This window comes from Pectobacterium sp. S5 (genome assembly GCF_051707265.1).
Taxonomy (GTDB): domain Bacteria; phylum Pseudomonadota; class Gammaproteobacteria; order Enterobacterales; family Enterobacteriaceae; genus Pectobacterium; species Pectobacterium polare.
The window spans coordinates 1-57671 of record NZ_JAULSZ010000001.1; the positions used below are offsets into that span (position 1 = coordinate 1).

A 57671-nucleotide genomic window follows, 5' to 3' on the forward strand; every position below is an offset into this window, starting at 1 on the left:
CCGCGAAGCGGTTCGGGGTTCAGTGACACCCGAACTTTAGTGCGGTTTCCCGCACTTTTCGTCTGTCAACTTGTTTACGGTTATTTTAAGTACAGATTTCCATCTTCATCTATATCAATGTTTTTTATCGCATTTTCAATCATGTAGTGAACTAGATCTGACTCGGAATAAATCTTCTGCTTTCCCTTCATGATCGCCTTCTTAGTCAGAGAAAAGGCGAGTTCTCTCAGCTCGACGGCTTCTTGCTTTTTTAACCGGACTGTCGTTTTTAGCGCTTCGCTCATATGCCCTGACCCAAAAATTAGATGACATCTCAATTCTATGTGTTTATGCACATGCTGTCTGTTATATGTTGACATGTTACATGATACTAGTTTACGCTCGCCATCATTGTTATTAGTTACATGTATACATATGTACGTGTTATCGAACAACATTACATACAAATGTACGTGCTATTGAGCGGAATTCGCTTATGTTTTTTGACTGGCTGTCTATCGAACAGGATTTTGGTTATCAGTTGCCGATTCTTTCTGATGTTGCTTATCAGAGAATCCACCTTGATAGCGGTGAGGCCAGCGCCTTATCACAGCCTACTTTTCAACATCGTGGTTCCTTTTGCGATGTCGTATCAATATCTATTCGTGGGTCCGTATTAAAAATGACTGGAAACCCATCAAGATGGGGACGATTAGATAATTTATTTGGGTTACCCACGATCGATGCATGTGTTTTTGTTTATAACAACATATTGATCGACTTAGGTTTGCCGACATTTACAAAATGCACGAAGACCATGTTTACTCAAACGAAAGAAAGTCAAAAAACTCACACTGTTTCCGATGGTGCTATTATTCGTGAAATTCATATAACGTCGAATAGAGCCGTGGGGAAGGGAAATGAAGATGACTACATATCGGGTTTGTCTACACAGCCATATCGTAATAGCGTACCAAGATTACACTCTAATGGAAAATCCGTTGACTGGTTATCTAAAAAAGGAAATATAAATCTAATTTACCCTACGGTTTATAACAAGGCTCATGAAATTGAAATACATAATCTTATAAAAATAAAAAATAAATTCTCAAATTCATCATTAGAATATAAATATATATTGGATGTTATTGAATACTGTAAGCTTAGTGGAATTGTAAGGTTTGAACAAAAATTAAAGTCTAGATTTTTACAAAAAAAATCACTCACATATTGGGGGCTATCTGATTATTCATTACTTGCGAAGCTACATGATGATTTTCTTAATCTAGATAAAAAACTCTCGGTGAATGCTATGGATTTTGAAACTATTAGTGAGCAGTTGCTTAATCAAGGGGTAGTGGATACCACGCGAGCAGCCAATACTACAGCAATGTATGCAATCCAATGGTTTCAAGGTCATTCATTTGATTTTAATAAAAGACAAGTAAAAAGTCATCGAGCACGGCTTAGAAAAATAGGTATTGATATTGCTCAAAAATGCAATATTTCAAAATTTAGTCCTGTCATCGTGAAAAATGTAAGAGAAATTGTTGTCAGTGAATGTTTAATCCCTGATTGGTATAAAAAACTAGTTTATTTAAAAGCAGTCTAGTGAGTGACTTATGGCTAATTATGGGTTGTTTGTGAATGGAAAAATGCTGGGGACAAGGCAACAGCAAAAACGAGGAGGGCAGGGATATCATAATGAAATAGGCATAGGTCTTGAACTACCAGACGGATTCGGTGGGATTAAGCAGGATTTAATCATCATCCGCGTGTCTCAATCCCTGGTTAACTCTGGTGTATTAAATCAGGCGAATAATCTTGTCGGGAAAATGGTTCAAGTCCCTATTTATGTCCGTCCTTGGTCAATGGAGGGAAGGGAAGGTGTCACTTACAACCTGTCTGGGGAGACGGGTATTAAAGAGATAAAGTAGCCAATCATGAACCAGACATCATCTATTACAATGCTTCAACTAAAATGCTTCATAAATCTATATGAATTAAGACGTTACGATGTTGCGGCGTCTCGTGTGTTTATTACAAACTCAACGTTTTCAAAACATATCTCAAACCTTGAGGGATTACTTGGTACTCAATTATTTCAGCCCCTCAGTGGGAGAACGCCAGGCTCAGTAACTGTTGTTAACTTGCCTTCTTCTGATGAGTTATATCAGGTAGCAAAAGAAATGGTGTTTATTTCGTCCACGGTAAAACTGGATAGATTAAAAATAGATTCATTTTATTTTATTATTTATCTTTCATACTTAAAAAATATGAGATTACTTTCTAGGGAATTAAATAAAAACATATCCTATGTAATGGGGCATGTCAATCACATTGAAAAAAACGCACAAACAACACTCTTCAAAAGATATGTAGGGAGAAATAAAAGCATGATTTTAAAGATAGAGGCTTACTATCATATTAAATGTGCATTGAAGATTATTAAGTTATTTGAATCATCATCGTTGATGTATAAAAACAAAGGTGAGTTATTATGATTAATTACATCAATCAATCTGTGAGTGATTTCATTGAATGGTCATGGTTGCATAACATCCCATGGTATGTATTAACTGTAGGCATTTTATTCGGTGTTGCTGGATTAATTCTCGAAAGAAGAAACAAAAAACCGAAAAAGGACAAGTGAATGGATGTTCAAGTTGTTCAACCTATTTTTGAGGCCATAGATAATGGTTTGAATGGAACATTGGCAACTGGAACATCAAAAATGATGGCGGTTGTTAGCATCATCATTGGCGGGTTCTGGGGGGTGTATATTGGGTTACGATCGCTGAGTTGGTACATTAGCGGGTTGACCTCTGCCATAGAGGATATTTTCTGGCAGGTATTTAAATGTATGTTCATTACATTTTTTGCATTCGGTATTCAGCCGTATGTATCAATTGTTGTTCCATTTGTGAGCAGCGCACCATCTGAACTAACAGCATTGCTCACGGGTGATCAATCTGGTTCAAATAACCAAATTGATGTATTAGTAAATTCTTTTATTAATACGGTAATACAAGTATTCAAAGCAGTCGATTGGGGAATATGGGGCGATGAAATAAAAGCGTCGATTGCAGGCGGCATCTGTCTGATTGTCTTAATCCTTTCAGGAATTGCCTTCCTTGGTGTTTGTATATCAACACTTATTGTATTGAAAGTATCAACCACATTATTCCTTGCGATTGGTCCATTATTTATCGCACTTGCATTATTTGAGCAGACTCGCCAATATTTTTATGGCTGGATAAGTGTGGTCGGCGGATTCATGTTAGCCAATTTAATGTTTGGCATGGTTATATCAATAGAAATTAATTACATAACAAAAAATATTATTGGTGATGATGGTTTTTTTAAAATTCAATGGATGAGCATATTGTCTATCCCTCTGATATTTGGTGCATTTACCGCTATAGCTCAGGCGCTCCCTGATTATGCTGCACAAGTAATGGGAGGCGGCTCGGTTGGTAATAGTGGCGGTATGCGTGGGATTATGGGGGTTAGAGCCGGAATTAATGCAGGGAAGGGGATTTGGAAAGGAATTGGACTTGTCCGTAACTTAAGAAAAAACCGAATAAAATAGTGACGCGCTAAACAGCGATTTAAGCGGCTGATGGTCGAAGACAAGAGAACGTATCAGCGATAACGGATAAACCCAATCACGCTGGCGAGAACGCCAGATTCAGCCTCCTTGCCCATTGGTTCGTATAATGTNAAAAACCGAATAAAATAGTGACGCGCTAAACAGCGATTTAAGCGGCTGATGGTCGAAGACAAGAGAACGTATCAGCGATAACGGATAAACCCAATCACGCTGGCGAGAACGCCAGATTCAGCCTCCTTGCCCATTGGTTCGTATAATGTATATTATGTTAAATCACCTGTGGTGGTTAATAAGTTCACAAGTCACATCCACGTTACGATAAATCAATACGTTAGTAATTTCTGACTTCCCTCTCGTTTCTTGCGTTAGGTTCAGAGTACATTTTCTTCATAGCCACAATCATTATGAGGTTAAGTCGTGTACTCACTCAATCAGTTGGTTATCTCCGACTGTAAACGGCAATGGATCCTGATGGACATGGCAACCTGTTTGCCATTGTTGTATCCACTCAGGTATCACATTGATCATCTTGCTCATCGTTCATTGTCCACACAGAATGCTTCGCTACAGGCTGTGAAATTCTTCTACGAATTCTGGCAGCAAAAGCATCGCGTCACGTTTTGCTACAGCTTCTATTCATCTGGCCATAATCCGGACATTGCTATCGGGGAAATGCCCGATTTTTTACTGTATCTTGAAAATGGTCGCATCATCCAGTCAAAGCGACTGCCATTTACGACGGTCTCTGAGCCCCACGGTTCTACTAACGCAGCCCGATTTAGGGCGGTGGTTCACTTTATTTCTTTTTTAATTAACACTTATATATCACCAACATTTTGTGATGATTCTCCCAAAGCATTATCACTTGTGGCTTCACGTTTACATACCCGTTTGCATCTTTGCCGGGACAACTATCGAACACTGACGGCTCGGTGTTAATCCTGTCTGGCAAAATATGGTTGCCATGATGCTGACAGGAAAACTGACATCCGCTCAAGATTGGCAAGGTTACCGAGTGACAGGAGTGGTTGGCGATCAATTGCATTATGATATAGGTGGCTGTTCCAGAACTGATGGTAAGTGTCCTTTCTGTGAAGTGCGATGCTGTTACGGCTGCTTGTATTACCGCCCTTTCACTGACGGCGATCATCAGGCAGTTTTGGATAGTGTAATCAAAGAAGCTGATGAGTTAATAATCATTTCAGATAGTGTTGGTAACGCGCGTAATCCTCTCATTTCCATTCATGAAACCACGCAATTTGAAATCCAGTCTGTTATTGCTCGTTGCCGTTTTCATCTGAAAAAAGAGGTACATGATGAAAAAAAACTTTGAGCAATTTCAAATGTTCATTACCGAACAACAAACCTGGTTTGAACAACATCTTGCAACTGACTTCGCCCACTCATGGGATGACTCTGCCTGGGCATGTGGTACCAAAGGCAGCGGTTGGTTGAGAGGAAATGGTAAAAATTCGTTGCGATTTGATGAAATCAGTCGTTTCAAAGGCATTGAAGGTTTCCATACAATTGACAATGCTTATATCAAATTCATGAAGTCCATGCTGGTACTTGTATACCAAAGGAGAAATCAAAACATCTCCCCCGCTGTGGCTATAGCAACCTTGATGATTTTAAAACGCTGGTACCACGCATTAGTGGAAACTACCGGACAAACTCACCCAGTTTATTTGACCACAGGCGTTATTCGCCGCGCAATGGATGTCCTCAGTGCTGCATCAACACCTGGAGACCCTAATACGGCTAATTACAAAGGTCGCTGTGTCAGTCTTCAAAAGCTTATAAATCATCAGGCATTTACCCTCGTCACTTTACAATATGTTTCTGATAATCAATATACCAACCAAACGAATTTGACCCGTAAAGCTCAGGAAACCATTGCGCTAAAACGCCAAGATAAGCTGGCTGATATGGCTACCGAGGGTGAGGATTCATTGATTACTATTCGTGGTTTCTTGAACATTGTTGCTTTAATCCATCGAGTAGAAAGTGATGCCGAGAAAATAGCTCTGAATTGCTTGTTATTACTCATTATTACTGGTTTTCGTTCTGTTGAAGCATTCAACCTCAGACAGGATGCTCTGGTCAAACGTCATATTGATGACTCAGCAGCACGTAAGCGGCTTAAGGATAAGGGACTTCCAGATTATTTCCTTGGCATACGCTATGTTGGTGTTAAAGGTGCGGGAGAACGCACACACTGGGTAGAACCATTAGCTGTACCACTGGTTGAGAACATATTCAAAGTGGTCAAAAAATTGACTGATCCGATGCGTCGCCGCCTGATCTATTTGCGGGAAAAAGAATTTAGCGATTATCTACCGATAGGCATTAACGCCCTGTCCGATGAATTAATCGAGTTGGATAATGTGGTTGAGCATGTGGTTGAGTCGTGCTGAAGCACAACGGTTAGTCTCAACAGAGAATGTGCTATCAGGAGAGATAAAAGTTGAAGGAGAAATCAAGACATTGGCACAGCTTTTTGCTTTAGAGCACAAAAAACTGACTAGGGGGAACCTCTGATGCGCGGAAAGGAACTGGACACACTGATTGAACATGAACTACAACTGATGATGATTGAAGGCTTTGATAAGTCGCCTATTTCTGCCAAAGCTTTGCATACCCGCCTTAAGGAAAAGGGTATTCTCAACGGAGGTTTAAGCACACTGAGCAGCTTGGAGAGAAAACGGCTGATCGCAGCCTATGTTGATCAGCAACTCAATCCACTGAACTTACGCCCTAAAGAAAAACAACAATATGTCAACCGCAAAACTCGGCAGGCACTGTTGGCTAGAAATCAGCAGTTGCAGACGGAAATCAGCGAGCTACGCGATCAACTGACACAAAATACAGTTGCCTTAATTGCAATTGTTAAAGCGGTAAAAATTAATACGGCAATTCCTGTAGAAAGTTTGCTTGCACCTCATGTGATCAGAGAGCTACATAAGTCGTAACGAAGCCCCTGTCGATGGCCATTTTCTACATCTGTGTCAATCGGATAGATTCTTACTAGGTGATTTTTATGTGGGATATTTTTCTTAAAGTGTTGCAGCTGTTGCCAGTTCCCCTAGTCACGCTGATTGTTGCCAATATTATTCCTTATCTGTCTTACAGGCAGAATGCCGATAAAAATAAAGTAGCGCTGATGGATACAGTGGCCCGAGAGCTGGACAGAGAGCAGCCTTGTGCCTACCTAGTTGAGTCCTGCGTGGCTCGCCTGCACAACATCCGTCCCCTTTCCTGGGCATTTCTACGGGTGGTGCTGCCGTGCAACCATTCGCTGGAAATCATTCGATTGGTTTCATCCGGGCGGCGAGTCCTTGATTTGTTTGAGGTGTCGGTGGCCAGTGGCCGTCCGGTGGTGCAGTACGCAGCTGCATTAAGCGACTCGTCACGACGTAGGAATACGATGTTTGCATGCTTTTTGTTAAGTGTGTGTTTTCTCGCCCTCCTGACGTATACCGAATGGCAACTGCTGAACCTGTTGTTTGAAAGCAGTTTGCGGGATAACGTCAGTGCCGCAGTGTATGGAGAGGTAATGTATAAACTGCTGCAGATGCTGTTGTGGGCCGCGGCCGTCTTCGTATTTACCTTTCAGGGGGTGCTCCTCAAACGCGCTGATAAACGGCTGTCACAGGTCAGGATACTAATTGCCTCCAATTTTCCTGCACCTACCCTAGACAATGAGCAGGAGTCGGAAAATACAGGAGCTACTGGCTTATAAGCCAATTACAGCCGCCGCCATTAAGCATGAGCTCTGGCAGTATGTGTGGCATGATAAAACTTCAGCTCAAGTCTGAGCTGGGCAGCAAACCCACTCTTCATTATGCTGCGTCTTGTGTTCCGTAGATACGGGCTAATCGATGGATCTCTGCCCATAGTTCCTTGCCCGTGTTATGCCTAAGGATCTCCGCGACAGTGAAAGTACGTCCAGGGGGGGAAATGCCATTGAGTACGTTATTCCGTTCTTCCATGAAGAATGAATACTGCATTCTGTCACTGAAGTTCTTCAATAGAGGTAATATTTCAGAGACGCCACGGAGCACGCCTTTTTCCGATATTCGTTCGTCATCAGTGAACTGGAACGCTGGATAATAAAATTCACCGTCAATCTCAAGAGCCAGCAACTGGTGAGAATTTTTCCAGTTTTTGACTGTGGTTTTAGTTCGACCCAGAATCTCGGCCGCTTCAGCAAAGTTATACACGCCACCATCTTTTTTCAGCGTTTCAAGAAAAAGCGCTTTGCTGTACAACCGACGCTGCTGCTGTCGTTTTTCTTTTGTCATACTGCTTATGGTGCGGTTTTTCATATACTGTAAAATGACATCAAGGGCAAAAACCGCATCCGTCTCGGCCATGCTTGCTGCGTCCACCTGTGTGTTACCCGTCCGAATATCTTCAGCCACTTCCTTGATAAATTTTTGCAGACGTTCAGCTGGTATCCCTCTATCTGGGTAACAGTTACAAGCACTAGCCTTTTGTTTACTCGCCGCTGCCATCGTCGCCCCTTCTTTTCGATTTTACTGACTCACGAATACGACAAATCGAAAACATATGCAACTTTTACTCAGAACTTACCCTCATGAGCGTTATGACATTTTGCCAATAGAGACTATTGCTGCGATGTTAATATTCAAAGCTAACAATGTATTATACCCAAAAGGTCTCAAAGTGAGTTGTCGACGAACAGCCCTCGAATTGTTCGTCAAGATTTTGCACATGAGCAAAGTTAATCTGACCCAATTCTATGTTAGGCTTTTATTCGACGAGTGATAATTTGGGAGAAATGATATGAAGTGCCCTAGTTGTGGCGGTGCCGAGCTGGTATCTATGGTTAAAGGTGTGCCTTACACTTTTCGGGAACATACTGTCGAAATAGAGATTCAAGGCGATCACTGCCCTGAGTGTGGAGAAGCTGTACTCAACAAAGAAGAATCAGAGGAGTTGCGAGCCAAAATAAGAAAAGCTCGTGATGAGATAATATTGAAGCACACCACATAACTGAATAGCACAGACGTGTTTTGCTTGTCTAACCACCTTCGCAAACAAACAACTAGGAGATGACTTCAAAAATACAGAGATTACTAACTCAGAGCTTGAACCGCCGCAGTTGGGCTTCAGGGACAAAATAAATATTGCCACGTGCCCGCGAGCACGCAACATAAAGCTTATTGCGGGATGACGGTGGCAGTGCCTGTAACCCCTGCTTATTCAAGAGTCGCCAGTGCTCTGTACCCATCACGATGCAGACGTCATTGAAATGGTCTAGGCCCTTACTAGCCCCCCAATTCATTGAGTAGCAACCATAACGGTAATGCTCACGGTAGAATAGCTTAATAACAGAGTCATCTGTGTGCAGAACTGAGACGCGCTCCGCATCGTTCACCATTTCAATCTTGGTGTCATATGCTCTGTGTGGTTCGATATGGATGTTCAGTTGGTCGGTAATGAAGCGACATACCGTAGTGGAGCAGCGCCATGTTCGGCTTAGTGTCTCACGATCAACTGTTACACCGGAGTACTAAAACGAGCCTCATATCCGGTAATGTCCTCGTGCAGTGTAGCATTGACGTTGCCATCCCGGCTCGTATCGAATGTATGTTGATAAAAATCCCCAGCAAACAATATCGACACGTCTGCACGGCAGAGAGCCAGCAAAAAGTTAAAATCATTTCCGGCAAAATCCTGCACTTCGTCGACAAGTAACTCCTCATAGTAGCGTACCAACCGATCGCAAATAGATGGCAACATACCCCGTGCAATCAGGAGTTGCGTAAGTCGCCGATGGTACAATCGGCCACTGCGGTCCTGATAATGCAGCGGATTTGTGCGCGGGAGTTTTAACGGTGGCTGAGCGAAACTAAGGCCGCGCGAGGCAAATCGCTCCTGCAAAAAGGGACGAAAACAGAAACAGTACAGAAACTCAAACCATGTCATCACTCGGATCCCTTCGGGCATAAAGCCAAACTGTTTTATGATCCTAGCTCGCAGATGCGCTTCGTTATTAACAGTGTGTGTCAGGATCAGGCTTCGACTATCTTCTCTCAGTCTCTGTGTCAGCAGAGTAGTTTTACCTGATCCTGCAACGGCAAAAATCACGCTCTTATCCATGCCAGCGCCTCCCTGATATAAATAGGTACTATTAGTTTGGTGTTGTCCTGCTGCAGAAGCTTGAATGCCGCTTCTGCCTTGTTAGCCAGCATGTAGGCCTGCACAGTCAGCGTCCGGCGATCCCTACCCAGTAGTTCCTCGCAAAATACGGTGTTGTCTTGGTATAGACTGATTTCGAATGTTGAACGGTTGTTGTCGCTATCAGCAAAAATACGGGTAGCATCACTGAGTACATCAGCGTAACGCTCAACGCAGTTCTGCTGATAGTCGCCGTCGTTGTCACGCATTGCAGCAACACGGTTACCCAGCAAATGGGCTAGCTCAAGATAGCGGCGAAAACTTGTTCCGCCGATGGCGATGACATGTATACCATCATCCTCCGGAGCCTTGCTGTACAAGCGTCGATAAAAGTCCTCAATCAAGATAAATTCGGCATCCCCCTCAACGAGGAGCACACGTCGTGACAGTGCAAACTCAAGAACGTTATTATCCGGTGCTTTAATAAAGAAGGAGGCAGTCTCCTCTGATAATTCATTAAGCCGCACTGGATGAGACTCTCCAAGGAGGATCGCTTTACGCAGATCGAGGCGTGACGAGATATGGCTACTGTGTGTGGCGATAAACAGTTGTGTCTGCCGCTCAGCAGCAAGCTGGTTGACCAGCCTCTTCATACTGACGTGACTCAGGTGATTCTCCGGCTCTTCTAGCAATAGAATATGCAACTCTCCCTGCTGTTGCTGACGTTGCAGAGCAAATTCTGTCTTGATGAAACACTGCCGTCCCTTACCGCGGTTGCGGATAGAAATGCCTTCCTCAGTAATGTCTAGATTAGCTTCAAGGCTGGCACGGGTACCTGAGCGGACGCTGAACTGATAATTCTCCAGTGCGTCGTTGACCACAGATAAATGTTGCTCACAGAAGTCGTTTTTCTGCTGACGATAGCTGTTTTCCAGCCGGTACCGCTCAGCTACTGGCACATTTACACTGTATACCGTGCGTGTATATTCCTGCGCAGCGTGATCGCTATCTATACGTGCGCTGTCAAGCATCAAATGGCGCAGGTAGCGTCTGAAGCCAGCAAAATGACTTCCAGAGAAGGTGGTAAACTTGACTGAATAATACTCAAAGGGAAAATTATCCCGATGTTGTTGCAGCAAAATCTGGATGTCCTGTCCATACTCATCAATCATAGGGGCGATACGCATCCTGAGGCCGTCGGCGTCAACACCAGCTAGATTCTGACGGCCGTTCAGATCAGGGTTTGTCCCTTCACTGAGGAATACGTCTGCGATCAGTTCGGGGAGTTGATCGATGCGGCGTTCACTTGCCTGAAAGTTCTCCACAGCCGACTGTGACAGTAATGATTCCACGCCCAACGTTTCAACCCGATGCCGACTGTCACTCAGCACTAGATCCATCGCCAGTAGTATGCTGCTCTTGCCGGACTCATTGTCGCCAATAAGAATATTACGGTCAGCGTTGAATTCCAGATTCAGTGCAGGAAATTTTTTAAAATTTTGCAGCATCAATCGAGTGATTACGGGCATCGTTTTATCCTTATTGTCGTTCGGCCTATATGCATTTTTTATGGTAGGTCTAGCTACGACAGAATTCAGTACGGTGGTTGTCTGGTTTTGCGCATCGTGCTCTCCTCAAAGGAACATAATCAGTATGTCGGAATGAATGGTTCAGTTTGATACTTACAATGCCATCTCGAAAACACCTTGAGTGTGGATGGCTTCATCTTCAAAAAGATCAAGCTGTCGTATATGAGCAACTGCCTGTTCAGGATCGGTGGTAAAAAGAACAACCGCTAGGTCTTTTAACGCCCTTGTGCAGCTCACATAGAAAAGCCGACGCGTTCGATCCATAGTTGTTTCTTCGCCGGCATCCATATGTTTCTGGTCGTTATCTGAGGGCTCTTCAAGACCGAGATATCTTTCGTAGGAGAATTGGGAGTGGTTACTTTCGGCGTCATCCAGAACGACAAGAACCCTATCGAACTCAGTACCTTTTATGCCTTGCTGAGTCCAAAAGGGAGAACGTTCCGAAATGTAGGTATGGTATGGCAAAAGCTGATTTGCGGGGCATGCCAGAAAAGCATCCATTGAGGGCATTTCCTTATCAATATCAACGTCTTCTTGAATATCATCGTCATCATTGTTTTCGCCTAATTCGGACCCAGGCTGAACAGGAAGAACTGCATTTGGATCCAGATACGATACCAATCTAGGGTCAAGGACTAGTAAATCGGAGGAATTTACTTGTTTTAGAAGATCGCCTATTGTTGCTCCGGAATCTCCCACTATGCCTGCTGTTATCGAAGCAACAAGTTCACCGAGTACTTTAAGGCGCTCCGCCACGCTCGCCCCAACAAGAGACTCTTTGTCAAGAAGATGTGAATACTCTCGGATCAATCGCATCACTTCAAGTTGTTGGCCATTCGTATGAGCGATAGCGATCGGGATCAAAAACTTTACACACGATGAAATAGGCCATGCAGACCCGTCTAAAAAACCATCTTTAAACGCTGACGGAGCTCTGGAGTTGAGTGCAGAATAGAGATTTCCAAACCCTAAGCGCCTTGCGGCCATCTGGTGAACAATGACGAGAAGCTTCACTCGCTCTTGGTCATCATCACCTGGTCGCCAAAAATCGTCACCGGTTCTTGCCGCCATCCATTCACGTACATGAACCAGATTGGCGTCCCGTGTTTCGTCCGCAGGCAAAATAAAAAGATGTGCAGATCCTTCAGGGGTAGGAACTAATCCTTCAGGGCCTAAACGTTGGCCAGGGGTTTGAACGAGGTCATCGCCATCACGGCGAATAGCATTCGCGAGGTTTAAAACCCTAGTTGAGCACCGGAAATTTTCAGGTTTCGGAATGTCAGCCCACGTAGGCTCTGCTTCAATTTGTCCAGTTCCTGTAACGTATATTCGTTGCATCGGATCGCCAAAGAATCCGAGGCAAAGTGTCACTCCGGGTTCACACTCAACAGTCTTCAAAGCTTCCACGACCGCAGTGGTCGTGTCTTGGCTCTCGTCCACAAAGACGAACGGGAATTGGCGCGCGAGAAGGGTCCGGAAGAGAGGGCGTTCGGAAATAAGGTAAGAGACAAGTTTCAGAATGTCGTCATGGCCCAGAATACCCTTTGCGTAATTGCTACCTGTTCCGTATCGGAACCCTTTGACTGCTTCTATCCGCTCCGACTGCCGACGAAGGCGCTCCAAATCTCGGGTGTCCTTATCCTTCGTGCGCTGTTGAACCCTAGGGCCATAGGTTGCCCGTTTTTCTTCAAGTGCATCAATTTTTTCCACGATACGTCCAGACACCCAGACACGAATATCGTTCTGGAAAGGCTTAGTTAGCAGCCACATAAAGCTGTGGATCGTTGAGACGTGAACCAGAGGGTCACTACCGACGTCCCTCCAAATCTCTCCGGCCGCAATCTCGGTATAGGTAATACAGGCAACTCGCTGACGGTTCTTCTTGAGCTTATCGCCGTGTATTTGGATGACCGATGACAGGCCTTTAATCAGCGACGTAGTTTTTCCTGAACCAGCACCGGCTTTCATAATGAAACTACGTGGTGGAACGTTTACAAGGCAGTTTCGCAGGTCTATGTCGGCCTGGGTGTCTGGCTTATTTGCCCTGTTACTCATACTCGCCTCCCGACACAACATCTTCTTCGGCGATGAGTTCGGGCAGCACGGTTTCGAGTTCGATCCGTATTTCATCTTTAAGCCAGACAAGTCCATCACGGATGTAAGCCGGCACATGCCACGCGTCCTCGTCTTCGGTGAGAACGGCAAGCGCAAACTTTGTTTTATCGAAACTCTTTCGCGAAACTTTTTTATGAAGACCTTCGGCAAGAGCAGCAGGACTAATGGCTCCTCCTTTCACAATCAAGCCTAAAGGCTTTCTCGCTATGGCTTGGGACCAGTCCGGATTTTCGAGGCCGAAATCTTCTTCAAGCGTACGCCCACACAGGATTTCGGTGGCCTCATTCCAGGTTATAGCCCGCTCAGTCTGATAGGCAACGCGAACCTTCGCATCGTTTTCAAATACGTGAGTTTTTTCCGCTTCAGATGCGTTGCGCAAGTCTTCGATTGTGAGCTTCCCTGGAAGCCATTTGATAAGAGTTTGGTTCGACGTTGCGGCGCCCGGTGTACTTGGTAAACAGGCCTTGCCATATTTCTTCTTAGGTGCTGGAACCATCAGTTCACCGCCAGGAACTTGCACATTGTCTTGGACCTGGCCGGCAGCATCGTCTTCCGCGTCGGCTGGAACCTCAAATTCTTCGAGTTCTTCCTCCTCTTCAGCATCGTCAACCGCCTGAGCTTTAAGTGCAACACTATCAATATCAGTAATGATCAGCGTGGTCAGACCGAGAAACTCGATGAGTGACTGGAAACGGTGCCCAAAGGCACCGCCAACCTCTAAGACGCATAGGCAAGCTGAGCGGAGAGTCTTCGCGCTCTTTCTAATCATGACAGGGAGGAGCAATCTCTCAACGTTACCTTCAACGAGAATAGCGGCATCTGAAAAAAATAGATCACAATGCGTCAGCTTCAGATATCGTTCTAAAAAATCACGATCATCTGGTTGAGATTGGTAGAACGCCGATAGATTGAGGACTTCAGTCACCTGTTCTGAGCCAGTCTTTTTGCGTCGAAAATAGCGAATCGGCTTGAATCCTCGCTCGTAAAGGATGTGCGGCGAGTGAGTCGTGATGACCATCTGACTGCCAAAAATGCTTCCATCGTCGCCCTCTATATTCAGTAGTTCAAGAATATTGCGGATGAAGACCTGTTGGAGCTGAGCGTGGAGATGAGCCTCCGGCTCCTCCACAAAAAGCAGATGCAATGGAGGGCGATTATCCATCGTCGCCCACCTGGCTTGGGAGTCTAGAATCTCTACAACCATGTAGATCAAATTTTTGAATCCAAGTCCATTATAACTGTCAGGAAGAGTGGCGGTTTCTTCATCTTCCCCATCTCCGATCTGATAATGAACCCGTGCATCTTGGCTCATGACGTGAGCGGGATCTAGTGCTGACATTATCTTAAGTCGCGGATTATTGACTCCCGGATAGCCAAGCCTGGCAAGCTGATCCAGCATCGGCTTGAATACGCCATCCAAGTGAAGGTTGAGTGCCTGCTCGGAGTCGAATAGTGCCTTAAGGGCTAAATGATCGTCTTGTCTTTGATTAAGGTTGCGTTTGTAGAAGCGGCTCAAACGCTTTGACAGGTCTTCTGATCTTCCCCCTGCTTCTGGATTAGGATCTACAAGATGTCGTTGAGCACCCAAATTATCGATATGAATAAGCGATTTTAAAATTGTTCCGCCGCCTGGTTCTCCATTTAATTCATCTGGAACGTAATTTCCAATCTCTTGGAAGGTCGCCTCATCAAATCGTGTGCGATCCAAGATGAAGTAGCGCAGCTCATATTCTCTCTTGAGCTCGCGCTGGAGATAGTCCGTCAGGGAGCGAGGCCATGGAATATATTGCGAATCTGGCGGCAGTTGCGCTGCCTGTGCAGCACCTCTGGCTTTAGCTTCCTGGAAATTTTGAATAAGGTTAATGGAGTTTTTGGCGGTCAGAGAAACTCTTATGCCTACCTTAGTACCTTCCCACGCTGTACTCGGAAGCAATGGAATCACGAGATAGAGATCTGGCGCTGTGACCTCGAACCAAAGATCGAGCTCTATGCTTGGAAGGGAGATCCCCTCGGGTATTGGATCAGCCAAATTGATATTTCCGGCCTCATCGAAGCTTTTCCAACATGAGGAACTAAAATCGTAGAGGCTAAAACGGTCCCTCCCCCCCCGTAACGAACGCATGAATTGCTTGAGTTGCTGACGTTTTGCCGCTGTTATTCGATCCTACAAATATTGAAATATCGTCAGCCAGCTCAATATGAGCATCCTTAAGGCGTCGGTAGTTCCTGAGGCGATAAGAGTGAAGATGCACGAAAAACCCTCCGCTGATTTTTAGAATTTATAGCAAGTCATTTCACTGAAATGTTCGTACTCTCTTTGAAGTGGTAAACAAAAACTGGTCACGGCTTTAGCGTTTTTACAGTATCGATTTTCCGATTCGTTTGGCGATATTCGTGCAGCCTGAGTGGCTGGTATTGTGAAGCTCCTGAAAACTGTACACGTATGATATCTGGTTCAACAGGTCGATTATTCCATTACCTACCACTGCTGCGGTAAACCCTTAACATCTACGAAACACGCACGCTGGGTGTCAAAGAACAGATCACCGAAATGGCTTTCAACGGTACAGACGTTCGCGATACTGTAAGGACGCTGAACATTGGCATCAACACCGTCATGTCGTTAACGGAATGTTCAGTGCTGCTCCCCCCAACAATTTATCATTGTCCAAATCGAAAGGAAGAGCGTGCAGGCGTAGCTTGTTGGGTAGCATAAAAGGACCAATAGGTTCAGAGAAATCGTCAGTGTAAGGATATATCAACACCATAATCTGCTGCGGCTGCAAATAGCGCATGCCATAAGCCAGCATTTGATATAAATCACTCTGAGCCAGCCCGTAATTAGCCCTATTAGAGTCTGGACACTTCCATTTCGTATCCAATACCCACCGATTTTCACCATCAGTCAGTAATAAATCAGGTTTAAGAAGAAATAGCTTTGTCTCTTGGTACTGGCTCAGGTATTCAGTCGCTGCCTGGGTGTATAAACGGGCTCCCGGAAACAGTTGCCGTTGCAGCACTTTAGCCACATGCTGTTCAAACAAGCGTTCCATTGGAAATAACAGGCTAATACCCTTCGAAGCGCCTTGAATAGCCAACGGTAGATGTTCACCTAAAACAAGTTCGCACCAGGGTTTGATTGCCGTGTATTGAGCCATCAACCGACTATTGCGCCAGCAGGAAAAATCTTGGGTCACATTCCGGCTTGGCGTGACCTCCTGCATTAACTCGATGAGTTCATGCGAGAGACGCCAATTCTGACTGTCCTGTGCAATACTCCCTATCTTATTTACAGCCAGTCGAAGCAATCTATTTTCTGGACGATCCGACAGAAACAGCGAATGCCGTTGATGAAACTGATGTCGCCGCGCCGGTAGTTGGCGCATCTGGCGTACAATATCGAGCTGGCCACGTAAAAAAGGCTGCTCGTCCTCGACCCACTGATAATCGAAGCGCAAACCTCGTTTAATCAGGTGATTAAGTTCTGTCAAAAATTGCCGCATTACCCATTCACTGAGCGGATATTGAAAGAGGTTTAGATCGGCAACCCCGGCCTCACGCCAGGGTAAGTTCAGTGCTGAAGAGATAAGCCGGCACATCAGCTGACGGTTTTTTTCAATACATCCGGATGATGTGTAGTGCTTGGGAAGGATCTCGATATGGGTACCGCATGGGGTACTAATCGTGCCGACGTAGCTATCCAGTTTTAGAGTCCGGCGATCCTTTAATTCTACCAACCGTATACCTTTCTCTCCGAAGGTAGCCTGGAGCTTACACATCCAGTCAAATGCGCTGCCGCATATTCCTGCGTGATCAAGTGTTGGCGTATTGCCAGGTATTACAGGTGTACTCAGGTGCGCATACTCGCGCACCGTTATCCATTTATGTGCCACCTATGCATCCCCAAGAATATACTGATAGCTCTCAATATGATGAAATGCTTGGGAGTTGATAACCCAACGTCGATCTTGGAGGGATAGCGCCAGCGCACGCTGTGCACCGAACAATCGCTCTAATGCAGCTGCACCATCGGGCTGGCTGATAAACCGACAGCGTTCGTCATACTGGCTACTGTCATTGAGCACAAGGCTAATTCTCTCCCAATCATCAAAAAAGTATTCCTGCAGTAGCGGAATAATTTGGTTACTGAAAATTTTCGAGAGTCGTTTAAGCGAAGGATCTTTTTTTAACGGCAACATTATTGCGTGACCAATGCAATGGTCACGATCCAACAGCACTTCAATGCGTTGGTTAATTGTTTCAAGTAGCCGACCGGCATTTACACTTTGCCCGTTATGTTCGATATTAACGTCAGCTAGCAATACGTAGTTGGGCTGCAATTCAATAAAGCTAAAGCGGCGGCGTAACGCGATATCGAGGCCCGATAAAGAGCGGTCGGCGGTATTCATCGTACCAATGATCCATAAATTTTTCGGCACGCTAAACAGTTTCTTAGAATATGGTAGTATGACCTCTAGCGATTCGGCTTCTTCCCCTCGTTTTCCCGCTTCGATGAGCGTGATTAATTCACCGAAAATTCGCGAAACGTTTCCACGGTTGATTTCATCAATGATCAATACATGTGGCAGAAGTTCTGGTTTAGCACTGTTAGTGAGTGGATGCCCGGCGGCCCGTAACGCGGTAAAAAGATCGGTGACATTTATACGCCATAGCGGATACATCGTCATTGGCCGCAATGAACAATGGTCGTTAAGCGGCAGGATATTAAAGCGGATATTACTCAGCAACCATTTAACCGGTAGCCGATGGACATAATCAGTTCTGACTCCTGCTGGGGGCTCCGGCTGATACTCATAAGGGCCTTCAACCACACCGACGGCACAGATTTCGTAAACGCTCGCGAGACAAAGCAAAATGTCCCCTGGTTTTGCCTCATGGCTAAAATAAGTGAGGGAGTTACGATCATTACGCCCTAAATCAAGAGCGGGATCGTACAAGTCAACGGCAGTGAGGTCGCCGACTTTTTCCCAACCTATACGTGCTTCACCGTGTGTAAAACAGTACTGTCTTGTTTCCTGGTTTGAATTGACCTCTTCAATAGAGATTTTCCAGATTCTCGCTTGCGGGTCGATACCCAGCGCTTCTTCCGTCGCACGTTCGCGACGCGCATTGTTACAAATACTCTTGAAAATGCCATCTTCAATGCAATAGCTCAACTGCGCGTACTGTTCTTCGCCATCAATACTATCATTTACTCTGGCGCGAATTCCCTCGACAAAATCTTCATAGCTGAAGCTTTGATGGAAAGTAACAAAGGCAATACGCTCTGCTTGTACGAACTCATCAAACCGCGCTTTGAGCACGCGGCGTGCCGCCATATTACTTTCGTCAAAACGAGATAGAAGTTGAGGGTCAAGAATTTCGAGGGCTTTATTGATGGTGCTATAAGTTTTACCTGTGCCAGGAGGCCCATACAGTATTTGGTTTAATGGCGGAATATCTGGCAGATTTTCGGCTAATTCATATTCATTCGGCTCGTCATCCTCGTCTACTTCAGCCTGATCTACCTGCTTCCATAGCTTTATGCCATATTCAAGAACAGGAGTTTCTCCCCTGTGCGCCATGAGTGTGCTATAGGCTGTAGCATGATTGATTTTGCCTACACCACACAGCTCACGTAGTCGTGCAAGTTGGTAAATAGACAGCAGTAGTGGATGATTATGATCTTGATAAATAAAAGCTAATTTCCATTTCAACGATGTTTCGAAATCAAGTTGTTGTATCGTTTCTAGGTCGCTATGCCCGATCGCATCGAGCACAAATAGTATCTTTTTCTTAACTGTCGCGAAAGCTTCTTCCGCGGTAGAGCCGTACTTCTTTTTCCACGAATAAGTCTCATCTATGAGAATAAAATCACGCTCTCCTTTCGGTGGAGCAGCTCGCATATAGATGCCAAATTTTGAAGCATCTCCTCCAGCGTTAGAACCAAGATGTCGGCCTGGACCAAACTCTAACCACCAAGCCAGCGTCTCTTTATTTCCAGTATCGGTATATTCTTCCAGCGTCATTTTAGCTAACCGGTTATATGGCCAGTGCTGTAAAAACATATTCAGGGCTTCTTGTCTTTCACGAAAATGGATACTCATTGAACTCCCTCTCAAATTAAATTATATAAATTCGCACCAACTTGGAATATTTTAATAACGATCTATTACCGGCATTTACGTTCCTAATCAATATTTTCTCATAATAATTGAGTGTCAGCGAACAATAATCAAATCATATATACCACTTTATTGGTAGGTTGTGTGAGTCCAAGCTCTTTATTTCCCAGGCTACAGATTGGAAACGTAAAGTTTCATCTTCGGTCTGGATAGGGTAGACTTTAGTACAAACTGTAGTAAACCCTAACGGTAAAGAAACCCCAAATTTATTGTGAGCATAAGTCACTGATTTCTTCATTATATCCCTATGGTACTTGTTATCTAGGCTTAATTTAAAACGCTTTTCGTTAGTTGTTGTATTTAGAAGTTTAGTTCCATCTGGAAATCTAAAGGGGGGAGCGCTAAGCAATGTGTTCAAATCTTTTGACTGACCAGCAATAAGAAAAATACAATTTGATTCAGGATGTTGTTTTTTTATAAAAGCTAACCTATAAAGATCATAAATAATGGTGTCTAATTTACAGTGTGATGATCCAGCCCACTTAGCTTCAATGAACACATTTTTTGCATCCGTTTTTTCAACATGTCTGTTTATTAATGCGAAGTCAACTCTTCGGGAAGCACCTTTCTTTTTTATTTGATTTAGAGCAGGGTGTTTGTAATTTGAGTAAACTCTTGCCCCATCGATTCTTGTTAATACAGTACTAAGAATATCCCCGACTGAAAACTTTAAAAAATCCTCATTGAATAGACCAGCCTTATTACAACAAAATGAATAATGAAGATAACTGCCTACACCTTCTGATAACCGCCTAGCAATGCTTAATTCCATATGAGATCTCTTGCTAAATTTTTAAAAAAGTTGGCTAGCACATGAAACATAGAGGTAGAGAAACTCCAGTTATTATAAAATATGTTTATGGCAATTATTATTTCCATAATTACCTTTTAACAACCCAGACGTGATTATACATCCGATCACGAGGCGAACCATGAGTTAGTTTTATCGAATTACTGGGCAGAAAGTGGCTCAGAAGCATCCCAAAAAATACGGATGCTCTCTGGCAACAATTTTCAGGAAACATACCAAAGAACGGAACATCTGTGCATCTGACAAATAATCGCCATTATCAGATAAGATGCTCCTCTGATCTTTGGCAAGTTTAGTTACTAATTCATCCATGATTTATTCCTATAAGAGAAAAGCATACATGCTGAAAACATGGCCATAGAATGGTAAGGGCTATAACGCCTTGTAAGTCTTAAAAACTGCACCAACATGCCATTAGTGCTCGCTTCACGCAGTTCGGACAAAATAGATCTCAATAGCCCTCTTACCCGATCGATAACCCTCAGGTAAAGCTAGCCAGTCTTGACAACGCTACCGCGCCCAGAGATATCAGTTAGGGTTAAGTATCGGCGTATCTAAATGTTACAGAAATTCATGGATTGTTCAAGAAGACAATCAGATAAACCCTAAACCCTGTTCATTCCAGACGTTGATCTTTCAGTTTTGCCGCCGCGTCGATTGCCGGTTGCAGACTTCTGATGAGCTCTTTGAGCTCATAAAGGCATCGGCAAAGTGCACCGTCAGGCTGACTCGCATTGACAAACGGATTGCCGCCACGAGGAAGCCCGACATTAATGTTCGCAAATCTTGCGATTATCGAGAACCAAGTACAGCTGGAAATCTTATTAAGGGTGTTGATCGTTTCAATATCCAGAGCCAGCCGGGAATCCAACAGGCGCATGACATTCGTGTGAATATGCTGGTTGCTGTCCTGAAAATAAATGAACCAGTCAAACTTAACAGATGGATCACCCGGTACCCCCAATGGTGACGTTTTGCTGGAGGGGGCAAGAGCCAAAAAAACCGCATAAACTTCCTGTTCGGTGGAATCATAATTCAGCGTGGGGGAGATGCCGCGTAAGTGACTCTCGAAACTTAATTTAATCCGTAGCAGGATAGAATGCTCAAAGTCTGCAGTGATTTTCTTTGCTGCAAAAATAGGTGGGTGAATGCAGAGCAGATAAAATATGTAGCTCGCGATCACCGAGCCTAGCACTCCCTCCACCACCGGGCTGACCGACGACATAAAACGCACCGGGGCGGGGATGTCATTCAGAACCACCACCTTGAACAGCAGTATGGCCAGACTGCTGAGGCCGATCCAGTGATAAACCGCATCGACCGAACGGAGAAGTAGCCACCTTCTTCTACAGCAGTTACGGATGTTTTTAATCATTCTTTCTTCCCTAAAAAGCACGCATCAGTCTGACGTTCCCGACACATTAAAATGATAAATCTACCCCGCCGTTGGTCATTTCAATGATGACCTGCTTGATCGGCACCTTAAAATCGTTGGGATTGATACAGTCATGTGCCCCAACGATTTCGCCAGTGCGAATTTCGCCGGATTGAGATCGATACCAATAATTCGCCACGCTCCCTGAAGCACCGCGCCCTGGTTAACGGGGGGATATTCTGTGTCAGGCTACTCCAGATATTGCGCGGAGCACAGGGCATTCTGCAAGAGTTTTGATGGGGCTAATTATGAGATTACGGTCAGATATGGTCATGAACCAATGTTAATCCGGCTACCAGAAAATGCTCATAGGAAGCGGATTCTCTGCTAGTTCATGAAGTTATATGGAAGTGAGTTGATGTTTATATTAAAAATATTGAATTAAAACAATGTGGTATGGCACAATTTCCTTATAAACTGAGTTCTCACACAACATAAGTTAAATTACATATGGAGAGTGCCACGCTCATAAACATTCACAGACCTCTACCAATCATATACTTAACTCATGTGCTCCCTTCCTCTCTGGTCGATGGCCCCATATAACGACTTATCATGATGCACCACACTCTGTCACCGAAAGTAAATTGGCAGGGTTTCTTCTGACAGTATCCACATTGGAATGAACTGTGCTGAGTTCAAATGTGAGCACCTAAGTTTGAGCTTTTCATAAAATCACCCTGCCCGGCAAACTTGCAGGGTGATTGAAGTCACTATAGTTGCTTCAGAGGGTAAGAATTAGATGTGCTTGAACCGTCGCTGTATACCTCGGTGATGATAATTTTTTTACCATTAATGGCATATTTTACAGTGCCATCTGCCGGATTATCTCTCCAGCGTCCGGAACTGTCAGGGTTGTCAGATGCCCACATGACTTGATCGCCTATGAGTTTGCATTTAATGGCCCACCGAGTGCTATCACTCTGTCTGATATAATGTACGTAGGCTATGCCTGATTCCACTTTATCAAGTTTCATGATCTTATGGTCACGGCCAAACATTGCTGCGGAAGCAGCCTTACAAATCTGCCCTACAGTGACTTCAGAAGCATGTATTGGTGCACTAAAAATCAGCGGAAAAAGAAGTAAGAGTTTTTTCATCAGGTCCCATCCGGTTTGTTTATCTTTGTGAGCTATGTTGGTGCTCTTTTTTTTCATTAAATAAAATGAATAATTATATATTACACGGTTATTAATGATAGATTGTAATTAATGCTAGGGATGTTATTTTTTGTATACCACCCTATCCTTCCTGAATTTTACTAGAGCGATAATGATAATCATGGAAATAATTATTAGTCTAAGTTAATTTATAAAAATAGCTTGGAAATTATCACTCCAAATGTATATGTTGAATAGGTTTTGATTGCATAAATCATCACGTTCAACAGGCCGCATTTAATAAATAAACAAGTCTTAGCTATAACACATTGATTACACAAGTAAGAAATACCAAAAAAAGAAGATTCCGACCGTTAGTGCTTTGTGACTTAACGTCGAAATCTAAATACTCCGGGCGAATCTAACTCTATTAGAGGGTCGCTTGAGGAATAAATTTATTATTTCTGAAGGAATCCAAACATGGCAGACAGAACTAACATTACCAAAAATAATTTTTTCGCATGGTCTCTGTACACGGCTTATCGTAACCCCATTACAATTGGAAACTGGGTTGCCGCCGAATGGCCCGGCCAGGCGATTTCCAGTGCGCAGGATATGCAAAATGATATTGATTTTCGCATCGACATGCTCATCAATGCTCTGAACGTTGCAATTGCCAGTGCCGCCAATTGCAACAACTGGGTTCGTTACTTTGTTGTGCCAGAATTCTATTTCCACAGTGCCCACGGTCCATATCCTGGCCTGACGATCAACGGCAACTCTGCTTTTGAATACTTAATGAGCCAACTTAGCATGCGTGTTAAAAACACGCTTGCAACGTCCTCAGAAGCAGGCCGAGACTGGGTGATCTGCACGGGTAGTGTACTGACCACAAATATTACCGATATTAAGCAATTTCTGAATGGGCCAGAAGTCCAAAAACGCCTGGCGGCGTTGAATGCGGCCTATAATAGCTCGCTGCAAAAAAACGCCTCTCCCGAACCAACAGCGCACATAGGGTTGATGCGGCTGAAACCACTTGAGACAGTATTATCCCAATCCAAATCCAACACTAGTTATGATGAGTTAAACGCGTTGGTAAATGCATACCGACAGGATCCGCTCTGCACCGTGCGCAATCGTGCGGGGATTCTTGTTTACAATGGTGGCCCCACTGGCAAGATTTTGTCTAATATCGTTGAAAAACAGGCTGAGTCTACTGTTGACCTGACTTTAGGTGTACTCCTGAACGGTATGATTGATACCGGTGGGCAGATCACTGAATGGCTGGCCAATTATCCTCCTGTCAGCATACTAAGCGGCGATAATCAGGGAACAGGTACCGGTATCTACCGCAAACCTGGGGCCCGTATGCCTATTGTGTCTTATGATCAAAATGTCGAACTGGGAGTAGAAATTTGCCTAGACCATCGACTGCAACGACTTCGTCGCACCGTGGAAATGGTGGGTAATAGCCCTCTTGATATTCAGCTTGTTCCCTCGGGTGGCATGCAGCTCCTGGACTACGGCATCGCCGGTGGAAGTAGCGGCGCTATTTTTAACGCAGATGGCTGTGACTATATCCTGGATCAATACAATGCCAGCGGCAAACCCGTCATCACTACAGATGGTCAGCCCAGTAATGGCACCACCAAACAAGTTATCACAGGGGTTTATACCTCGTCTGCCCAAACCCGGTCCGAGTCTAATGGCATTGCTTATTTTAGCCATAGCCAACTGGCCTATCGCACGACCGATGTCGGCCCAGCGGGCTATGTGAACCCTGAAGATACAAACAACCCTGGCGGTATTACCTTTAGTGGTGACGCTTCCAAACCGGCTAACGCATACCTCGACTTATATAATTCGCCAGTAATAACAGCGGTAACCTCTTCTAATCCGGCTGTTAATGACTACTTCACTGCGGGTCTTGGCGAGGTGCATCAATACTCTCCGCGGGGCTGATTGATATAACGACTCTCTTTTATCCGGCTGGACCTCTTGCTCAGCCGGATAAAAGATCCACGGTCAACGGAAAAAATGTGAAGGTCTCGACCAAGACCGATCAACGCATAGTTAATCCGCCATCAACCGAAATCGACTGGCCAGTGACAAAAGAAGATGCATCGCTGGATAACCACAGCACCACATCAGCAATTTCATCCGCTCTGCCATGACGCTGCATTGGCACACTTTTAACCATCGCATCCAGAGCCTCTCGCTGACCCGAAGCCGCCACATTTTCAGCCATTGGCGTCCAGATTAACCCAGGACATACGGCGTTAACTCGGATATTACGGGCTGCATATTCAAGGGCCGCGCTTTTGGTCAGTCCTAAAACACCGTGTTTTGCTGCATGGTAATTTGCCCGTTCTGCGCCACCAACAATGCCGCCAACCGATGAGCAGTTTACAATGATGCCACTTCCCTGCTTACGCATCTGCTGAAGCTCGTATTTCATGCATCCCCAGACACCGCGTAGGTTCACCGCGTTGACGCGGTCAAAATCTTCGGCTGTTGCATCGGCGATCTCTACCAGTACATTCTGAATACCCGCGTTGTTGAATGCGATATCCAAACGACCATAAGCAGCAACGGTTTCATGAATCATTGCTTCAACGTCTTCGAGATTTGCTGCATTACAAGTGATAGCCTTAGCGTTGTATCCTCCCGCGATGAGATGGTTCGCCGCAGCATGTACGGCTTCTGAATTAACGTCTGCCAGTACGACAAAAGCGCCCGCTTTTGCGTAGGCCTGAGCGGTGGCAAGACCAATACCTGATGCTGCACCAGTAACCAAAGCGACTTTATTTTCAAATGAAAAAGTCATATATAATCCTCTGATTATTTTCAAATGTGTAAACGGGTTATTCAAATTAACAGATATATTCCTCGACTATTCCGAAATAACCCCATGTGTTTTTTATTCCAGGTGCTATTTAGATAATTACAGGTTCTTCCCAAAGAATTCTGCCAGTTTGTTTAATGCCGGATTAACAAACTGAGGTTTATCGTACAAATCAAAATGAGAGGCGCCGGGAATAATCATTAATTCTTTCGGCTGCTTAGCATTATCATAAGCTTGCTGACTGAATATACGCGTTTCTGCCTTTTCCCCTGCGATCAACAGCACCGGTCTTGGTGATACCTGATCCATATGTTCCAGAGGGTAATAAGCCATATGTAACCCAGGGCTTGTTACCACATAGCGGTTTTGAACATTAGGATGATTGCCACGAGGCGTAAGGTAGTAATCTGTAGCTTCACGAACAAAATTGGGGGTACTGGCATTTACTGTATTCCGTGGTGGAAGCAATGACTGAACCAGCAAAGGCGCGCCAGCGGCTTCTTTGTTTAGCTGTTCATCTACACTTTGCATTAATTTCTGGCGGTCCGACGCCGAAACCGGCATTCCCTCAATTCCGTTACGAGTCGCTTCACCTATGTCATACGTCACCACCCCAGCCACGGCCTTAACTCGAGCATCTGTTTGCGCTTCGTGGAGGGTATAGCCGCCTCCAGCACAGATACCTAACGTGCCAATGCGTGCAGCATCAACCTGTGGCAGGCTGCTGAGATAGCCGACGGCACTGCGGATATCCTGAACACGGTCAGCCGGACTTTCAAGATTGCGAGGTACGCCGCCGCTTTCGCCATAATGAGATGCATCATAAGCCAGCGTAATGAAGCCGCGTTTTGCCAACTGTTGGGCGTAAAGGCCGGAAGTCTGTTCTTTCACGCCTCCCCAAGGATGGGATACCACAATGGCTGGGTACGTTTTCGAACTGTCATAGTTTGGCGGCAGGTATAAGTTAGCCGCCATTCTGACAGGTCCGTTCTGAAATGATATTTTCTGTGAGCCAACAACATTAATACCTTCAGCTACCGTGGACGGATTACTTGCAGCAAAGGTAGAATTCGCAATGAATAATGACGCGCATAGTAACGAAATTTTCAGTAATGACATAAATTCCTCATGAGTTATAAATTTTCAAGAGATAGGTTATTCTTGACAGAAAAAATCACCCACCGATAAATATTCAGTTAATTTTTTAGTGGAAGTTTTTTTCAGAATAATGCGGAGTGCTAGATTAATAAATCAAGCAAGAAAGCCTATTAAGTATCACAGACTTAAATTAATTTACCCAGCACTCCAGTGTGATAAAATCGTCTGTAATTTAACTCTGTGATGATTGCGTATCATCATCTGTCATTAATTTACATCACCAGATTATTATTAACCAGAGCCTCTGATTGTTTGCAGTTATAACTCAAATTCATTAATCTACGGAGTATATTTTCTAGCAGTATACAGGTGTGTTAGGCTCAACGATATTGATTGGACTCGGTAGGATCTTTTTCGTGAGTAAGGATAAACATGGCGCGTGAAGGTTTCACTGATTTAATCGCTCTGATCGCGGTGGCACAAACAGGAAGCTTTACCCGAGCAGCAGCCCAACTGGGTGTCACGCAACCCGCCCTGAGCGCGAGTATCCGGGGGCTTGAGGAGCGACTCGGTGTGCGCCTTCTGTTACGTAGCACCCGCAGCGTAACGCTGACAATGGCCGGGCAGCACCTTGTGGATCGCATCGTTCCTGAATTTGAGCAAATCGATAATGAGCTTAAATCCCTGAACGATCTCCGAGACAAACCGACGGGCACACTGCGCATCACCGCGATTGATTATGCCATCAGGTCCATTTTGTGGCCCAAATTATCCGTCTTTCTGCAACAATATCCGGACATCACCGTTGAACTCATCAGTGAATATGAAAGCGTGGATATTGCAGCAAGAGGTTATGATGCCGGGGTAAGATTTGGAATGGAACTCGCTCAGGATATGATATCCGTACGTATCAGCCCCGATGTTAAAAATGCCGTAGTCGGTTCCACAAGCTATTTAGCCAGACACTCAGCCCCGCAAGTTCCTGCCGCTCTCAGTCAGCACAAATGTATCCGGCTACGTACATCAACATATGGTGGCCTTTATGACTGGGAATTTACTGATAATGAGCGAACCTTTAATGCCAGGGTCACGGGTTCAGTGATATGCAATAACGCCTATGACATTCTGGAAGCCGCCAAAGATGGTTTTGGTCTTGCCTATCTGCCACAGGACATGGTTCAGCCCTATATCGATTCAGGCAAAATGGTTTCCGTCCTTCAGGATTGGTGCCCTGTCTGGCCTGGTTTTCATCTCTATTATCCGAACCGACGCCAGCACTCAAGAGCGATGGCATTAATGGTCGAGGCACTACGCTATCAGGAAAAGCAGACATGATTCATCGTTCACGTCTCACCATCCCTTATACAAAGGCCTTTCAGACACAAACTCCTTACTTAGCCGTTGATACAGGCTATGTTTCCAGCCAGAAATGAGGCCAGCCATGTCAGGTGAAAATTTCAAAGATATTGTCGCGTTCATTACCGTGGCGAAGGAACGCAGTTTTACCCGGGCGGCTGCGCAATTGGGGGTTTCTCAGTCAGCGCTGAGTCATACTATGCGTAATCTTGAAGAAAGGCTTGGGCTGCGCCTGCTTACCCGGACAACCCGGAGTGTATCTCCAACGGAAGCGGGAGAGCGTTTACTTGAGCGTGTGGCTCCTCGTTTTGATGCGATCGCAGATGAACTGGCTTCCCTGCGGGAATTGAGTCATAAGGTCGCGGGGACAGTCAGGATAACCGCCTCAGATTTCGCCTTTAATGCTTTTGTCTGGCCCAGACTGTCAGGAGAGTTACTGAAGTATCCTGAGATAAAACTGGAGATTTCCAACGACCCTGCACTAACAGATATTATTTCTGAGCGATTTGACGCTGGCATCAGGCCCGGTGACCAGATCGGGAAAAATATGGCGTCGGTGAGAATTTCTCCGGACCTGCGAACGGTAATGGTTGCGTCCCCTTCTTACTTTCAGGAAAACGCTATCCCTCTGACACCCGATGATTTAGAGAAGCATTCATGTATAAACACGCGTTTTTCTCTGAGTGGCGGCATTAATGCGTGGGAACTGAAGAAAGAAGATAAAACCCTGCAATGCCGTGTGGATGGGCCACTGATCTTTAATTCTGTTTATGCTGCCCTGGATGCGGCTCTGGCGGGATTTGGACTTGCCTATATACCCGAAATCCTCGCCCGCCCCTATCTCGCCAGCGGTCGCCTGCAGAGGGTTCTTCAGGACTGGTGTCATCTGCGTCAGGGCTTTCACATTTTCTACTCAAGTGAGCGCCAACTGCTGCCGGCCCTGTCACTGATTATTGAAACGTTACGCTATCACCCTGAAGCGTGAATAGCGCCGTCATAAATTTGAGGGCAAACTGCGGATTTAACATATTCCGCAAAGCGGTTTTATGAAACTGTCTTATATACCCCGTATCCAACGATCAAATCGTTGTCTTTTAAGTATTAAGACCATTTTTTAAATAGTAGACTTGCATTCACCCCACCAAATCCGAAACCATTAGATAATGCATAGGTTAGTGGTATTTTTTTAGCATGTAATCCAATTATATTCACGCCAACAGCATCAGCATCTGGGGTTTGATAATTTAATGTAGGTGGAACAATGTCATCTCTTAGGGCAAGAAGCGTAAATATTGCCTCAATTCCTCCTGCTGCACCTAACAAATGCCCTGTTGCAGATTTAGTTGATGTCACCGCAACACTATTATCTGCAAATATCGATTTAATTGCTGCCAATTCACCTTTATCCCCTACTGGAGTAGACGTTGCATGTGCATTAATGTGATTGATATCTGATGGCTTTAACCCTGCCTGATTAATTGCAGCCATCATTGCACGCGCTGCACCGTTGCCATCTTCAGGCCCAGCAGTAAGGTGCCAAGCATCAGATGAAGTACCGTATCCAACGAGTTCGCCAAGCGGTTGAGCACCACGCTTTAATGCATGCTCAAGAGATTCGATCACTAATATGCCAGCACCTTCCCCCATAACAAAGCCATCTCGTTGCTGGTCAAAAGGGCGTGAAGCAGTAGTCGGAGCATCATTAAATTCAGTAGATAACGCTCTTGCCGCAGCGAACCCACCCAAACTTACCCTATGGATTGTGGATTCACTTCCTCCACAAATTGCGATATCTGCCTCACCTGCTTTGATCATTCTCGCGGCATCGCCTATTGCTTGAGCTCCAGCCGCACATGCAGTAACAGGAGCACCAATAGGTCCTCGGAATCCGTAATTAATCGAAACATGGCCAGCGGCTAAATTTGCTAAAAAAGAAGGAACTGTAAAAGGTGAAAGCCTGCGGGCTCCTTTTTGGTCTGTAATTTGCACCGCTTTAGCAATTTCATTAAACCCGCCAATACCTGTTGCAATTACAGTCGCCGTTCTATTTTGTTGCTCTTTGTTTTTAGGAAACCAATTTGCTTGAACTAACGCTTCATGAGCAGCAACCAATGCAAATTCAATAAAGCGATCCATTTTTTTACGATCTTTACTGGAAATATATTTGTCCGGGTCAAATCCAAACTCTGAATTTTCGTCAACTGTTGGAACTATACCGGCCACTTTACAAGGTATATCATGGCATATTTCATCTGGTAATGACCGGATGCCTGATTCCCTATTTAATAAAGAACTCCATACATGCTCAACATTGCATCCTAAGGGGCTAACAATTCCCATTCCAGTGATCACGATTCGTTTATTAGATGATTTCATGATTATTCCTGTTGTAACAGTAATGAAGGAATTACGTTTCAGATAGAATCTGTAATAATTCCTTTCGGTTAATTGAATCGATCAGTGACTATCAGACACTGGGTTAATTCGTGATGAAGGTGGAAGGAATTTTTCAGTCATCCCTAGAGAACTTTTTTTAGCAATGTACTGAAATATATATTTAATATCTGGCGATGCGGCAGGCCCTATAATTGTTTCATAGTCTTCGCTAGTGATTTCTTTACCTGTTTCTTTATCTACTAAAATAGGGTTTATTAGCCTTTGTGTCTTTTTCTCAACCAATTGTATTTGCCTACCTTCGGGCGAAAAATAATAGCTCCCCCATTCCGCCATTGCAATTAATACAACACGAAAATTTTTCGTCATTTCAGTAGGATAATATTCGTATCGAGGAGGTTTTTTGTTGTAGCATACTTTTTCTAAAAAACCATTGTCCACTAAGTTTTTAAGTCGCTGGGATAATATGTTAGTTGCGATATTACAGCTTCGTTGAAATTCATCAAACCTAGTAAGCCCAGATAGACTATCTCTTAGAATCAATATAGACCATCCGTCCCCTATCCTACCTAAGCTACGAGCTATCGGACAAGCAGCCTCACATAGTTTTTCATTTGCCATTTTAAGATCTTCTGTTAGCAGCATTTGTTTTAAACTATCATAAGTTACTTGCAAAAAACAAGTCACCATTCAAATAACTGCTTGCGTTGCCCCCCAAAGTAAAATAAAAATATAAATCAACGACATAACCATATATTCTTTTGGTCGCTGGGAAATGAAGGTACAAATCAGCGCGGCCTGGAGCATTGCCGCTCGCCCCGCTTTCTTGTAACCTCCCTTGCTATAAGCCTAATCCTGAACACAAAAATCTGAAACTACCGGACGTTACATGACAGCTCATACTTCTAAAGATCCTTTGCATGGCGTAACACTTGAAATGCAAGTCAATGCGTTGGTTGCCCGTTTTGGCTGGGTTGAGTTGGGTAAACGGATCAACATCAATTGCTTTAAAAGCGATCCAAGCGTTAAATCCAGTTTAAAGTTTCTGCGTCGGACACCCTGGGCGCGTGCCGAAGTTGAAGCTCTGTACCTTGATTCCCTGGACGGTTCCGCTCCCGTAAAATCAGATGATAGCGCTGCTGATCCCTGGGCTAATAGTCGCAAAAATAAGAGCTAACCAACGTGAAAAAGCCAGTCGTACTTATTGCCGCTGCGCTTCTACTTGTCAGTTGCGCGTCTAAACCACCGAGTTCGCTTGTCACCCCGCTTCCGGTGAAATCGCAGCAGAATAAGGAACCCATGCGCGGTGTTTGGCTGGCGACCGTTTCCCGCTTGGATTGGCCGCCGATAGCATCCGTCAATGCCAGCAGCCCTGCTATGCGCATAACTCAGCAGCAGGAAGCGCTGACAGGCAAGCTGGATAAATTGAAAAGTCTCGGTATCAATACCGTATTTTTCCAGGTTAAGCCTGATGGTACCGCGCTCTGGCCTTCTAAAATATTGCCCTGGTCAGATATGTTAACGGGCAATATTGGTGAGGATCCGGGCTACGATCCGCTCCAGTTCATGCTGGATGAAGCGCACAAACGCGGTATGAAAGTCCATGCCTGGTTTAATCCCTATCGCGTCTCCGTTAACACGAAGCCATCAACTGTGACGGAACTAAATCGCACCCTGTCACAAAATCCGGCCAGCGTATTTGTGTTGCATCGTGACTGGATCCGCACGGCAGGCGATCGCTTTGTGCTCGACCCAGGTGTCCCAGAAGCACGAAGCTGGATCACCAGTATCGTGGCCGAAGTCGTGGCGCGTTACCCTATTGATGGTGTGCAGTTCGATGATTACTTCTATGCCGAATCATCCGGCTCGATGCTTAACGATGGTGAAACCTTTAAAAAACAGGGTCAGGGATTTGGCTCAAAGGCGGACTGGCGGCGGCACAATACACAACTGTTGATTGAGCAGGTGTCGCGCACTATCAAGCAGTTGAAACCCGAGGTTGAATTTGGCGTCAGCCCAGCTGGCGTATGGCGCAACCGGTCACACGATGCGGCAGGTTCCGACACGCGAGGTGCGGCCGCTTACGATGAAGCTTATGCTGATACCCGCCTGTGGGTGCAACAAGGGCTGCTGGATTACATTGCCCCGCAGATCTACTGGCCCTTCGCGCGCGATGCGGCTCGCTATGATGTCTTGGCAAAATGGTGGGCGGATGTGGTGAAACCCACAAACACACGCCTTTATATTGGCGTTGCGCTGTATAAAGTGGGTGAGCCTTCAAAGAATGAGCCTGACTGGACGATAAATGGCGGCGTGCCGGAGCTGAAAAAGCAGCTCGATTTGAATGAGTCTGTGCCACAAATCAACGGGACGATTCTGTTCAGAGAGAACTATCTCAATCAGCCACAGACCCAGGAAGCGGTTAATTACCTCAGAAACCGCTGGAATCCAATTTAACGAACGGCAGAGGCTTCAAAACCTCTGCCCCTTCCTCTGGTACTGATTCATGCCTGAATCAAGCGCTTAAATAATAATTGCTGAATATCTTGTCGGTGAGCAAGAAGAGCGTGGACGGTAACCAGATTATTTTCGATTGAATAGAGGACTCGATATCCTCCTGAAGTATTATATTCCCTGTATTTTCCGCACCCGATTTTCAACAGTTCTGGGCTGATCTGACAGCTCAAAGGATACTGCCGGATTTTACTCTCAAATTGGTCCAAAATTTCATTGATCACCGGGCCGGGTTCTACATCAACACGGCGGAGATGGCTGACAATATCGCTGATACAGACTCTGACCGTCGAGGTGTATTCTATCGTTACTCTCGGTTCTTCCATTTAGCGTCCCTTCCTGATGACATTGTCAGTTCAGAATTCCAGCCCATCCAGCAATTGATCCCTGCTGAACACTTTTCCTTCAGCTTTATCTTTCTCAGACAGTGTTAGAAGCTTCAGCAGTGCAATAGCATTTTCCCGTTCCTGCTGTTGATCGTAGGATTCAATAACGTAGGCAGGAACGCCATTCTGGGTCACTAGAATAGGTTCAGCGAGGTCAAGCGTGGCTGCGTTTTTCTTTATATAGCTAATCGTCTCGATCTTCATGGTGCTTTCCTCCTGATATCGATTTCAGTCTTAATTTAGTCTTTATATAGACTGAAAACAATGCGTAAAGCATCATCACGCCTCTCTCTTACTTGTGGTTTTCTCCCTGAACGCTATAGCTAAACGTGCTGTTTATCCCTCTTATTGCCGCTTTTTCGGTTCAAGAATTCTGCGGTAGGCGGATTTTTTTTGCTTATTTAATAAGCATGTAAAGTAGTCATGACATCATGATTCGTGAAAAACCAATCAACCGGTTGATTTTTATGTGAAAAAATAAAAGTTTCGAAACGAAATAAATCATTGAGTCGGTGACTGAAAAAACCTATATTGGCCGCGTTTTTCTTATAGTAGTTACGTGTTTAATTCATTTATTCAACTGTGGTTGCCTGCGAGCTCACGGTTGTAGGAGAGATATGATGACGGATAAAGTCCGTATTGACAGTTTAGGTGCGAATTCATTAAACGGAAACAATGAAACCTATTTGGCAAGACAAGCTGAATTTGAATCGAACGTGAGGAGTTATCCACGCAAATTGCCTCTGGCAATTGCGAAAGCCGAAGGCGTGTGGATCACCGATGTTGAGAATAATCAATATCTTGATTGTCTGGCTGGGGCGGGAACGCTGGCGCTTGGACATAACCATCCTGACGTGCTGAAAAGCATCCAACGTGTCATTACTAGCGGCTTGCCGTTACATACACTTGATCTGACAACGCCGTTGAAAGATCAGTTCTCCGAGTATCTGCTTTCCTTACTGCCTGGTCAGGGCAAAGAGTACTGCCTCCAGTTTACTGGCCCTTCTGGCGCCGATGCTGTTGAAGCTGCGCTGAAACTGGCAAAAAAATACACCGGTCGTGCTGGTGTGATCAGCTTCTCCGGCGGCTACCACGGCATGACGCATGGCGCGCTGTCGGTAACGGGTAACCTGTCACCGAAAGAAGCTGTCGACGGCATGATGCCAGAAGTCCAGTTTATGCCTTATCCGCATCAGTACCGCTGCCCGCTGGGCATTGGCGGTGAAGCTGGCGTGAAAGCATTGACCTACTACTTTGAAAACCTGATCAACGACGTTGAGAGTGGCGTACGCAAACCGGCGGCGGTCATTCTGGAAGCCGTTCAGGGTGAAGGCGGCGTTAACCCGGCACCTGTCGAGTGGTTGCAGCGCATCCGTAAAGTCACGCAGGAACACGGTATTCTGCTGATTATCGACGAAGTTCAGGCGGGCTTTGCTCGTACCGGTAAATTCTTCGCCTTCGAACACGCTGGTATTGAGCCAGATATCATCGTGATGTCCAAAGCAGTAGGTGGCGGCTTGCCATTAGCTGTACTGGGTATCAAGAAGCAGTTCGATGCCTGGGCTCCGGGTCACCATACCGGTACCTTCCGTGGTAACCAACTGGCGATGGCAACCGGCCTGACGACGCTGAAGCACCTCAAAGACAATCAGGTAGCAAACAAAGTCGCTGAGCAAGGTGAATGGCTGAAAGCCAAACTGGCTGAGCTGCAAAAACGTTATCCGGTGATTGGCCACATTCGCGGTCTGGGATTAATGATCGGGATTGAGATTGTTAAGCCTAATGAAGCGCAGGATCACATGGGTTGCTACCCGGCTGACGGTGAGCTGTCTGCCCTGTTGCAGAAAAAATGCTTTGAAACGGGCCTGATTCTGGAGCGCGGTGGCCGTCATGGTTGCGTTCTGCGTCTGCTGCCTTCCCTGCTGATCAGCAATGCTGAATTGGAAATCTTCCTGGATAAATTTGAAAACGCCCTGCTGTCTGCTGGCGTGAAGCCAGTCTGAGTGGAGCGAATGACCACGATGTCCCAATTAGTGGAAACAGAAGCAGTGGAAACAAAAATTAACCCGATTCTGGCCTCTTCTGCACAGAGTATCGAAGCCTATCAGGACGCGATTACGCAGAGTAGCCAAGCCGTCATGCAGTGGCTGCAACAGCCTGAGATGTATCAGGGCAAAACCGTTGCTGAACTGCGTGAACGCATCACGCTGGATTTTAATCCGCAGGGCCTGGGTAACCAGGCCGCTATCGAGCGTGCGATTGAGTACTTTTTGAAAGACAGCCTGTCGGTGCATCACCCACAGTGCGTCGCTCACCTGCACTGCCCGAGTTTGGTGGTTAGCCAGGCAGCGGAAGTCTTGATTAATGCCACGAACCAGAGCATGGACTCCTGGGATCAAAGCCCGTCAGCGACCATCATCGAGATGAAGCTGATTGAATGGCTGCGTACTCAGGTTGGCTATCAGTCTGGCGATGCTGGCGTGTTCACCAGCGGTGGCACCCAGAGTAACCTGATGGGGCTGATGCTGGCGCGTGATGCCTTCTTTGCCCGTCAGGGACATTCGATCCAGCAAGATGGATTGGTTGGTAACCTGAAGAAAATTAAAGTGTTCTGTTCTGAAAATGCCCATTTCTCGGTGCAAAAGAACATGGCTTTACTGGGTCTGGGTTATCAATGCGTTACGCTGGTAAAAACCGATCGCTTCGCGCGGATGGATCTGAACGATTTAGCAGAGAAAGTGGCGCTGGCCAAGGCTAACGGTGAGCAGATTCTGGCGATTGTGGCGACGGCCGGTACCACTGACGCGGGTGCGATCGATCCTTTACGGGCGATTGCCACACTGGCGGCAGAACATCAGATTTGGGTACACGTTGATGCAGCCTGGGGCGGCGCGCTGCTGCTGTCCGAGAAGTATCGCGATTATCTGGACGGCATTGAATTGGTGGATTCCATTACGTTGGATTTCCACAAACAGTTCTTCCAGACCATCAGCTGCGGCGCTTTCTTGCTGAAAGAAGCGCGTCACTATGAGCTGATGCGCTATCAGGCGGCTTACCTGAACTCTGAGTTCGATGAAGCGCAGGGCGTCCCTAATCTGGTGTCGAAATCATTGCAGACGACGCGCCGTTTTGATGCGCTGAAACTGTGGATGGGTCTGGAGGCATTGGGCCAACAGCAGTATGCGGCGATCATCGATCACGGCGTTACGCTGGCGCAGCAGGTTGCTCAGTATGTGGATGAACATGCCTCGCTGGAATTGGTGATGCAGCCACAGTTGGCAAGCGTTCTGTTCCGTTTCCGCCCGCAACAGCTGGCGACAGCGGATGACGCGACTATCGCATTGCTTAACCAACGCATTGGCGATGCATTGCTGGAATCAGGTCGTGCCAACGTAGGCGTCACCGAATTTAACGGTGTTACCTGCCTGAAACTGACGTTGCTGAACCCAACGGTCAGCCTGGACGATGTTAAAGTTCTGCTGGATCTGGTTGAAAGCACGGCACAGCCTCTGCTGACCGCGTAATTCCCCTGCTTTACTGCATCGTGAAAAGCCGATAACAATAATAGGTTATCGGCTTTTTTATTGCTGAGTTTTCTGGCCGTATTATTTCACTGGCACACGGATACCGTGGTTACGGAATAAATAGTCACGGAATAAGTAGTTACGGAATAAATAGAAACGCTAGGATAGATGAATAAATGACATCACAAAAAGCAACGCTAATAGGGCTAATCGCGGTCGTGCTGTGGAGCGCGATTGTCGGGCTGATTCGAAGCGTGAGTGAAGGATTCGGCGCAGTCGGCGGCGCGGCGATGATCTATACGTTAAGCTCGGTGATGCTATTAATGACGGTGGGTTTTCCTAAAATAAAAACCTTCCCGGTATCCTACCTCATCATCGGCAGTATTCTGTTTGTCTGCTACGAACTGTGCCTCTCTTTATCTCTTGGCTATGCCAACAACAGCACGCAGGCAATAGAAGTCGGCATGGTTAATTACCTCTGGCCGAGCCTGACGATCCTTTTATCCGTATTGGTTAATCGGCAAAAAACCAGTCTGGTTATTATCCCCGGCATGTTGCTTGCAATCACGGGGATTGGCTGGGTATTAGGCGGTGATGAAGGTTTATCTTTGAGCAGTATTATGAATAACCTCTATAGCAATCCATTAAGCTATGGGCTGGCTTTTGGCGGAGCGATTATCTGGGCGATTTACTGCGCGGTAACAAAGAAAATCGCTAACGGCGCGAACGGTATTACCCTCTTATTTATCCTGACGGCATTAACGCTGTGGGTTAAATATCTACTCGCCCCTCAACCTGAATTTATTATCAGCCCGCCCGTTATCATCAGTTTGATTCTCGCCGCTGGCGCTATGGGGTTTGGTTACGCTGCGTGGAATATCGGTATTCTGCACGGTAATGTTACCGTTCTGGCGACCGCGTCTTATTTCATCCCCGTTATTTCCGCTGCACTTGCGGCATTTATTCTTAACTCGACGTTAACCGTGGCCTTCTGGCAAGGTGCGGCAATGGTCAGTCTGGGATCGCTGCTGTGTTGGTGGTCAACCCGCTCCGCTACATTGAAAAACGCCTCGGAGCAGGCCAATTAATGCGCCAGGATGCGGGGCAAATTAATACGAATATCCCGGCTTTTTCGGCAATGTATCCAACTGCGGTTTGATAAACGGGTCGTAAACGTCATCTTTCCAGCGCTCCGGCTGGATTTCGTTTAACGCGACAGAAAGCGATTCGTCGGAAGAACCGAAATGCTTCTTCAGGACCGCAGCAAGATCTTCCGCGACAGCTTTCTTCTCTTCTTCAGACAGATTCCTTGGGAAGTGTTTGACATCGATATGGGGCATGGAATAGTCCTTTTCAGTGATGAAACAGCACGTTGGTTAAGCTAGCCAGTGAGTTAAGATAGCTAGTGTGCATGAAGACGGCAATAGGATCGTTCGCCCGATGATAAACAATCCGCTTGAGACAAATTGGCCTAAACTCATCGAAGTGTGTCATTCAGGCCACTGTTAGCGATCTGCCAGATTCTTATACTGCTCCTGTTTGGCACGTAACAGCGCTGCCAGTTAACCGGATATGGGAGCAATAAGATGAAAATAACGCAGATTCGCAATGCGACATTACGACTGGAATTTGGTGGGAAAACGTTTCTGATTGACCCGATGTTGGCACCAAAGGCGACCTATCCTGGCTTCCCGGGAACGGCAAATGCACATCTGCGTAATCCACTGGTCGATCTTCCTCTGCCTATGGCGACAATTCTGGATGTTGATGCCGTGATTGTGACGCATACACACCTCGACCATTGGGATGATGCAGCCATCGATGCTATCCCGAAAACGATGCCGATCTTCAGCCAAAATACGCGGGATGCTGACCTCATTCGGCAGGCGGGGTTTACCTCGGTGCGTGTACTGGATGAGCAGACAGAATATGACGGCATAACGCTGATCAAAACGTCTGGCCAGCACGGTTCTGATGAAACCTATGCTAATCCACAGATGGCGGAACGACTAGGTGATGTTTGCGGGATTATCTTCCAGCATGCGCATGAGAAATCGTTTTATCTGGCTGGCGATACCGTCTGGAATCAGCATGTTATTGCTGCACTGACGCATCACACGCCCGATGTGGTGGCGCTGAATATCGGCAATGCGGTCATTCCCGGCTTCGGTTCTATTATCATGGGAAAAGAGGATGTACGGCGTGTACATCAGCTCGTACCCAATGCGACGATAGTCGCAACACATATGGAAGCGGTGAACCATTGCCTTCTGAGTCGGGCTGAACTGCGTGACTATTTGCATGAAGAAAAGCTTCAATCCGTCGCGCACGTACCGAACGATGGCGAAAGCGTGCAATTCTGAACCGGACAGTAACCGGAACCTATTGATTATTTGATGAGGGCTATTATGGCTGTGCTAATCGTCGCGGTTGTTGTCTCCGAGAATTTTAGCCCGTTTCATTTATCCATACCGGGTATGGTTTTCAGCGACATGCTCTATGAAGAAAAACAATTTGAGCTCTTTTTTTGTGCGGAAACGCCGGGTATAGTGGCATCTGAACACGGGTTTTCTATCAACGTCGAACACGGGTTTTCCGCGTTAGAAAACGCCGATTTGATCGTGGTTCCCTACTGGAGCCATCCAGAGACGCGCCCTTCTGCACCGCTTCTGGATGCGTTACGCACTGCCGAAGCCCGCAAAGCACAGATCGCCGGATTATGTTTGGGGACTTATGTGCTGGCTTATGCCGGATTGCTAGATGGCCGCCGCGCCTCGACACACTGGGCATTTGAGCAGGATTTTATCGCCCGCTTTCTTCATGTGCAGTTGGATACCAACGCGCTCTATGTCGAAGACGAACATCTGGTTACGTCTGCGGGCACGGTAGCGGCAATAGACTGCTGCCTTCATCTGGTTCGTCAACATTGCGGCAGCGCTATCGCTAACCGCGCCGCCCGCCGTCTGGTGATCCCGCCTTACCGCGAAGGTGGGCAAGCCCAGTTTATTGAACATCCGGTGCCGGAAAATACGCGGGATAGTAAAATCAATCAACTGCTGGACTATCTACGCAGCCATCTCCGTTCGCCCCACTCTTTGGATGCGCTGGCAAGCCGCGTGCAGATGAGTCGCAGGACATTTACCCGACATTTCTTCCGAGCCACAGGCATGACGGTTAGCGACTGGCTAACGGCGGAACGGCTCCATCATAGCCAGACATTACTGGAATCGACATCTCACTCCATCGAAGCGATTGCGGATAGCGTGGGTTTTCAGTCAGCGGTAACCTTTCGCCAGCAGTTCAAACAGCGTTTTAGCGTGAGCCCGACCGACTGGCGTAAAACATTTCAGGATAAAAGCGGCACCCGCTGATGTTCATCGCCTGCCGAAAAATAGCCAGATCATTATATTATTGGTGAAGATACGGATTGCCACCTATCCTTAAAGTGTGATGATGCTCACAGTCATCAATACCACGAATACAACACTCCACTGACAAACACACGCCCTTTCTGACTAACGTTAATCGTCCATCATTACTCTCTGTTTATCCACGATAAAACATGGAGAACCCATGCAAACGCGTAATACGAAGCTGATTATCTTCAGCGATCTCGATGGATCGTTGCTCGATCATGAAACTTATCGGTGGGATGCCGCGCAACCGTGGCTGACACGGCTGGCGAATGAGGGAATTCCGTTGATTATCACCACCAGTAAAACGGCGGCTGAAGTTGAGCCCTTACGGCGGGCGCTTGGGTTGGAATCGTATCCCTATATTGCGGAAAACGGCGCTATTGCCGTGCTGCCGCCGACATGGCAATCACATCCTGATTATCCAAGGAAGAGGATGGGTGCAGGGTATTCCGTTATCCGCACCCAGTTGGAATCGCTGCGCGCATCCGGTTTCCGTTTCAAAGGCTTTGGCGATATGAGCAGTACGGAAATAGCAGAAATGACGGGATTAACCGAGCAAGACGCCCAACGCGCGCAACAGCGAGAAGCCACTGAACCGCTGCTGTGGCTGGACGAGCAAAATGCCCTACCGCGTTTTTGCCAGTTATTGGCAGAGACGGGTCTGACTCTGACCCAAGGTGGTCGCTTTTATCACGCCATGAGTGTCCAAACGAGTAAGGGATTTATGGTTAACTGGATAAAAACACAGCATATCGAAAAATACGGTACTGACATCAAAACGCTTGGTCTGGGCGACGGCCCGAACGATATACCCCTGTTATGCGCGGTGGACTACGCCGTATTCATTAAAGGCAAGGGAAATCAAATTGTTAACCTGCCTGAATCATACGGCGGCAAGCTATATTGCACGCAAAATGCAGGGCCTAAAGGCTGGAGTGAAGGACTGGATCACTTTATCAGCAACGATCATTTCTCGGCATGATCTAGCCGCAAAAGGGTATGGGAGCATAGGATGAGCGAATTTTATCAAGATGGCATCATTACCAATTTTCACAATCTCACTCAAAGAAGCACAGAAGAGTTGGAGTATGAACTTCAGGTATTTTCTGGGCAAAACAGCATGGGGCTGATTCTGCCCTCTCTGTATTCGGAGTTGGAAGGCCCCGCGCTGAGTCATATTGTCGATCAACTGTCTCAGGTTTCTTACCTTGGCGAGATTGTGATTGGGTTGGATCGCGCCGATCGGGAACAGTTTCTTTATGCCCGAAAATTCTTCTCTCGTCTGCCGCATCGACATCGAATTCTATGGAACGATGGCCCGCACCTGAAAGCGCTCAGCGACGAACTGGCAGAAAAATCGTTAGCACCGGAGGAACCCGGCAAGGGCCGGAATGTCTGGTTTTGTGTCGGCTACACGCTGGCATCGCGTCGTTCTGATTGTGTCGCTTTGCACGATTGTGACATTGTCACCTATGACCGTGCAATGCTGGCTCGCCTACTCTATCCCGTGGCGAATCCGCACTTTAATTACGACTTCTGCAAAGGCTATTACGCTCGTGTTGCAGAGGGAAAACTGAATGGCCGCGTGGGGCGTCTGCTGGTCTATCCGTTACTGAAATCGCTGCAAAAGGTCTACGGCAATTCCGACTATCTGGATTACATGCGCAGTTACCGCTATCCGCTTTCCGGCGAGTTTGCGATGCGTACCACCATTTTGAACAACCTGCGCATTCCTGGCGATTGGGGACTGGAAATTGGTGTGCTGTCAGAAATTTATCGCGGAACCGCGACCCGCCGAATTTGTCAGGTGGATATCGCCGATCGCTACGACCATAAACATCAGCCGATGTCTGAAGACGATCCTAACGCGGGATTGCAGCGCATGGCGGCGGACATCACAAAAGCACTGTATCGCAAGCTGGCGATTCTCGGTGTGAATATCACCACGGACTCTTTCCGCGTCCTGCGGGCGACCTACTATCGCACCGCGCTTGATATGATCGATGCTTTCGAGCATGACGCACGTATGAACGGCCTGAGTTTCGACCGTCATAAAGAGGAGTCGGCGGTGGAGTTATTTTCTGATGTCATCACCTTTGCAGGTCATGCCTATAGCGATGTCCTGGGTGATAAACCGTTTGTGCCGAGCTGGAACCGCGTGCAGTCTGCGTTTCCCGATATCCTTGAGCGGTTGTATGCGGCGGTAGAAGCCGACAATCAGGAAACGTGATGTCTTCCGCTATGTACTTGCTATCTCATAGGGCAAACGCATCATGATGCATCATTGCATGCGTCATGATGGCTCCCTTGCATAAGTAATTCATATCATTCGATTTAATCACTCGATGAATCAACCAGTTTTCCTTACCTTTAATCGACGCATTAGAAAACGCGGCATTTCCCACCAGACGGGCACACTTGTCGTAAGAAAATATTATTTCACCTATTTGACAAGGTATTAGCGTTCAATCGATTAATGAAGTTGGCGCGCTTTATGCTTTAGCTCTCCTGTCATTATGTAACTAAGGAGAGTGTTTTGATGAATTTTTTAATCAATGATAGCGACGTGTTAAACCCAAAACGCAGAGCATTATTAAAACTTTCGGGCGCCCTGCTGGGAACGGCGGCGGTAACTACAGGGTTAAGTTCGCGGGTTTTTGCCGAGACACAACCTGAGAGCGCCGCATTTACCGCACCATCTGCCACTAACCCAATCCGTATTAACTTCAATGAAAATCCTCTAGGTATGTCGCCCAAGGCGCAAGCCGCTGCGCGTGAGGCTGTCGTGAAAGCCAACCGCTATGCAAAGAATGAAATTTTACTGCTTGGCAATAAACTGGCGACGCATCATCAGGTTGAAGCCCCTTCCATCTTGCTGACAGCCGGATCGTCCGAAGGTATCCGAGCGGCCATTGAAGCCTACGCCTCGCTGGATGCACAGCTGGTGATTCCTGAATTAACCTACGGCGACGGCGAACACTTTGCGAAAATTGCCGGAATTAAAGTCACGAAAGTCAAAATGCTCGACAACTGGGTGTTTGATATTGAAGGACTTAAAGCCGCCGTGGCAGGTTACAGCGGCCCTTCCATCGTTTATCTGGTTAATCCCAACAATCCAACGGGTACGATTACACCGGCGGATTTAATCGAACCGTGGATTGCCAGCAAGCCAGCCAATACGATGTTTATCGTCGATGAGGCTTATGCCGAGTTCGTCAATGACCCGCGCTTCCGCTCAATTTCACCGATGATCACGCAGGGTGCAGAGAACATTATTTTGCTCAAAACGTTCTCCAAAATACACGCTATGGCCGGTATGCGCGTTGGGTATGCCGTCGCCCATCCCAAAGTTATTGCGTTGATGGGAAGGTATGTCGCGGGCGAAAAAATCAATTTTAGCGGTGTGGATGCCGCATTGGCATCTATGGACGACTCGGCATTCATTACCTACAGCAAAAAGAGTAATGATGTGTCGCGTCAGATTCTGCTGAAAGCGCTAGATGACCTGAAACTGCCTTACTTACCGTCAGAAGGAAATTTTGTTTTCCACCAGTTGGTCGTGCCGCTTAAGGATTACCAAAAGCATATGGCAGACGCAGGCGTGCTGATTGGCCGCGCGTTTCCTCCGGCGGATAACTGGTGTCGTATCTCGTTAGGGACACCGCAGGAAATGCAGTGGGTCGCGGATACTATGCGCGAATTCCGCAACAAGAACTGGATTTAATCCTTCGTCATACCAACCTTGCCGCACTGCCGTGGCCGACATTCGCCTCTCGTTCTGAGGGGCGATTATTCCTGAACCGCATCGTTGAAACCGGAGTAACGCTTGACCCACGGGGAATTGCGCGGCTAAATGATCGCATGCCTTTCATTATTTATATTGATATCAGGCACAAGCAAAATATGAAAACGGTCAGGGAGAAATAAGAGCATGATTATTTTTGTTACCGGTGCAACGGCTGGGTTTGGTGAGTCAATTACGCGTAAATTCATTAGTGCGGGCCATAAAGTGATCGCGACTGGCCGCCGCCAGGAACGTCTGGATGCGCTGAAGGCGGAACTGGGCGATGCGCTGTATCCGCTAAAACTGGATGTGCGTGACCGTCAGGCGATTGAACAAGCAGTTGCCTCCCTGCCAGCCGAATGGCAGGCCATTGATGTGCTGGTGAACAACGCTGGACTGGCGCTGGGTCTGGAACCTGCGCATAAAGCATCGGTCGACGATTGGGAAAATATGATCGACACCAACAACAAAGGGCTGGTGTTCATGACCCGCGCGCTGCTGCCCGCTATGGTGGAGCGTAATATCGGCCACGTCATCAACATCGGTTCTACCGCAGGAAACTGGCCTTATGCGGGCGGTAACGTGTACGGGGCGAGCAAAGCGTTCGTGCAGCAGTTTAGTCTGGGATTGCGTGCCGATCTGTCTGGCACCCGAATCCGTGTAACAAATATCGAACCGGGCTTGGTCGGTGGAACGGAGTTCTCGGCCGTGCGTTTCAAAGGGAACGATGACAAAGTCAGTAAAACCTATGACAACACGACGCCGCTGACTGCCGAAGATGTGTCTGAAGCCGTTTTCTGGGTAGCCACCCTGCCAGCACACGTCAATATCAACACGCTGGAAATGATGCCCGTCAGCCAGTCTTTTGCTGGTTTAAGCGTACACCGCGAAGGCTAATCATTACTGAAACACAAGCATTAAGGGCATGAACGCTGTTTCATGCCCTTTTCTATTTTCAGCGCCCTTTCCTTTCAGTGCTGCGCTGCACGGTTATAGTGCCGTTGAAGCGAAGGATGTATACTTCTCGTTATCGGTAACCTTCCTTTTTGTACAAAGCGCGGAGGTTACAGGGAACGGCGGTCGCCTTTTGTTGTCTATCGCTTGCCGTGCGCTTTATCGTTCTGCGGCATCGGCGTTTGTTTTTATCATTCGTTCTGTCAAGGTGAAACATGAACCACTACTCTTTTTCTTCTTTGATTCGGGCCTTCATCCCGCTTTCTCTGGTTATCGTTTCCGCTGCCTGGCAGCCTGCCGCACTGGCAGAGACACGCCACATCATTGTTGATTCCGGCGACAGCGCGTTGTCGAAAGAAGCGGCGCGTCAAAGCAAAGAGCAATGGGACTCAACCCGCTCGCTGCGTAATAAAGTGAACAACCGCGTTGAGAAAGAATTTGATAAAACGGAAAAAGCGATTGATGGGCGTGAAAAATGCAACGCCAGCTACAACGTCAATGCTTACTGGGAAAATACCACCGATCGCTGCCTCGATCGTCGTACTGGCCGCCCCGTTACCCCCTGATTTTTTACCCACGCCTTCTGGCGTGGGTTTCCCCTTTTCTCTTCGTAGTGCAGAAAAGTAGTACAGCAAACTAGTGCAGAAAAATAGTGCAGCAAATTAGCCTGCACCCGAGGGGACATCACCGTTAAACTCAACGATTATCGCATATCGTAGAACCCGCATTGTTATCCAAAATGGAGCGCATCAGGATGAATATGGATCTCATGCAGTTACTTTCACGCCCTTTTCACATCAAACTGTGGGGTGTGTTTATTATGTGTCTATTGGTCAGTTCGTGTGCAAGCACCTATCCGAAGACGGATAACATCACGAATATCACCAATGACAATGGGACGCTTATCGCTGAGTCTGCTAACTACGTTTATAAGTTCTCCGACGCACGCACTCAAAAAGAGTATCAGGACTATTACGCGTTTTATCGTGATTACAAAGACATCATCCTTGGCGTGAGGGTCGATTTTTCTCTCCGTAATGGCCAGGTCTACGCGAGATATAAAAACGTGATTGATACTCGCCGATTGACCCAAAAGCAGGAAGTGGATTTACGCGAACTCTACGCGGCGAGAATTCCTTCAGCAATGGGAGAAGGTGAAGTGACGTTTAGCGCGAATGGCACATTTAGCGAGAAAGAAGGTTCACTGGTCAGCCCGACAACACAGGGGCGCCTGCTGCAGCCCATTCCGGTAGTGATCAACAGCAGCGATAACTCTGGCAAAGAGGTGCTGCTTGCTCCCCTCATGATTCCAGCCGTTATTCTTTTCCCGCTATTTATGATGTATGGCTGCGCCACCGGGCCCTGCGTTTAAGCTTCTCCGGGCCATCATTGATGGCCTGATTTCGTGGCTTTTTCGCGTTATCGTCATCGTTTGATATACTCAAAGAGACTTTTTTCAGAGAAAAGGATCAAAAGATGAAAAAAACCGTCATTTTTGGTGCCGCGTTATTCCTGGTTACTCCGTTGGCTGCACTGGCATCTTGCGAGAGCGTGAAAGCGGATATTGCCCAGAAAATCATCGCCAATGGTGTACCAGAATCCGGTTTTACGCTGGATATCGTCCCGAACGATCAGGTGAATCAGGCCAGTGGTCAGGTGGTTGGTCACTGCGAGAGTGATTCATACAAAATTGTTTACACCCGCCATGCTGAGAGCGACGCTAATACGGAAAGTGCGCCAGCGCCAGCAGAAGGTCAGCCGACGACCACACCGTAACCCTTCCTCTGGATGTCCAAAGTAAATGTTCAAAAGGCGCTTTCGCGCCTTTTCTTTTGCCTTATTTTTGTCTGGTTTCAGCCTGCCCCGGTCGCTGGCTTGCCGGGATCATTCTGGCGGAAAGTAGCGTGATAGCCGCGATGAGTGCAGAAACGATAAATACGCCGTGGATAGACGAGGCGACTTGCGATGCCAGCGTATCGAGCTGGTTGACGCTCAACAGGATGCGCTTGGCCGGATCCATAAGCGTCTGGAGCGGATCGCTCACGTCCGGCAATCGCCAGTGCAGACTGATATTTAGCGTGGCGCCAAGGATGGCCGTTCCCAGCGCGGAACCTAGCATGCGGGTAAACATGGCGGAAGCCGTCGCAATGCCGCGGATGGAATAGTCCACCGAGTTTTGTATCGATACCAGAAACGTAGTGCTACTCAGCCCCATTCCTGAACCGATCAAAAATGCCGCGAGTCGTGCCCACATAAGGTTGCTGTCCGGTTGAACGGTTAGCAGCGTCAGACTGCCGATAATCAGCACAATACCGCCGAGCATTGCCGTAAAGCGGTAAGACGTCAACAGCATTAAGCGCCCGCTCAGCGTACTAGCCAACGGCCAACCAATCGACATCATCGCCAGTATACTGCCGGCTTCCAGTGGCGTTTTCCCCATTACGCCCTGAATAAACGTTGGCAAAAAGGCGCTCACGCCCATCATGGCGGCCCCGACGACCAATCCGCCGAGATTACCGGCGATAATGACCCGATTGCGCCACAGGGCCAGCGGAAACAGCGGCTCCGGCGTGCGCTTTTCCTGTCGAACCAGCAGAATGCTGCCCACGGCGGAGATCGCAAGCAGCGGGATCACCCAGTAGCCAAACACTTCAGCCTGTAGCAGCGCCATCAGCAAACTGGCGACGGACACAATCAGATAGAACGCTCCCATCCAGTCCAACTGATGCTGGCGTACGGCATTCATCGTCGGCAGATAGCGAGCCAGCAGGAAGATAGAGAACAGCCCAATCGGCACGTTGACCCAGAAGACCAGCGCCCAGTTGAAGTGTTGCACGATAAACGCCCCCAGCAGCGGGCCGATAATCGCAGAAAAGCCCCACACGCTGGACAAATAGCCCTGTATTTTCGGGCGCTCGGTCGAGCTGTACACATCAGCAACAATAGTGAAGGCAATCGGCGTAATCGCGCCAGCGCCCAGCCCTTGCAAGGTGCGGAAGACGATCAGCCAGCCCATCTGCGTCGAGAATCCGCACAGAATCGACCCCAGCAGGAACACGATCATGCCGAAGAAGAATATCTTTTTGCGGCCATACAGATCGGCCAATCGGCCATAAATTGGAATACTGATCGACTGCGTCAGCAAATAACCCGCAAAGACCCAGCCCAATAGGGAAAACCCGCCTAAATCCGCGATGATGGTCGGCAGCGCGGTGGCGACAATCGTCACTTCAATCGCGGCCGTGAACATAGCCAACATACAGGCAATTAAAATCCAATGGCGATGTGGGACAGGTGTTTGCTGCGGGTTATTCTCTGTTTTCATTATATTTTCAGGATAAGAAGAAAAACTGCCTGTGAGTATAACAGGTGGCGTGACGGAGAAAATTTATTCCCGCAGAGAAGCGGGAATAGAAGACAAAAGAAATTAATAGCTGACGGCAGAAAGATCGATATAAGACGAAAGATCCCGCTGTTCGGCGCGTGGCAAGTAAGGCAATTCACCCAACTGCGGCGCCGGAATTTTTTTCCGCAAAACGTGAATGATTTCTGCGTAATTCGCCAGTCCGGGGTTAATACGGTTAGCGACCCAGCCGACCAGCGGTAAACCATCGTTGATGATCGCCTGTGCGGTCAGCAGTGCATGGCTGATACAGCCCAGTTTGATGCCAACAACCAGCACAACAGGCAGCTGTTCCTGCACCACCCATTCGGAATACGGACGCAGATCGTTCATAACGGTTCGCCATCCGCCCGTGCCTTCAACCACCACGATATCCGCCGTCTCGCCCATGTGGCGCAGGCCTTGCGTCATCGTGCAGTAATCAATGGTTCCTTCGCTGGCGCTGATTTCATCTTCCCGCAGTGCGATAGGGTTAACCATGTTATAGGGCAATTCGAGCGTAGAGGCCGCCTGTAGCAACAGCGCGTCTTTATTACGCAGGCCCGCTTCCGTCTCTTCGCACCCTTTTGCTATCGGTTTGTAGCCCGCAACCGATTTGCCTGCCAGCGCCAGTTTTTGCAGTAGCGCCTTGGATACCACTGTTTTGCCAACGGCGGTATCAGTACCAGTGACAAAAATACGTTTCAACATGGGATAACTCCAGACCACCTGAATACCAAAAAACAAGCACAGCTAAAATGCTTTCCAAGCGTGAAAGTCTAGGCTATGCCTCATTCGGGCAGTTTGCGTTAGCGCAATGTTTTGTTGCTCTACGCCTTTATGGTTATCCCTGTAGCAGTTTAACCAGCAGCGATCCGTTATAGAGCGCGTCCTTGACCAGTGCGGCACCGGGCATCGTGCCCTGATTGTAGAATTGGGTCGCTTCCACCTGGAGATTGTGGCTATAGGGCGGGAATGATTGCTGTTGAATACAGCCTAAAATGGCGGGATGTAAAATGCTGGCCGCTTTATTCAGAGGAGATCCCACCAGAATTTTATCGGGATTGAAGAGATTCACCATGATGGCGACAATGCGGCCGACGTTATGACCGACATCGTTAATGATATCTTTGGCTAACTGATCGCCCTTGAGCGCGGCGTCACACAAGTTCTCAACGCTAAGCGGTGAACCGTGCAGAAGTGAACTCATAGAGGTATTCATGCGCTGTTGCGCCAGTTCCAGCATATTTTCCGTGCTGGCGACGGTTTCGAGACAGCCGTGATTGCCGCAATAGCAACGCTTGCCATAAGGATCGACCTGCGTGTGCCCGATTTCGACCAGATTCCGGCTTCTCGCATGGAGGATGCGGCCACCGGTAATCACCCCCGCACCGACGTTATGGTCGATCACCACCTGAATTACATTTTGGCAATCGCGCGAGGCGCCGTATAGCGCTTCGGCCATCGTCCAGGCGCAGATATCGTGCTGCAAATACACTGGCAACCCGGTGCGCTGTTCCAGCGCTGGGCCAATCGCCATTTCCTCAACGTCATAAAATGGCATCCGGTGAATAATGCCCTTACTGGCATCAATCATGCCCGGTGCGGTAATCGCGATTGCCGTTAGCCGTTCCAACCGCTTTTGATGACGAATAAAAAACTGGTCGATTTCATTCAAAATACGGTCGAGCAGCGGCTGTGGCGATACGGCGGGAAGCGGGATTTCTTCTTCCACAACCAGCTTGCTGCTGAGATCGCGCAGCGCCAATAACAGGGTATTGTGGCTGATGCGTGCGGAAAGATAATGCCAGGCTTCGGTATCGAGAATCAGGCCGATAGCGGGACGCCCTCTGCTGCCCACATCCTGATATTCAGTTTCCTGTACCAGATGGGCTTCCAGCAGTTCGCGGACGATTTTGGTAATACTGGCGGGCGCGAGCTGAGCACGTTTGGACAGTTCGATACGTGATATCGGGCCGTACTTATCGATCAACCGATACACTGCACCGGCATTCATTTGTTTGATTTGATCGATGTGTCCTGGTTGACCGTCGGTTATCACAAACCTGGCTCCTACTCATTATTGCTGGCACTGCTGTTGAAAAATTTATCTTTATTATTGCGGCATGACTATTTTTCACGCTGCAAAATAAAAAAACTGCGGGTATGGTGGGGCTTTTCACTAAACTCGTCAAATATTTGATTCGTTATGTGATTTAGCGCGCATATTTTAACGATTATCCGCCCAGCATCAGCGACATCAGCACTTTCGCCGCTGCACTTTGCGGCTGATGTCGTGCTGTAACCAGCCAGACTTCCGTTGTGGCGTCCTCTTCTTCCAGCAGCAAATATTTCACGCCATCGACCCGAATTCGCAAAAACGATGCAGGCAAGATGGACACGCCCAATCCCGCGGATACCAGCCCGACGATGGTCATCGCCTCGCCCACTTCCTGCGTAATGTAGGGGCTGATGCCATAGCGTTTCAGCAGCGTCAGCGTATCGTCATACAGCGCCGTTCCAACCGCGCGGGAGAAGAAAACGAACGGCTCATTCGCCAGCTGTGTAATGCTGATGGCCCGACCTGCGTCCTGCTGCGCTAACGGATGGGATTCCTGCACGACGGCAATCAGCGGTTCACGCAGCAGTAACTGATGATCCAATGCGTCCGGCAACGGGTTATTGCGCATAATGCCGATATCGAGCTTACCGTTTAGCAGCGGTTCAATTTGCTGTTTGGTGTTGAGCTCCATCATTTGAATATGCACTTCTGGGTAGGTTTGGCGAAAACGCAGCAGGCTGCTGGAGATCTTTTTGATAAACGGCGCGGACGACGTAAAGCCGATCGTTAATTCCCCAATTTCGCCGCGTTGAATGCGGGACGCCCGTTCCGCCGCCTGATCGACCTGACTGATAATCGACCAGGCCTCTTTCAGGAACATCTCGCCAGCTGGCGTGAGTTGGACATTCCGGTTGTTGCGCGCCAACAATTTCGCCCCCACCTGCTCTTCCAGAATCTGAATCTGTTGGCTCAGTGGCGGCTGTGAAATGCGTAATCTTTCTGCGGCTCGGCCAAAATGCAGCTCTTCAGCGACCGCAATAAAATAGCGAAGGTGACGTAGTTCGATATTCATACTTTAAACATATCAATCATGATTATTAATATATTATACAAAATAATATCACTCTTCTATGATCCTCACATTGTTGTTTTACGCCTGATGTACCCTTTCCGGTAAGGAATTATTGTGAGTAACCTGCCATCTTCTGCACCGAACGACTGGCCTATTCCTGCGGCCGACGATGCGGATGATATTGCCCCGAAATCTTCTGGTAAAACGCCCTATATCACGCGTGGTACGCCACAATTTATGCGCGTCACGCTGGCGCTGTTTTCTGCCGGGTTAGCAACGTTTGCCCTGCTGTATTGTGTTCAGCCGCTGCTGCCAGTGCTATCTCAGGATTTCGGTATTTCGCCAGCGACCAGTAGCCTATCGCTTTCCGTCTCAACGGTGATGCTGGCATTTGGGCTACTGTTTACCGGGCCACTCTCCGACACGATCGGTCGTAAGAATGTGATGGTTGTGTCCTTGATGCTGGCCGCGATCTGTACCGTGATTTGCGCTTTTATGACCAGTTGGAACGGCGTATTGATCATGCGGGCAATGATGGGTCTGTCGCTAAGCGGCGTCGCGGCCGTCGCCATGAGCTATCTGAGTGAAGAAATTCACCCCAGCGTGCTGGCATTTTCGATGGGGTTATATATCAGCGGTAACTCAATCGGAGGCATGAGCGGACGTCTGGTCAGCGGGGTCTTAACGGACTATTTTCCGTGGCGCGTCGCCATCGGTACGATCGGCGTACTGGCGCTCATTGCCGCGATCACGTTCTGGCGTATCCTGCCGGAATCACGCCATTTCCGCCCCGGTTCGCTACGCCCGAAAACGCTGCTGCTGAACAGCAAACTGCACTGGCGCGATGCGGGCTTGCCGCTGCTGTTCCTTCAGGGATTTTTGCTGATGGGCGCGTTCGTTACCCTGTTTAACTACATTGGGTATCGGTTGCTGGCTCCGCCTTATGTACTCAGTCAGGCGGTGGTTGGCTTACTTTCCGTGGTTTATCTCACCGGAAGCTACAGCTCGCCGAAAGCCGGAGCATTAACGGCCCGCTACGGACGCGGCCCAGTGCTAAGCGTCGCAATCCTTCTGATGCTAGCGGGACTGGGAATGACGGCACTGAGCCCGCTCTTCGCGATCTTTGGCGGGATGATGCTTTTTACCGCGGGTTTCTTTGCCGCCCACTCGGTAGCCAGCAGTTGGATTGGTCAACGGGCGCGGCGCGCGAAAGGTCAGGCATCATCAATGTATCTCTTTTCCTACTATCTGGGCTCCAGTCTGGCCGGCACGCTGGGGGGATTCTTCTGGCATTCATTCGGCTGGATGGGTATTACCGCGTTTCTGAGCGCCCTGTTACTTCTCGCGCTGGCAGTCAGCCTGGTACTCAAACGCCGCCTTTAAACTCCTTTCTTACCGGAGTTTGCCTGAATCAGGTAAACTCCGCGTTGTTTCCGCTCGCCCCCCTCGATGCCCCGTTAATCCTGCCTGAAATAATGACGACCACGATTGCTGAAGTGTCCATTTATCAGTATAAAGATAAGTATGTTGTAACTAAAATAAAGTTTACCTATGAACCGCTATACACTAATCGAACGCATGAACCACTGCTTCCAGACATTAGAGCAGAAACTTGCGCTGATGCAGCAACAGTTTACAGAGTATCGGCTTCTAGCCGGGCGCGTCTATTCCCTTCCCCATGTGGAAAAAGGAACGGAGCACGATCCTATCGAGCATATCGCCGTCACGCAGTACCTCGGGCAGGAGGCGCGCGATAAAGGGTTAGCTCACTTTCAGCGACTGTTCATTCACCACTATCCGGAAACACTCAGTAGTAAAAGCGCGATCCGCTTGCCGGGCGCACTCTGCTTTTCCGTCAACGCCGCGCAGTATCAACAAGCTCAGTCGCTCATCACGGAAATTAACGCACTGAAAAAAGAGTTGGAACAGATTATTACCGTCGAATCCGGGCTGGAGCCGGAACAGCGCTTTGATTTTGTCCACACGCATCTGAAAGGATTGATCACGCTGAGCGCTTACCGTTCGCTGACGATCATAACGAACCCCGCGTCAGTCCGTTTTGGCTGGGCGAATAAGCACGTCATCAAAAATATGACGCGAGTGGAGCTACTGGAGAAACTAACCAAAAGCCTGAATGCGGCAAAAAACGCAGCACCGTATACCAAAGCGCAGTGGATTGAGCATGTCGAGCAGGAGATTGACGCTGTATTATCGCTGCCGGAAGACGCCGTATTGAAAATTAAACGCCCAGTAAAAGTGCAGCCTATCGCCCGCGTGTGGTATCCCGAACAGCAGAAACAGGTTCAGCATCCCTGCCCGTCTCCCCTGCTTGTGCTTTGTCAGCAGGAATTCGGCGGTGACATCCCCATTATCGGCGAACTCAATCCTTATGACGCCAACAACATCAAGCATAAACACAAACCGAAAGCGGCCGAACTTCGCCTGCTCATTCCGCGTTTACATCTGTATACCGATGCACCGGAATGAAAAAGAAAAAGCCTGCGGGTAAACACCGGCAGGCTACAGGATAAAACGCTGACTATCGCGCCATTACTTTTTCAGGCTACCGACCATCTCTTCTGGTCGAACCCACTCATCAAACTGTGCTTCGGTTAAGTAGTTCAGTTTGAGCGCAGCCGCCTTCAGCGTCAGTCCTTCTTTGTGCGCTTTTTTGGCAATTTCTGCCGCTTTGTCATAGCCAATATGCGTGTTGAGCGCCGTCACCAGCATCAGCGATTCGTTCAGCAACTGATTGATGCGATCGCGATTCGGTTCGATTCCTACCGCACAGTGCTCATCGAAGCTCTTCATGCCATCAGCCAGCAGGCGAATCGATTGCAGGAAGTTATGAATCACCATGGGGCGATATACGTTCAGCTCAAAGTTACCGGACGCACCGCCGATATTCACCGCGACATCGTTGCCCATCACCTGGCAACACAGCATCGTCAGCGCTTCGCACTGGGTCGGATTGACCTTGCCTGGCATGATGGAGCTACCCGGCTCGTTCTCAGGAATGCTCAGTTCGCCGATACCACAGCGCGGGCCGGACGCCAGCCAGCGTACATCGTTAGCAATCTTCATTAACGATGCGGCAAGCCCTTTCAAAGCACCGTGCCCATGAACCAACGCATCACAGGTCGCCAGCGCTTCGAATTTATTCGGCGAAGTCACAAACGGTTGACCGGTCAGCGTCGCCAGCTCGGCCGCCACGCGCACCGCATATTCGGGATGCGTGTTTAACCCTGTTCCGACCGCCGTGCCGCCCAGCGCCAGCTCGCAAATGTGCGGCACGCTGTTTTCGATATGCTTCAGGTTATGCTGCAACATCGCGGCCCAGCCGGAAATTTCCTGCCCCAGCGTCAGCGGCGTGGCATCCTGTAAATGCGTACGGCCGATCTTGACGATATCCTTAAACTGCTCAGCCTTCGACGCCAGCGTGGCGTGTAACGCTTTCAATTCAGGAATCAGGTGTTCGTTGATCGCGACGACAGCGGCGACATGCATCGCCGTCGGGAAGACATCGTTGGAACTCTGACTTTTGTTGACATCGTCATTGGGATGAACCAGCCGATTGTTGCCCCGCTCTCCCCCCAGCAGTTCACTGGCGCGGTTAGCCAACACCTCGTTCATATTCATATTGCTTTGCGTGCCAGACCCCGTCTGCCAGATCGCTAACGGGAATTCCTCGGCATGCTGGCCAGCCAACACTTCGTCCGCCGCCTGAATAATCGCATTTCCCCGATCGGCTGGCAGAAGCGTGAGATCCATATTGACGCGGGCCGCCGCACGCTTGGTTTGCGCCAGCGCATAAATCAGCGCACGGGGCATTTTCTCTTCAGAAATACGGAAGTGTTCCAGCGATCGTTGTGTCTGTGCGCCCCATAACCGTTCAGCAGGAACATCAATCGGTCCCATTGAGTCTTTTTCACTACGCGTCGTGCTCATTACCTTTCCTCCTTAAAACACACATTCAAATAGTAGAAGACATCGAATCACATCGCTGGGCCTATTCTGATAACACTCACTGGCCTTATCACGCTTATTGGTCGACTAACACTGTCTGGTATCGCGCTACATAAAACATTACCATGAAGCGAAGAAGATGCAGTGTATTCATAATCACTCAAGCAATTAACAGCTAGCATCACAGAAATTAACAATTAATGTAATAGCAGGGAGCCGACATGCAAAAAATGCTCAATTGCGTCCAGCACTATGCCTGGGGCAGCAAACACGCCTTAACTGAGCTATATGGCATTGATAACCCTAACGATTTACCAATGGCGGAACTTTGGATGGGTGCCCATCCTAAAAGCAGTTCGGCGATTATTGATGAAAAAGGCAACACCCGCAGCCTGCGAGACGTGATTGCCGAAGACGCGACCGCCCATCTTGGCGCAACGATCGCGCAACGTTTTGGCGAATTGCCCTTTTTGTTTAAGGTATTGTGCGCGGAACAGCCGCTTTCCATTCAGGTTCACCCCAGTAAATCGTCGGCAGAACAAGGCTTTGCGAAAGAGAATGCCGCAGGCATCCCGCTCGATGCGGCCGAAAGAAACTACAAAGACGCCAATCACAAACCGGAATTGGTCTACGCATTAACGCCCTTTCAGGCCATGAACGGGTTCCGAGAATTATCTGAAATTGTGCAGTTGCTAGAGCCAGTCGCCAGCGCACATCCGTCAATCACCGCGTTTTTACAACAGCCCGACGCGAAGAATCTCGCCATGCTGTTCACCAACCTGCTGAGTATGGAAGGCGAGCAAAAATCGCGCGCGCTCGGCGTCTTGAAGGCGGCGCTAAATAGTCAAAATGACGAGCCTTGGGCGACCATCCGCGCGATAACCCAATACTATTCTGACGACAGCGGATTGTTCTCTCCGCTGCTGCTGAACGTCATTACGCTGCAACCTGGCGAAGCCATGTTCCTGTTTGCACAAACGCCGCATGCTTATCTGAAAGGCGTGGCATTAGAAGTCATGGCGAACTCAGACAACGTGCTGCGTGCTGGGCTAACGCCGAAATACATTGATATTCCAGAGCTGCTGGATAATGTCGTTTTCGAAGCCAAACCCGCAAACCAGCTGCTGACGACGCCACACCGTCAGGGGAATGAACTCAGCTTCCCGATTCCTGTTGAAGATTTCGCTTTTTCGCTGCACGAACTGAGCCAGAGCCCACAGACGCTCAGCCAGAATAGTGCCGCCATTGTATTTTGTATTGACGGCCATGCCGTCCTGCAAAAAAATGAGCAGCGGCTCTCGCTACGTCCGGGAGAATCCTGCTTCATTTCCGCCAGTGAGTCACCGATAACGGTTGAGGGACAGGGGCGTCTCGCTCGCGTATTTAACCGATAACTTGTTCCATACGCTGCGGTTACCTGTGGGAAGTTGCCAGCGTTTCGCGTTGAAAACGCGCATTTTTTTACTAAAGGATGAATAAAAATGAAGAAGTCGTTAGTCGCCGTAGGCGTTATTGTTGCTCTGGGTGCCATCTGGACCGGCGCATCTTGGTACACCGGCAAGCAGATGGCTCAGCAAATTGATGGTTTTACCGATACGCTGAATACCAAGCTCAAGCAAGCCTACCCGAACGCGGGCCTGAAAGTCGTCTATCGCGACTATAAGGGTGGCGTATTCAGCAGTACGCTATCCTATGTGCTGCAAGCGGATGGCTCGATAGGCACAGCAGAAGGCGCGAAGATCCTTGCGCCCGGTGAAGAACTCGTCTTCAACGAAACCGTGTCTCACGGGCCGTTCCCGCTTGCACAGCTCAAGAAGTTCAACCTCGCTCCGGCGATGGCGTCTGTCCATACCGAGTTGGCCAACACACCAGCCATCAAAGCCTGGTTTGAGCTGACGAAAGATAAACCGTTCTTTACGGCCGAAACTCGCGTCGCTTACA

Annotated in this window: 53 protein-coding genes and 4 pseudogenes (1 of these 57 running past the window's edge); 32 read left to right on the forward strand and 25 right to left on the reverse strand. The window is 47.6% G+C overall.

All coding sequences use genetic code 11. From position 1 onward, the window contains the following. Positions 1 to 80: 80 nt before the first annotated feature. Positions 81 to 284 (reverse strand): hypothetical protein, encoded by a 204-nt coding sequence (locus tag QWJ20_RS00005; protein ID WP_433991575.1) that lies wholly within the window; start codon positions 282 to 284, stop codon positions 81 to 83. Positions 285 to 475: 191 nt separating this feature from the next. On the opposite strand from QWJ20_RS00005, the gene QWJ20_RS00010 reads away from it, so the two are divergent. From QWJ20_RS00010 to QWJ20_RS00050, 9 genes and pseudogenes are all read left to right on the forward strand, one after another. Continuing rightward, a complete protein-coding gene (locus tag QWJ20_RS00010) occupies positions 476 to 1591 on the forward strand; it encodes a phage/plasmid replication domain-containing protein (RefSeq protein WP_433991576.1) in 1116 nt (371 codons plus the stop codon). 10 nt (positions 1592 to 1601) lie between these two features. After that, positions 1602 to 1916: a DNA-binding protein gene (locus QWJ20_RS00015; protein ID WP_180781684.1), complete on the forward strand. Its 315-nt coding sequence runs from the start codon at positions 1602 to 1604 to the stop codon at positions 1914 to 1916. 6 nt (positions 1917 to 1922) lie between these two features. Beyond that, positions 1923 to 2483: a helix-turn-helix domain-containing protein gene (locus QWJ20_RS00020; protein WP_323610364.1), complete on the forward strand. Its 561-nt coding sequence runs from the start codon at positions 1923 to 1925 to the stop codon at positions 2481 to 2483. Further along, a complete protein-coding gene (locus QWJ20_RS00025) occupies positions 2480 to 2632 on the forward strand; it encodes a hypothetical protein (protein WP_323610363.1) in 153 nt (50 codons plus the stop codon). Before QWJ20_RS00020 ends, QWJ20_RS00025 begins: the two co-directional genes overlap by 4 nt. After that, the gene (locus tag QWJ20_RS00030) at positions 2633 to 3571 is read left to right on the forward strand and encodes a type IV secretion system protein (protein ID WP_433991577.1); all 939 of its coding nucleotides are present in this window, start codon (positions 2633 to 2635) and stop codon (positions 3569 to 3571) included. Positions 3572 to 4520: 949 nt separating this feature from the next. Further along, positions 4521 to 4925: pseudogene (locus tag QWJ20_RS00035) on the forward strand (site-specific integrase); the annotation flags it as partial. Continuing rightward, positions 4909 to 6003, forward strand: a pseudogene (locus tag QWJ20_RS00040) (hypothetical protein); the annotation flags it as partial. The pseudogenes QWJ20_RS00035 and QWJ20_RS00040, both read left to right, overlap by 17 nt. Before the next feature lie 129 nt (positions 6004 to 6132). Beyond that, positions 6133 to 6564: a hypothetical protein gene (locus QWJ20_RS00045; protein WP_028085633.1), complete on the forward strand. Its 432-nt coding sequence runs from the start codon at positions 6133 to 6135 to the stop codon at positions 6562 to 6564. A 68-nt stretch (positions 6565 to 6632) separates the two neighbouring features. After that, complete coding sequence (locus QWJ20_RS00050) at positions 6633 to 7334, forward strand: hypothetical protein (RefSeq protein ID WP_433991578.1); 702 nt, start codon at positions 6633 to 6635, stop codon at positions 7332 to 7334. Between the two features lie 100 nt (positions 7335 to 7434). Here the strand turns inward: QWJ20_RS00050 and QWJ20_RS00055 are convergent, their stop codons facing one another. Continuing rightward, entirely contained in the window at positions 7435 to 8109 is a 675-nt protein-coding gene (locus QWJ20_RS00055; protein ID WP_433991579.1) for a hypothetical protein, read from the reverse strand. Between the two features lie 292 nt (positions 8110 to 8401). On the opposite strand from QWJ20_RS00055, the gene QWJ20_RS00060 reads away from it, so the two are divergent. Beyond that, the gene (locus tag QWJ20_RS00060; RefSeq protein ID WP_052238992.1) at positions 8402 to 8611 is read left to right on the forward strand and encodes a type II toxin-antitoxin system MqsA family antitoxin; all 210 of its coding nucleotides are present in this window, start codon (positions 8402 to 8404) and stop codon (positions 8609 to 8611) included. An 88-nt stretch (positions 8612 to 8699) separates the two neighbouring features. On the opposite strand, the pseudogene QWJ20_RS00065 reads toward QWJ20_RS00060, so the two are convergent. The 5 genes and pseudogenes from QWJ20_RS00065 to QWJ20_RS00085 form a co-directional block, all read right to left on the reverse strand. Further along, positions 8700 to 9721 (reverse strand): annotated as a pseudogene (locus QWJ20_RS00065) (DNA helicase UvrD). Continuing rightward, positions 9706 to 11268 carry an ATP-dependent nuclease gene (locus tag QWJ20_RS00070; RefSeq protein ID WP_433991580.1) on the reverse strand — a complete coding sequence of 521 codons (1563 nt, stop codon included), beginning with the start codon at positions 11266 to 11268 and terminating at the stop codon, positions 9706 to 9708. Before QWJ20_RS00070 ends, QWJ20_RS00065 begins: the two are co-directional and overlap by 16 nt. 153 nt (positions 11269 to 11421) lie before the next feature. Continuing rightward, the gene (locus QWJ20_RS00075) at positions 11422 to 13383 is read right to left on the reverse strand and encodes a UvrD-helicase domain-containing protein (protein ID WP_433991581.1); all 1962 of its coding nucleotides are present in this window, start codon (positions 13381 to 13383) and stop codon (positions 11422 to 11424) included. Further along, positions 13376 to 15472 carry an ATP-dependent nuclease gene (locus QWJ20_RS00080; protein WP_433991582.1) on the reverse strand — a complete coding sequence of 699 codons (2097 nt, stop codon included), beginning with the start codon at positions 15470 to 15472 and terminating at the stop codon, positions 13376 to 13378. Before QWJ20_RS00080 ends, QWJ20_RS00075 begins: the two co-directional genes overlap by 8 nt. 58 nt (positions 15473 to 15530) lie before the next feature. Then, positions 15531 to 15695, reverse strand: coding sequence for an AAA family ATPase (locus tag QWJ20_RS00085; protein WP_433991583.1), 165 nt, complete (start codon positions 15693 to 15695; stop codon positions 15531 to 15533). Between the two features lie 251 nt (positions 15696 to 15946). Between QWJ20_RS00085 and QWJ20_RS00090 the strand changes: the two are divergent. After that, positions 15947 to 16063 (forward strand): annotated as a pseudogene (locus tag QWJ20_RS00090) (IS1-like element transposase); the annotation flags it as partial. On the opposite strand, the gene QWJ20_RS00095 reads toward QWJ20_RS00090, so the two are convergent. From QWJ20_RS00095 to QWJ20_RS00120, 6 genes are all read right to left on the reverse strand, one after another. After that, the gene (locus QWJ20_RS00095; RefSeq protein ID WP_233983473.1) at positions 16059 to 17222 is read right to left on the reverse strand and encodes an McrC family protein; all 1164 of its coding nucleotides are present in this window, start codon (positions 17220 to 17222) and stop codon (positions 16059 to 16061) included. The pseudogene QWJ20_RS00090 and the gene QWJ20_RS00095 overlap by 5 nt on opposite strands. Positions 17223 to 17336: 114 nt before the next feature. Continuing rightward, entirely contained in the window at positions 17337 to 19550 is a 2214-nt protein-coding gene (locus QWJ20_RS00100) for an AAA family ATPase (protein WP_433991584.1), read from the reverse strand. A 133-nt stretch (positions 19551 to 19683) separates the two neighbouring features. After that, entirely contained in the window at positions 19684 to 20400 is a 717-nt protein-coding gene (locus QWJ20_RS00105) for a hypothetical protein (protein ID WP_433991585.1), read from the reverse strand. 198 nt (positions 20401 to 20598) lie between these two features. Then, positions 20599 to 20751: a hypothetical protein gene (locus QWJ20_RS00110; protein WP_433991586.1), complete on the reverse strand. Its 153-nt coding sequence runs from the start codon at positions 20749 to 20751 to the stop codon at positions 20599 to 20601. A 304-nt stretch (positions 20752 to 21055) separates the two neighbouring features. Then, entirely contained in the window at positions 21056 to 21814 is a 759-nt protein-coding gene (locus QWJ20_RS00115) for a hypothetical protein (RefSeq protein ID WP_433991587.1), read from the reverse strand. A gap of 773 nt (positions 21815 to 22587) precedes the next feature. Then, positions 22588 to 22974, reverse strand: coding sequence for a hypothetical protein (locus QWJ20_RS00120; RefSeq protein WP_095701909.1), 387 nt, complete (start codon positions 22972 to 22974; stop codon positions 22588 to 22590). A 480-nt stretch (positions 22975 to 23454) separates the two neighbouring features. On the opposite strand from QWJ20_RS00120, the gene QWJ20_RS00125 reads away from it, so the two are divergent. Then, a complete protein-coding gene (locus QWJ20_RS00125) occupies positions 23455 to 24939 on the forward strand; it encodes a hypothetical protein (RefSeq protein ID WP_174876863.1) in 1485 nt (494 codons plus the stop codon). A gap of 100 nt (positions 24940 to 25039) precedes the next feature. On the opposite strand, the gene QWJ20_RS00130 is transcribed toward QWJ20_RS00125, so the two are convergent. Together QWJ20_RS00130 and QWJ20_RS00135 are read right to left on the reverse strand one after the other, a co-directional pair. Then, positions 25040 to 25804, reverse strand: coding sequence for an SDR family NAD(P)-dependent oxidoreductase (locus tag QWJ20_RS00130; protein ID WP_433991588.1), 765 nt, complete (start codon positions 25802 to 25804; stop codon positions 25040 to 25042). A gap of 117 nt (positions 25805 to 25921) precedes the next feature. Next, entirely contained in the window at positions 25922 to 26941 is a 1020-nt protein-coding gene (locus QWJ20_RS00135; RefSeq protein WP_433991589.1) for an alpha/beta hydrolase, read from the reverse strand. A gap of 411 nt (positions 26942 to 27352) precedes the next feature. Between QWJ20_RS00135 and QWJ20_RS00140 the strand changes: the two genes are divergently transcribed. Both QWJ20_RS00140 and QWJ20_RS00145 read left to right on the forward strand, forming a co-directional pair. Continuing rightward, on the forward strand, positions 27353 to 28255 hold the full coding sequence (locus QWJ20_RS00140) for a LysR family transcriptional regulator (RefSeq protein WP_433991590.1): 903 nt from the start codon (positions 27353 to 27355) through the stop codon (positions 28253 to 28255). A 106-nt stretch (positions 28256 to 28361) separates the two neighbouring features. Continuing rightward, entirely contained in the window at positions 28362 to 29261 is a 900-nt protein-coding gene (locus QWJ20_RS00145) for a LysR family transcriptional regulator (RefSeq protein ID WP_262252228.1), read from the forward strand. A gap of 116 nt (positions 29262 to 29377) precedes the next feature. On the opposite strand, the gene fabF is transcribed toward QWJ20_RS00145, so the two are convergent. Further along, positions 29378 to 30652 (reverse strand): beta-ketoacyl-ACP synthase II, encoded by a 1275-nt coding sequence (gene fabF, locus QWJ20_RS00150; protein ID WP_174865600.1) that lies wholly within the window; start codon positions 30650 to 30652, stop codon positions 29378 to 29380. Between the two features lie 81 nt (positions 30653 to 30733). Then, positions 30734 to 31291 (reverse strand): winged helix-turn-helix transcriptional regulator, encoded by a 558-nt coding sequence (locus QWJ20_RS00155; protein ID WP_433992364.1) that lies wholly within the window; start codon positions 31289 to 31291, stop codon positions 30734 to 30736. A gap of 268 nt (positions 31292 to 31559) precedes the next feature. On the opposite strand from QWJ20_RS00155, the gene QWJ20_RS00160 reads away from it, so the two are divergent. Both QWJ20_RS00160 and QWJ20_RS00165 read left to right on the forward strand, forming a co-directional pair. Continuing rightward, positions 31560 to 31847, forward strand: coding sequence for a VF530 family DNA-binding protein (locus tag QWJ20_RS00160; RefSeq protein WP_039486860.1), 288 nt, complete (start codon positions 31560 to 31562; stop codon positions 31845 to 31847). A 5-nt stretch (positions 31848 to 31852) separates the two neighbouring features. Continuing rightward, positions 31853 to 33127: a glycoside hydrolase family 10 protein gene (locus tag QWJ20_RS00165; protein ID WP_433991591.1), complete on the forward strand. Its 1275-nt coding sequence runs from the start codon at positions 31853 to 31855 to the stop codon at positions 33125 to 33127. A gap of 47 nt (positions 33128 to 33174) precedes the next feature. Here the strand turns inward: QWJ20_RS00165 and QWJ20_RS00170 are convergent, their stop codons facing one another. Together QWJ20_RS00170 and QWJ20_RS00175 are read right to left on the reverse strand one after the other, a co-directional pair. After that, the gene (locus QWJ20_RS00170) at positions 33175 to 33510 is read right to left on the reverse strand and encodes a type II toxin-antitoxin system RelE/ParE family toxin (RefSeq protein ID WP_433991592.1); all 336 of its coding nucleotides are present in this window, start codon (positions 33508 to 33510) and stop codon (positions 33175 to 33177) included. Positions 33511 to 33540: 30 nt separating this feature from the next. Then, positions 33541 to 33774 (reverse strand): type II toxin-antitoxin system Phd/YefM family antitoxin, encoded by a 234-nt coding sequence (locus tag QWJ20_RS00175; protein WP_039486865.1) that lies wholly within the window; start codon positions 33772 to 33774, stop codon positions 33541 to 33543. Between the two features lie 413 nt (positions 33775 to 34187). Here QWJ20_RS00175 and QWJ20_RS00180 point away from each other — a divergent pair, with 413 nt between their 5' ends. From QWJ20_RS00180 to yddG, 3 genes are all read left to right on the forward strand, one after another. Further along, entirely contained in the window at positions 34188 to 35573 is a 1386-nt protein-coding gene (locus tag QWJ20_RS00180; protein ID WP_433991593.1) for a diaminobutyrate--2-oxoglutarate transaminase, read from the forward strand. An 18-nt stretch (positions 35574 to 35591) separates the two neighbouring features. Further along, the gene (locus tag QWJ20_RS00185) at positions 35592 to 37094 is read left to right on the forward strand and encodes a pyridoxal phosphate-dependent decarboxylase family protein (RefSeq protein ID WP_400409140.1); all 1503 of its coding nucleotides are present in this window, start codon (positions 35592 to 35594) and stop codon (positions 37092 to 37094) included. A 176-nt stretch (positions 37095 to 37270) separates the two neighbouring features. Further along, a complete protein-coding gene (gene yddG / locus QWJ20_RS00190) occupies positions 37271 to 38182 on the forward strand; it encodes an aromatic amino acid DMT transporter YddG (RefSeq protein WP_433991594.1) in 912 nt (303 codons plus the stop codon). A 21-nt stretch (positions 38183 to 38203) separates the two neighbouring features. On the opposite strand, the gene pptA is transcribed toward yddG, so the two are convergent. Then, positions 38204 to 38434: a tautomerase PptA gene (gene pptA / locus QWJ20_RS00195; RefSeq protein ID WP_014915392.1), complete on the reverse strand. Its 231-nt coding sequence runs from the start codon at positions 38432 to 38434 to the stop codon at positions 38204 to 38206. 246 nt (positions 38435 to 38680) lie between these two features. Here pptA and QWJ20_RS00200 point away from each other — a divergent pair, with 246 nt between their 5' ends. From QWJ20_RS00200 to QWJ20_RS00240, 9 genes are all read left to right on the forward strand, one after another. Further along, positions 38681 to 39457, forward strand: coding sequence for an MBL fold metallo-hydrolase (locus QWJ20_RS00200; protein ID WP_433991595.1), 777 nt, complete (start codon positions 38681 to 38683; stop codon positions 39455 to 39457). A 45-nt stretch (positions 39458 to 39502) separates the two neighbouring features. Further along, complete coding sequence (locus tag QWJ20_RS00205) at positions 39503 to 40465, forward strand: GlxA family transcriptional regulator (protein ID WP_433991596.1); 963 nt, start codon at positions 39503 to 39505, stop codon at positions 40463 to 40465. 202 nt (positions 40466 to 40667) lie between these two features. Then, a complete protein-coding gene (locus QWJ20_RS00210) occupies positions 40668 to 41492 on the forward strand; it encodes a mannosyl-3-phosphoglycerate phosphatase-related protein (RefSeq protein WP_433991597.1) in 825 nt (274 codons plus the stop codon). A 30-nt stretch (positions 41493 to 41522) separates the two neighbouring features. Then, positions 41523 to 42740, forward strand: coding sequence for a glycosyl transferase (locus QWJ20_RS00215; RefSeq protein WP_433991598.1), 1218 nt, complete (start codon positions 41523 to 41525; stop codon positions 42738 to 42740). A gap of 309 nt (positions 42741 to 43049) precedes the next feature. Next, positions 43050 to 44234, forward strand: a complete 1185-nt coding sequence (locus QWJ20_RS00220) for a pyridoxal phosphate-dependent aminotransferase (RefSeq protein ID WP_433991599.1) — start codon at positions 43050 to 43052, stop codon at positions 44232 to 44234. A gap of 207 nt (positions 44235 to 44441) precedes the next feature. Beyond that, on the forward strand, positions 44442 to 45191 hold the full coding sequence (gene ydfG / locus QWJ20_RS00225) for a bifunctional NADP-dependent 3-hydroxy acid dehydrogenase/3-hydroxypropionate dehydrogenase YdfG (protein WP_174868361.1): 750 nt from the start codon (positions 44442 to 44444) through the stop codon (positions 45189 to 45191). Positions 45192 to 45463: 272 nt separating this feature from the next. Further along, entirely contained in the window at positions 45464 to 45814 is a 351-nt protein-coding gene (locus QWJ20_RS00230; protein WP_039473112.1) for a DUF1283 family protein, read from the forward strand. 188 nt (positions 45815 to 46002) lie between these two features. After that, positions 46003 to 46620, forward strand: coding sequence for a hypothetical protein (locus tag QWJ20_RS00235; protein ID WP_433991600.1), 618 nt, complete (start codon positions 46003 to 46005; stop codon positions 46618 to 46620). Between the two features lie 104 nt (positions 46621 to 46724). Further along, positions 46725 to 47024: a DUF1161 domain-containing protein gene (locus tag QWJ20_RS00240; protein ID WP_095699464.1), complete on the forward strand. Its 300-nt coding sequence runs from the start codon at positions 46725 to 46727 to the stop codon at positions 47022 to 47024. Between the two features lie 61 nt (positions 47025 to 47085). On the opposite strand, the gene QWJ20_RS00245 is transcribed toward QWJ20_RS00240, so the two are convergent. The 4 genes from QWJ20_RS00245 to QWJ20_RS00260 all read right to left on the reverse strand — a co-directional run bounded on the left by QWJ20_RS00245 (position 47086) and on the right by QWJ20_RS00260 (position 51764). After that, positions 47086 to 48573 (reverse strand): MDR family MFS transporter, encoded by a 1488-nt coding sequence (locus tag QWJ20_RS00245; RefSeq protein ID WP_433991601.1) that lies wholly within the window; start codon positions 48571 to 48573, stop codon positions 47086 to 47088. Positions 48574 to 48675: 102 nt separating this feature from the next. Next, a complete protein-coding gene (bioD, locus tag QWJ20_RS00250; RefSeq protein ID WP_010296067.1) occupies positions 48676 to 49341 on the reverse strand; it encodes a dethiobiotin synthase in 666 nt (221 codons plus the stop codon). Positions 49342 to 49474: 133 nt separating this feature from the next. Then, positions 49475 to 50692, reverse strand: a complete 1218-nt coding sequence (gene mlc / locus QWJ20_RS00255) for a sugar metabolism global transcriptional regulator Mlc (protein ID WP_119888836.1) — start codon at positions 50690 to 50692, stop codon at positions 49475 to 49477. A 175-nt stretch (positions 50693 to 50867) separates the two neighbouring features. Next, positions 50868 to 51764, reverse strand: a complete 897-nt coding sequence (locus QWJ20_RS00260) for a LysR family transcriptional regulator (RefSeq protein ID WP_039489471.1) — start codon at positions 51762 to 51764, stop codon at positions 50868 to 50870. Positions 51765 to 51878: 114 nt separating this feature from the next. Between QWJ20_RS00260 and QWJ20_RS00265 the strand changes: the two genes are divergently transcribed. Both QWJ20_RS00265 and tus read left to right on the forward strand, forming a co-directional pair. Next, complete coding sequence (locus QWJ20_RS00265) at positions 51879 to 53147, forward strand: MFS transporter (RefSeq protein ID WP_433991602.1); 1269 nt, start codon at positions 51879 to 51881, stop codon at positions 53145 to 53147. 168 nt (positions 53148 to 53315) lie between these two features. Further along, positions 53316 to 54251, forward strand: coding sequence for a DNA replication terminus site-binding protein (gene tus / locus QWJ20_RS00270; RefSeq protein WP_433991603.1), 936 nt, complete (start codon positions 53316 to 53318; stop codon positions 54249 to 54251). Between the two features lie 63 nt (positions 54252 to 54314). Here the strand turns inward: tus and fumC are convergent, their stop codons facing one another. Then, a complete protein-coding gene (gene fumC, locus QWJ20_RS00275; RefSeq protein WP_433991604.1) occupies positions 54315 to 55712 on the reverse strand; it encodes a class II fumarate hydratase in 1398 nt (465 codons plus the stop codon). 239 nt (positions 55713 to 55951) lie between these two features. Here fumC and manA point away from each other — a divergent pair, with 239 nt between their 5' ends. Together manA and QWJ20_RS00285 are read left to right on the forward strand one after the other, a co-directional pair. Further along, positions 55952 to 57124, forward strand: a complete 1173-nt coding sequence (manA, locus tag QWJ20_RS00280) for a mannose-6-phosphate isomerase (RefSeq protein WP_174868355.1) — start codon at positions 55952 to 55954, stop codon at positions 57122 to 57124. 87 nt (positions 57125 to 57211) lie between these two features. Then, positions 57212 to 57671, forward strand: the beginning of a protein-coding gene (locus tag QWJ20_RS00285) for a YdgA family protein (protein ID WP_433991605.1). 1100 nt of this gene lie beyond the right edge of the window; 460 of the gene's 1560 nt are visible here — the first part of the coding sequence; it begins with the start codon at positions 57212 to 57214; the stop codon falls past the right edge of the window.

What these genes read in the sequence shown, in the direction of transcription:
- QWJ20_RS00135 (WP_433991589.1), bottom strand. Translation starts at nt 26,941, where the DNA reads ATGTCATTACTGAAAATTTCGTTACTATGCGCGTCATTATTCATTGCG.
- QWJ20_RS00155 (WP_433992364.1), bottom strand. Translation starts at nt 31,291, where the DNA reads ATGGCAAATGAAAAACTATGTGAGGCTGCTTGTCCGATAGCTCGTAGC.
- QWJ20_RS00070 (WP_433991580.1), bottom strand. Translation starts at nt 11,268, where the DNA reads ATGCCCGTAATCACTCGATTGATGCTGCAAAATTTTAAAAAATTTCCT.
- QWJ20_RS00220 (WP_433991599.1), top strand. Translation starts at nt 43,050, where the DNA reads ATGAATTTTTTAATCAATGATAGCGACGTGTTAAACCCAAAACGCAGA.
- QWJ20_RS00050 (WP_433991578.1), top strand. Translation starts at nt 6,633, where the DNA reads ATGTGGGATATTTTTCTTAAAGTGTTGCAGCTGTTGCCAGTTCCCCTA.
- QWJ20_RS00115 (WP_433991587.1), bottom strand. Translation starts at nt 21,814, where the DNA reads ATGATTAAAAACATCCGTAACTGCTGTAGAAGAAGGTGGCTACTTCTC.
- pptA (WP_014915392.1), bottom strand. Translation starts at nt 38,434, where the DNA reads ATGCCCCATATCGATGTCAAACACTTCCCAAGGAATCTGTCTGAAGAA.
- ydfG (WP_174868361.1), top strand. Translation starts at nt 44,442, where the DNA reads ATGATTATTTTTGTTACCGGTGCAACGGCTGGGTTTGGTGAGTCAATT.
- QWJ20_RS00100 (WP_433991584.1), bottom strand. Translation starts at nt 19,550, where the DNA reads ATGAGTATCCATTTTCGTGAAAGACAAGAAGCCCTGAATATGTTTTTA.
- QWJ20_RS00160 (WP_039486860.1), top strand. Translation starts at nt 31,560, where the DNA reads ATGACAGCTCATACTTCTAAAGATCCTTTGCATGGCGTAACACTTGAA.
- QWJ20_RS00245 (WP_433991601.1), bottom strand. Translation starts at nt 48,573, where the DNA reads ATGAAAACAGAGAATAACCCGCAGCAAACACCTGTCCCACATCGCCAT.
- QWJ20_RS00020 (WP_323610364.1), top strand. Translation starts at nt 1,923, where the DNA reads ATGAACCAGACATCATCTATTACAATGCTTCAACTAAAATGCTTCATA.
- bioD (WP_010296067.1), bottom strand. Translation starts at nt 49,341, where the DNA reads ATGTTGAAACGTATTTTTGTCACTGGTACTGATACCGCCGTTGGCAAA.
- QWJ20_RS00185 (WP_400409140.1), top strand. Translation starts at nt 35,592, where the DNA reads ATGTCCCAATTAGTGGAAACAGAAGCAGTGGAAACAAAAATTAACCCG.
- QWJ20_RS00210 (WP_433991597.1), top strand. Translation starts at nt 40,668, where the DNA reads ATGCAAACGCGTAATACGAAGCTGATTATCTTCAGCGATCTCGATGGA.
- QWJ20_RS00025 (WP_323610363.1), top strand. Translation starts at nt 2,480, where the DNA reads ATGATTAATTACATCAATCAATCTGTGAGTGATTTCATTGAATGGTCA.
- QWJ20_RS00010 (WP_433991576.1), top strand. Translation starts at nt 476, where the DNA reads ATGTTTTTTGACTGGCTGTCTATCGAACAGGATTTTGGTTATCAGTTG.
- QWJ20_RS00055 (WP_433991579.1), bottom strand. Translation starts at nt 8,109, where the DNA reads ATGGCAGCGGCGAGTAAACAAAAGGCTAGTGCTTGTAACTGTTACCCA.
- QWJ20_RS00145 (WP_262252228.1), top strand. Translation starts at nt 28,362, where the DNA reads ATGTCAGGTGAAAATTTCAAAGATATTGTCGCGTTCATTACCGTGGCG.
- QWJ20_RS00030 (WP_433991577.1), top strand. Translation starts at nt 2,633, where the DNA reads ATGGATGTTCAAGTTGTTCAACCTATTTTTGAGGCCATAGATAATGGT.
- QWJ20_RS00230 (WP_039473112.1), top strand. Translation starts at nt 45,464, where the DNA reads ATGAACCACTACTCTTTTTCTTCTTTGATTCGGGCCTTCATCCCGCTT.
- QWJ20_RS00075 (WP_433991581.1), bottom strand. Translation starts at nt 13,383, where the DNA reads ATGAGTAACAGGGCAAATAAGCCAGACACCCAGGCCGACATAGACCTG.
- QWJ20_RS00175 (WP_039486865.1), bottom strand. Translation starts at nt 33,774, where the DNA reads ATGAAGATCGAGACGATTAGCTATATAAAGAAAAACGCAGCCACGCTT.
- QWJ20_RS00045 (WP_028085633.1), top strand. Translation starts at nt 6,133, where the DNA reads ATGCGCGGAAAGGAACTGGACACACTGATTGAACATGAACTACAACTG.
- QWJ20_RS00205 (WP_433991596.1), top strand. Translation starts at nt 39,503, where the DNA reads ATGGCTGTGCTAATCGTCGCGGTTGTTGTCTCCGAGAATTTTAGCCCG.
- yddG (WP_433991594.1), top strand. Translation starts at nt 37,271, where the DNA reads ATGACATCACAAAAAGCAACGCTAATAGGGCTAATCGCGGTCGTGCTG.
- QWJ20_RS00105 (WP_433991585.1), bottom strand. Translation starts at nt 20,400, where the DNA reads ATGGAATTAAGCATTGCTAGGCGGTTATCAGAAGGTGTAGGCAGTTAT.
- QWJ20_RS00240 (WP_095699464.1), top strand. Translation starts at nt 46,725, where the DNA reads ATGAAAAAAACCGTCATTTTTGGTGCCGCGTTATTCCTGGTTACTCCG.
- QWJ20_RS00125 (WP_174876863.1), top strand. Translation starts at nt 23,455, where the DNA reads ATGGCAGACAGAACTAACATTACCAAAAATAATTTTTTCGCATGGTCT.
- QWJ20_RS00180 (WP_433991593.1), top strand. Translation starts at nt 34,188, where the DNA reads ATGATGACGGATAAAGTCCGTATTGACAGTTTAGGTGCGAATTCATTA.
- QWJ20_RS00015 (WP_180781684.1), top strand. Translation starts at nt 1,602, where the DNA reads ATGGCTAATTATGGGTTGTTTGTGAATGGAAAAATGCTGGGGACAAGG.
- manA (WP_174868355.1), top strand. Translation starts at nt 55,952, where the DNA reads ATGCAAAAAATGCTCAATTGCGTCCAGCACTATGCCTGGGGCAGCAAA.
- QWJ20_RS00260 (WP_039489471.1), bottom strand. Translation starts at nt 51,764, where the DNA reads ATGAATATCGAACTACGTCACCTTCGCTATTTTATTGCGGTCGCTGAA.
- QWJ20_RS00060 (WP_052238992.1), top strand. Translation starts at nt 8,402, where the DNA reads ATGAAGTGCCCTAGTTGTGGCGGTGCCGAGCTGGTATCTATGGTTAAA.
- QWJ20_RS00005 (WP_433991575.1), bottom strand. Translation starts at nt 284, where the DNA reads ATGAGCGAAGCGCTAAAAACGACAGTCCGGTTAAAAAAGCAAGAAGCC.
- QWJ20_RS00095 (WP_233983473.1), bottom strand. Translation starts at nt 17,222, where the DNA reads ATGTGTAAGCTCCAGGCTACCTTCGGAGAGAAAGGTATACGGTTGGTA.
- QWJ20_RS00140 (WP_433991590.1), top strand. Translation starts at nt 27,353, where the DNA reads ATGGCGCGTGAAGGTTTCACTGATTTAATCGCTCTGATCGCGGTGGCA.
- QWJ20_RS00215 (WP_433991598.1), top strand. Translation starts at nt 41,523, where the DNA reads ATGAGCGAATTTTATCAAGATGGCATCATTACCAATTTTCACAATCTC.
- QWJ20_RS00235 (WP_433991600.1), top strand. Translation starts at nt 46,003, where the DNA reads ATGAATATGGATCTCATGCAGTTACTTTCACGCCCTTTTCACATCAAA.
- QWJ20_RS00200 (WP_433991595.1), top strand. Translation starts at nt 38,681, where the DNA reads ATGAAAATAACGCAGATTCGCAATGCGACATTACGACTGGAATTTGGT.
- tus (WP_433991603.1), top strand. Translation starts at nt 53,316, where the DNA reads ATGAACCGCTATACACTAATCGAACGCATGAACCACTGCTTCCAGACA.
- fumC (WP_433991604.1), bottom strand. Translation starts at nt 55,712, where the DNA reads ATGAGCACGACGCGTAGTGAAAAAGACTCAATGGGACCGATTGATGTT.
- QWJ20_RS00120 (WP_095701909.1), bottom strand. Translation starts at nt 22,974, where the DNA reads ATGAAAAAACTCTTACTTCTTTTTCCGCTGATTTTTAGTGCACCAATA.
- QWJ20_RS00110 (WP_433991586.1), bottom strand. Translation starts at nt 20,751, where the DNA reads ATGGATGAATTAGTAACTAAACTTGCCAAAGATCAGAGGAGCATCTTA.
- QWJ20_RS00170 (WP_433991592.1), bottom strand. Translation starts at nt 33,510, where the DNA reads ATGGAAGAACCGAGAGTAACGATAGAATACACCTCGACGGTCAGAGTC.
- fabF (WP_174865600.1), bottom strand. Translation starts at nt 30,652, where the DNA reads ATGAAATCATCTAATAAACGAATCGTGATCACTGGAATGGGAATTGTT.
- QWJ20_RS00130 (WP_433991588.1), bottom strand. Translation starts at nt 25,804, where the DNA reads ATGACTTTTTCATTTGAAAATAAAGTCGCTTTGGTTACTGGTGCAGCA.